50 protein-coding genes and 1 tRNA gene are annotated in these 42,173 nt (G+C 70.2%); 30 read left to right on the top strand and 21 right to left on the bottom strand.

Annotated features, from left to right (window positions below):
• The coding region (locus VGH85_07180) for a GNAT family protein (protein HEY2173580.1) at positions 1-423 on the top strand (423 nt) is incomplete at its 5' end.
• Between the two features lie 10 nt (positions 424-433).
• On the opposite strand, the gene msrA is transcribed toward VGH85_07180, so the two are convergent.
• Together msrA and VGH85_07170 are read right to left on the bottom strand one after the other, a co-directional pair.
• On the bottom strand, positions 434-949 hold the full coding sequence (gene msrA, locus VGH85_07175; protein ID HEY2173579.1) for a peptide-methionine (S)-S-oxide reductase MsrA: 516 nt from the start codon (positions 947-949) through the stop codon (positions 434-436).
• Positions 950-1,126: 177 nt separating this feature from the next.
• Complete coding sequence (locus VGH85_07170; GenBank protein ID HEY2173578.1) at positions 1,127-1,963, bottom strand: PHP domain-containing protein; 837 nt, start codon at positions 1,961-1,963, stop codon at positions 1,127-1,129.
• A 73-nt stretch (positions 1,964-2,036) separates the two neighbouring features.
• Here VGH85_07170 and VGH85_07165 point away from each other — a divergent pair, with 73 nt between their 5' ends.
• On the top strand, positions 2,037-2,510 hold the full coding sequence (locus VGH85_07165; protein HEY2173577.1) for a GNAT family N-acetyltransferase: 474 nt from the start codon (positions 2,037-2,039) through the stop codon (positions 2,508-2,510).
• Positions 2,511-2,514: 4 nt separating this feature from the next.
• Positions 2,515-3,525: a zinc-binding alcohol dehydrogenase family protein gene (locus VGH85_07160; protein ID HEY2173576.1), complete on the top strand. Its 1,011-nt coding sequence runs from the start codon at positions 2,515-2,517 to the stop codon at positions 3,523-3,525.
• Positions 3,526-3,537: 12 nt separating this feature from the next.
• Here VGH85_07160 and pyrH read toward each other — a convergent pair whose 3' ends face one another.
• The gene (pyrH, locus tag VGH85_07155; GenBank protein ID HEY2173575.1) at positions 3,538-4,251 is read right to left on the bottom strand and encodes a UMP kinase; all 714 of its coding nucleotides are present in this window, start codon (positions 4,249-4,251) and stop codon (positions 3,538-3,540) included.
• Positions 4,252-4,308: 57 nt separating this feature from the next.
• Entirely contained in the window at positions 4,309-5,097 is a 789-nt protein-coding gene (locus VGH85_07150) for an SDR family oxidoreductase (protein HEY2173574.1), read from the bottom strand.
• Positions 5,098-5,314: 217 nt separating this feature from the next.
• On the opposite strand from VGH85_07150, the gene VGH85_07145 reads away from it, so the two are divergent.
• Together VGH85_07145 and VGH85_07140 are read left to right on the top strand one after the other, a co-directional pair.
• On the top strand, positions 5,315-6,964 hold the full coding sequence (locus VGH85_07145; GenBank protein HEY2173573.1) for a methionine--tRNA ligase: 1,650 nt from the start codon (positions 5,315-5,317) through the stop codon (positions 6,962-6,964).
• Positions 6,882-7,643 (top strand): VOC family protein, encoded by a 762-nt coding sequence (locus tag VGH85_07140; GenBank protein ID HEY2173572.1) that lies wholly within the window; start codon positions 6,882-6,884, stop codon positions 7,641-7,643. Before VGH85_07145 ends, VGH85_07140 begins: the two co-directional genes overlap by 83 nt.
• Before the next feature lie 16 nt (positions 7,644-7,659).
• Here VGH85_07140 and VGH85_07135 read toward each other — a convergent pair whose 3' ends face one another.
• Entirely contained in the window at positions 7,660-8,874 is a 1,215-nt protein-coding gene (locus tag VGH85_07135; protein ID HEY2173571.1) for an FAD-dependent oxidoreductase, read from the bottom strand.
• A 132-nt stretch (positions 8,875-9,006) separates the two neighbouring features.
• Between VGH85_07135 and VGH85_07130 the strand changes: the two genes are divergently transcribed.
• The gene (locus VGH85_07130) at positions 9,007-9,951 is read left to right on the top strand and encodes an RNA polymerase sigma-70 factor (GenBank protein HEY2173570.1); all 945 of its coding nucleotides are present in this window, start codon (positions 9,007-9,009) and stop codon (positions 9,949-9,951) included.
• Here the strand turns inward: VGH85_07130 and VGH85_07125 are convergent.
• From VGH85_07125 to VGH85_07105, 5 genes are all read right to left on the bottom strand, one after another.
• Positions 9,939-10,508 carry a HEAT repeat domain-containing protein gene (locus VGH85_07125; GenBank protein ID HEY2173569.1) on the bottom strand — a complete coding sequence of 190 codons (570 nt, stop codon included), beginning with the start codon at positions 10,506-10,508 and terminating at the stop codon, positions 9,939-9,941. The two genes, VGH85_07130 and VGH85_07125, sit on opposite strands and share 13 nt — an antisense overlap.
• A 30-nt stretch (positions 10,509-10,538) precedes the next feature.
• Positions 10,539-11,438 (bottom strand): sulfotransferase domain-containing protein, encoded by a 900-nt coding sequence (locus VGH85_07120; GenBank protein HEY2173568.1) that lies wholly within the window; start codon positions 11,436-11,438, stop codon positions 10,539-10,541.
• 65 nt (positions 11,439-11,503) lie between these two features.
• On the bottom strand, positions 11,504-12,334 hold the full coding sequence (locus VGH85_07115; protein ID HEY2173567.1) for a carbohydrate ABC transporter permease: 831 nt from the start codon (positions 12,332-12,334) through the stop codon (positions 11,504-11,506).
• Positions 12,331-13,329: a sugar ABC transporter permease gene (locus VGH85_07110; GenBank protein ID HEY2173566.1), complete on the bottom strand. Its 999-nt coding sequence runs from the start codon at positions 13,327-13,329 to the stop codon at positions 12,331-12,333. Before VGH85_07110 ends, VGH85_07115 begins: the two co-directional genes overlap by 4 nt.
• A complete protein-coding gene (locus VGH85_07105) occupies positions 13,326-14,645 on the bottom strand; it encodes an extracellular solute-binding protein (protein HEY2173565.1) in 1,320 nt (439 codons plus the stop codon). The genes VGH85_07110 and VGH85_07105 overlap by 4 nt, the downstream gene beginning before the upstream one ends.
• Positions 14,646-14,827: 182 nt before the next feature.
• Here VGH85_07105 and VGH85_07100 point away from each other — a divergent pair, with 182 nt between their 5' ends.
• The 4 genes from VGH85_07100 (at position 14,828) to VGH85_07085 (ending at position 18,975) form a co-directional block, all read left to right on the top strand.
• Positions 14,828-17,086 (top strand): hypothetical protein, encoded by a 2,259-nt coding sequence (locus VGH85_07100; protein ID HEY2173564.1) that lies wholly within the window; start codon positions 14,828-14,830, stop codon positions 17,084-17,086.
• A 148-nt stretch (positions 17,087-17,234) separates the two neighbouring features.
• A complete protein-coding gene (locus tag VGH85_07095) occupies positions 17,235-17,720 on the top strand; it encodes a GreA/GreB family elongation factor (protein HEY2173563.1) in 486 nt (161 codons plus the stop codon).
• A gap of 18 nt (positions 17,721-17,738) precedes the next feature.
• Entirely contained in the window at positions 17,739-17,996 is a 258-nt protein-coding gene (locus VGH85_07090; protein HEY2173562.1) for a DUF3039 domain-containing protein, read from the top strand.
• 76 nt (positions 17,997-18,072) lie between these two features.
• Complete coding sequence (locus VGH85_07085) at positions 18,073-18,975, top strand: DMT family transporter (protein ID HEY2173561.1); 903 nt, start codon at positions 18,073-18,075, stop codon at positions 18,973-18,975.
• A gap of 4 nt (positions 18,976-18,979) precedes the next feature.
• On the opposite strand, the gene VGH85_07080 is transcribed toward VGH85_07085, so the two are convergent.
• Positions 18,980-19,672 carry a peptidyl-tRNA hydrolase gene (locus tag VGH85_07080; GenBank protein HEY2173560.1) on the bottom strand — a complete coding sequence of 231 codons (693 nt, stop codon included), beginning with the start codon at positions 19,670-19,672 and terminating at the stop codon, positions 18,980-18,982.
• An 82-nt stretch (positions 19,673-19,754) separates the two neighbouring features.
• Here VGH85_07080 and VGH85_07075 point away from each other — a divergent pair, with 82 nt between their 5' ends.
• The 3 genes from VGH85_07075 (at position 19,755) to VGH85_07065 (ending at position 22,563) form a co-directional block, all read left to right on the top strand.
• Positions 19,755-21,725: an FUSC family protein gene (locus VGH85_07075; protein ID HEY2173559.1), complete on the top strand. Its 1,971-nt coding sequence runs from the start codon at positions 19,755-19,757 to the stop codon at positions 21,723-21,725.
• A gap of 92 nt (positions 21,726-21,817) precedes the next feature.
• Complete coding sequence (locus tag VGH85_07070; GenBank protein HEY2173558.1) at positions 21,818-22,006, top strand: hypothetical protein; 189 nt, start codon at positions 21,818-21,820, stop codon at positions 22,004-22,006.
• Between the two features lie 125 nt (positions 22,007-22,131).
• Positions 22,132-22,563: a CBS domain-containing protein gene (locus VGH85_07065; GenBank protein HEY2173557.1), complete on the top strand. Its 432-nt coding sequence runs from the start codon at positions 22,132-22,134 to the stop codon at positions 22,561-22,563.
• On the opposite strand, the gene VGH85_07060 is transcribed toward VGH85_07065, so the two are convergent.
• Positions 22,545-23,441: a hypothetical protein gene (locus tag VGH85_07060; protein ID HEY2173556.1), complete on the bottom strand. Its 897-nt coding sequence runs from the start codon at positions 23,439-23,441 to the stop codon at positions 22,545-22,547. The two genes, VGH85_07065 and VGH85_07060, sit on opposite strands and share 19 nt — an antisense overlap.
• A 62-nt stretch (positions 23,442-23,503) precedes the next feature.
• Between VGH85_07060 and VGH85_07055 the strand changes: the two genes are divergently transcribed.
• Both VGH85_07055 and VGH85_07050 read left to right on the top strand, forming a co-directional pair.
• On the top strand, positions 23,504-25,111 hold the full coding sequence (locus tag VGH85_07055) for a phosphodiester glycosidase family protein (GenBank protein HEY2173555.1): 1,608 nt from the start codon (positions 23,504-23,506) through the stop codon (positions 25,109-25,111).
• 41 nt (positions 25,112-25,152) lie between these two features.
• Positions 25,153-25,563: a YbjQ family protein gene (locus VGH85_07050; protein ID HEY2173554.1), complete on the top strand. Its 411-nt coding sequence runs from the start codon at positions 25,153-25,155 to the stop codon at positions 25,561-25,563.
• A gap of 9 nt (positions 25,564-25,572) precedes the next feature.
• Here the strand turns inward: VGH85_07050 and VGH85_07045 are convergent, their stop codons facing one another.
• Genes VGH85_07045 through VGH85_07035 form a run of 3 tightly spaced genes read right to left on the bottom strand, consistent with a single transcriptional unit; the run spans position 25,573 to position 26,695 of the window.
• Positions 25,573-26,004 (bottom strand): PRC-barrel domain-containing protein, encoded by a 432-nt coding sequence (locus VGH85_07045; protein HEY2173553.1) that lies wholly within the window; start codon positions 26,002-26,004, stop codon positions 25,573-25,575.
• A complete protein-coding gene (locus tag VGH85_07040; protein HEY2173552.1) occupies positions 26,004-26,576 on the bottom strand; it encodes a PRC-barrel domain-containing protein in 573 nt (190 codons plus the stop codon). The genes VGH85_07045 and VGH85_07040 overlap by 1 nt, the downstream gene beginning before the upstream one ends.
• A complete protein-coding gene (locus VGH85_07035) occupies positions 26,573-26,695 on the bottom strand; it encodes a hypothetical protein (GenBank protein HEY2173551.1) in 123 nt (40 codons plus the stop codon). Before VGH85_07035 ends, VGH85_07040 begins: the two co-directional genes overlap by 4 nt.
• Positions 26,696-26,801: 106 nt before the next feature.
• Here VGH85_07035 and moaC point away from each other — a divergent pair, with 106 nt between their 5' ends.
• The 3 genes from moaC to VGH85_07020 are packed head-to-tail and all read left to right on the top strand — an operon-like array spanning position 26,802 to position 28,208.
• Positions 26,802-27,293, top strand: coding sequence for a cyclic pyranopterin monophosphate synthase MoaC (gene moaC, locus VGH85_07030; GenBank protein ID HEY2173550.1), 492 nt, complete (start codon positions 26,802-26,804; stop codon positions 27,291-27,293).
• A gap of 28 nt (positions 27,294-27,321) precedes the next feature.
• Positions 27,322-27,795 (top strand): molybdenum cofactor synthesis domain-containing protein, encoded by a 474-nt coding sequence (locus tag VGH85_07025; GenBank protein ID HEY2173549.1) that lies wholly within the window; start codon positions 27,322-27,324, stop codon positions 27,793-27,795.
• The gene (locus tag VGH85_07020) at positions 27,792-28,208 is read left to right on the top strand and encodes a molybdenum cofactor biosynthesis protein MoaE (GenBank protein ID HEY2173548.1); all 417 of its coding nucleotides are present in this window, start codon (positions 27,792-27,794) and stop codon (positions 28,206-28,208) included. The genes VGH85_07025 and VGH85_07020 overlap by 4 nt, the downstream gene beginning before the upstream one ends.
• Before the next feature lie 24 nt (positions 28,209-28,232).
• Here the strand turns inward: VGH85_07020 and VGH85_07015 are convergent, their stop codons facing one another.
• Positions 28,233-28,481: a MoaD/ThiS family protein gene (locus VGH85_07015; GenBank protein HEY2173547.1), complete on the bottom strand. Its 249-nt coding sequence runs from the start codon at positions 28,479-28,481 to the stop codon at positions 28,233-28,235.
• 169 nt (positions 28,482-28,650) lie between these two features.
• On the opposite strand from VGH85_07015, the gene VGH85_07010 reads away from it, so the two are divergent.
• Together VGH85_07010 and VGH85_07005 are read left to right on the top strand one after the other, a co-directional pair.
• Positions 28,651-28,989, top strand: coding sequence for an STAS domain-containing protein (locus tag VGH85_07010; protein ID HEY2173546.1), 339 nt, complete (start codon positions 28,651-28,653; stop codon positions 28,987-28,989).
• Positions 28,990-29,116: 127 nt separating this feature from the next.
• A complete protein-coding gene (locus VGH85_07005) occupies positions 29,117-29,524 on the top strand; it encodes an SsgA family sporulation/cell division regulator (GenBank protein ID HEY2173545.1) in 408 nt (135 codons plus the stop codon).
• A 216-nt stretch (positions 29,525-29,740) separates the two neighbouring features.
• On the opposite strand, the gene VGH85_07000 is transcribed toward VGH85_07005, so the two are convergent.
• Positions 29,741-30,829, bottom strand: a complete 1,089-nt coding sequence (locus tag VGH85_07000) for a zinc-binding dehydrogenase (GenBank protein ID HEY2173544.1) — start codon at positions 30,827-30,829, stop codon at positions 29,741-29,743.
• Between the two features lie 33 nt (positions 30,830-30,862).
• The gene (gene ligD, locus VGH85_06995) at positions 30,863-31,876 is read right to left on the bottom strand and encodes a non-homologous end-joining DNA ligase (GenBank protein HEY2173543.1); all 1,014 of its coding nucleotides are present in this window, start codon (positions 31,874-31,876) and stop codon (positions 30,863-30,865) included.
• Positions 31,877-31,974: 98 nt separating this feature from the next.
• Here ligD and VGH85_06990 point away from each other — a divergent pair, with 98 nt between their 5' ends.
• From VGH85_06990 to VGH85_06975, 4 genes are all read left to right on the top strand, one after another.
• Positions 31,975-32,643: an HAD family hydrolase gene (locus VGH85_06990; GenBank protein ID HEY2173542.1), complete on the top strand. Its 669-nt coding sequence runs from the start codon at positions 31,975-31,977 to the stop codon at positions 32,641-32,643.
• A 189-nt stretch (positions 32,644-32,832) separates the two neighbouring features.
• Positions 32,833-34,320: a peptide MFS transporter gene (locus VGH85_06985; protein HEY2173541.1), complete on the top strand. Its 1,488-nt coding sequence runs from the start codon at positions 32,833-32,835 to the stop codon at positions 34,318-34,320.
• A gap of 50 nt (positions 34,321-34,370) precedes the next feature.
• Positions 34,371-34,847 (top strand): CBS domain-containing protein, encoded by a 477-nt coding sequence (locus VGH85_06980; GenBank protein ID HEY2173540.1) that lies wholly within the window; start codon positions 34,371-34,373, stop codon positions 34,845-34,847.
• The gene (locus VGH85_06975) at positions 34,844-35,014 is read left to right on the top strand and encodes a hypothetical protein (protein ID HEY2173539.1); all 171 of its coding nucleotides are present in this window, start codon (positions 34,844-34,846) and stop codon (positions 35,012-35,014) included. The genes VGH85_06980 and VGH85_06975 overlap by 4 nt, the downstream gene beginning before the upstream one ends.
• Before the next feature lie 8 nt (positions 35,015-35,022).
• On the opposite strand, the gene VGH85_06970 is transcribed toward VGH85_06975, so the two are convergent.
• Positions 35,023-35,685: an SAF domain-containing protein gene (locus VGH85_06970; GenBank protein ID HEY2173538.1), complete on the bottom strand. Its 663-nt coding sequence runs from the start codon at positions 35,683-35,685 to the stop codon at positions 35,023-35,025.
• A 135-nt stretch (positions 35,686-35,820) separates the two neighbouring features.
• Between VGH85_06970 and VGH85_06965 the strand changes: the two genes are divergently transcribed.
• Positions 35,821-37,470: an MFS transporter gene (locus VGH85_06965; GenBank protein ID HEY2173537.1), complete on the top strand. Its 1,650-nt coding sequence runs from the start codon at positions 35,821-35,823 to the stop codon at positions 37,468-37,470.
• On the opposite strand, the gene VGH85_06960 is transcribed toward VGH85_06965, so the two are convergent.
• Both VGH85_06960 and VGH85_06955 read right to left on the bottom strand, forming a co-directional pair.
• On the bottom strand, positions 37,467-37,850 hold the full coding sequence (locus VGH85_06960; protein HEY2173536.1) for an FmdB family zinc ribbon protein: 384 nt from the start codon (positions 37,848-37,850) through the stop codon (positions 37,467-37,469). The two genes, VGH85_06965 and VGH85_06960, sit on opposite strands and share 4 nt — an antisense overlap.
• A 44-nt stretch (positions 37,851-37,894) precedes the next feature.
• A complete protein-coding gene (locus VGH85_06955) occupies positions 37,895-38,533 on the bottom strand; it encodes a 5-formyltetrahydrofolate cyclo-ligase (protein ID HEY2173535.1) in 639 nt (212 codons plus the stop codon).
• A 59-nt stretch (positions 38,534-38,592) separates the two neighbouring features.
• On the opposite strand from VGH85_06955, the gene VGH85_06950 reads away from it, so the two are divergent.
• The 5 genes from VGH85_06950 (at position 38,593) to VGH85_06930 (ending at position 42,170) form a co-directional block, all read left to right on the top strand.
• Complete coding sequence (locus VGH85_06950; GenBank protein ID HEY2173534.1) at positions 38,593-39,492, top strand: UTP--glucose-1-phosphate uridylyltransferase; 900 nt, start codon at positions 38,593-38,595, stop codon at positions 39,490-39,492.
• Between the two features lie 11 nt (positions 39,493-39,503).
• Positions 39,504-40,730 (top strand): gephyrin-like molybdotransferase Glp, encoded by a 1,227-nt coding sequence (gene glp, locus VGH85_06945; protein HEY2173533.1) that lies wholly within the window; start codon positions 39,504-39,506, stop codon positions 40,728-40,730.
• Positions 40,731-40,787: 57 nt separating this feature from the next.
• Positions 40,788-41,354: a GNAT family protein gene (locus tag VGH85_06940; GenBank protein ID HEY2173532.1), complete on the top strand. Its 567-nt coding sequence runs from the start codon at positions 40,788-40,790 to the stop codon at positions 41,352-41,354.
• 116 nt (positions 41,355-41,470) lie between these two features.
• Positions 41,471-42,034, top strand: a complete 564-nt coding sequence (locus VGH85_06935; protein HEY2173531.1) for a hypothetical protein — start codon at positions 41,471-41,473, stop codon at positions 42,032-42,034.
• Between the two features lie 62 nt (positions 42,035-42,096).
• Positions 42,097-42,170: transfer RNA gene (locus VGH85_06930), tRNA-Ala, on the top strand.
• Positions 42,171-42,173: the final 3 nt, after the last annotated feature.

The raw sequence follows: 42,173 nt of genomic DNA, 5'->3' as shown, positions 1-42,173 counted from the left end.
CGTGAGCAAGTCCGGCGTCAGAAACTTCGCGCCGAACTTGGATTGGGACTGTCCTTGGCCATTACCGACAGCGGGACCGACGAAGCTCTCGGAGGAATCGGGCTCTGGCTCCGCGCGGTGGCGCCGGACGGCGCCACCGGTTATCGCGAGGAGGCTCATGGGCGAGCCAGTCTCCACTACTGGGTCTCGCCCGAATTCCGCGGACGTGGCTATGCCACTGCCGCGCTCAACGCCCTGTCGGCATGGGCGCTCCGCCTGAGCGATGTTCACCGGCTGGAGCTCTTCATCGAACCGACGAACGAGCCCTCGTGGCGAACCGCAGAACGGGCGAGGTATCACCGAGAGGGGTTGCTCCGCAGTTGGCAACAACTCGGCGATTCACGTCGCGACATGTTCGTCTACTCCCGGCTGCCGGACGACTAAGGCTGACCTGTCAGACCGTGGTCGCGCGGTGTGGCAGCTTCCATCCTGGCCGCGGGAAGTGGCAGGAGTAGCCGTCCGGATAGCGCTTCAGGTAGTACTGGTCGTCGGCCTCGGCCTCCCAGAAACGGCCGGCTTCGCTGATCTTGGTGACGACCTTGCCGGGCCAGAGGCCGGAGGCCTCGACGTCCATGATCGTGTCCTCGGCCACCTGGCGTTGCTCGTCGGTCGTGTAGAAGATCTCGGAGCGGTAGTCGGAGCCGGAGTACTTGCCCTGACGGTCCTTGGTCGTCGGGTCGTGGATCTGGAAAAAGAACTCGAGCATGTCCCGGTAGGAGGTCTGCTCAGGATCGAAGACGATCTCGATGGCCTCGGCGTGGCCGGGATGGTCATCGTCCGTCGGGTTCTCGTTCTCGCCACCGATGTAGCCGACTCGGGTGGAGATCACCCCGTCGCGCTGGCGGATCTGCTCCTGCATTCCCCAGTAACAGCCCCCGGCGAGGATCGCGGTCTCGGCGTTGTCGCTCATGGCACCTCTTCCCCCGACGTTCGCCCCCACCTTAGTCTCGGGGACAGGTCGCGGTGATGCGTAACCGCAATGGGCGGCCGCCGCGATCGGGCACAACTCGCCCATCCAACGACAAGGCCGATGAAGTCCTGGATGTCCAGCGGCATAAGGCCCCGAAGCGACAATGCGGACGCCGACTCAGCTCGACCGTATCCAGAAGTCGTAGGGGTGGCGGCCGGATCGGAAGCCGTGGGTTTCGGCCATGGCTGCGGCCTCGGCGAAGCCACGCGCGAGCACCGCCGGGTCGTGGGCGTCACTCCCGAACGTGATCGCTTCGCCGCCTTCGTCGTGCCACCAGCGGACGATCTCCGGGTGGAGCGGCACTTTGGTGTTGACCTCCAGCGCTCGGCCGCTGGTCGCAAGAGCCCGTAGTACGTCACGGAACTCGTCCTGGAACGCGTTCGGATCGAACGGCCCGGCCTGCGCCGGCCAGTGGCGGACCGGATAGTCGATGTGGGCGAGCACCGCGAACACGTCGGAACCGGCGACCAAACGCTTCAGTTCGGCCAGGTAGTCGCGGATCACCTCGAACGCCGGCCGCTGCTGAAACAGCTCGCCCGGCTCAAAGAACCGCTCGCCGACGGGCAAGGAGTGCAGCGAACCGAGCACCCGGTCGAACTGTCCGGCGTCGAGGATCTTCGCGGCGACGTCGGTGTGCCAATGGGCTTCGCCCAACTCCACCCCGCTGAGGATCCGAAGCGTCGGATATTGGTCGCGGCACCGCTGCAGGCACTCGAGGTAACCGTCGAGGTCCATCTGGGGCGGGGTCAGTGATCCGTCCGGCGTGGCAAGTGCCCGAAGGTGGTCGTCGAGATCGCGGACATCGGCCGTCCAGGTCGTGAAATCGGCGTGCTCGGTGAATGCGACCGCGGGCAGACCCAGCTCCACCGCCCGGGCGCAGGTCCGGTCCATCGAGCCGTACGGCGCATCCCAGGACCACTCGCTGTGCACGTGACTGTCCGCTGCCAGTACCACCACGCGATCCTTCCAGCCGGACCTACGCGTCTGGTACTCGACCCTGGGGGTGGATCAGGTCGAAGATCGAGCCATGCACAGCGACGAGACGGCGCCGGAGTCCTTCGCGGTTCGGACAGCCGCTGCCGCCGACCGGGACGCGATCCGGCGGCTGCTGCAGCACCTGCATCCGCAGGACGCGGGCCGTGCGACGCTGCCGCTCATCCGTCAGGAGTCGAAAACGTTCGTCGCCAGCGATGAGCGGGGCGTCATCGGCCTGGCGGCGGTCACCGTCGTCGACTACGGGGTCGAGGCCTACGGGATGATCGAAGAGCTTGTCGTCGAGGACAGCCGGCGCGGCGAGGGCGTCGGCAGCTCCCTGCTCGAGAGTTGCCGCAGCTGGCTCGAAGACGCCGGTGCCCGGGTGATCTTCGTGTCCGCGTTGGACGACGCCGAGCAGTTCTACGTGGGTGCCGGGTTCAGCCGCTGCTCCGGCCCATGGTTGTACCGGTCGCCGGGGGACCAGCCGGACGACGTTCAGGGCTCGCCGGTCGGCTGGGTAGGTTGAGGCGATGACCGACATCATGCGCGCCGTCGCGTTCACCAAGAGCCTGCCCATCAGCGACGAGAGCAGCCTGACCGACATCGAGCTGCCGATCCCGGAGCCGGGTCCGCACGACCTGCTGGTGCGGGTCGAAGCCGTCAGCGTGAATCCCGTCGACACGAAGATCCGGCGCCGCGGTGACCGGGACCAGCCGACCGTCCTCGGCTTCGACGCCGCCGGGACGGTGGTCGGCCGGGGCGCCGAGGTCTCGCTGTACGACGTCGGCGAGGACGTCATGTATGCCGGAGCCAACAACCGGCCGGGCACCGACGCCCAGTTCCACCTGGTCGATCAGCGCCTGGTGGGGTCGAAGCCGGCGAGTCTCACGTTCGCGGAGGCGGCCGCGCTGCCGCTCACCACGATCACCGCTTGGGAGGTTCTTTTCGACCGGCTGAAGGTGGGCGCGGACGACAAGGGGACGTTGCTCGCGGTGTCGGCGGCCGGCGGGGTCGGGTCGATGCTCTGCCAGCTGGCGCGCACCATGACCGAGCTGACGATCGTCGGTACCGCCAGCCGCGACGAGTCGCGCGCGTGGGCGAGCCGCATGGGCGCCCATCATGTGGTCGACCATTACGGCGATCTCGCCGCCGCCGTCAGGGCCGTGGCGCCGGACGGTGTCGACTACATCTTCACGCCGCAGTCGAAGGACAACATCAATGCCTTCGCCGACCTCATCACGCCGTTCGGGAGCATCGCCGCCATTGACGATCCAGGTGCGATTGAGTTGATGCCGCTGAAGGCGAAGAGTGCCGCGTGGCTCTGGGAGAGCATGTTCACCCGCTCGCTGTTCGAGACGCCGGACATGGTGGAGCAGCACCGGTTGCTGGCCGCGGTCGCGTCGATGGTCGATTCGGGTGCCCTGCAAACGACGTTGACGACCGAGCTCGGACCCATCGACGCCGCCACGCTGCGCGAGGCGCACCGCCAGATCGAGAGCGGCACGACCATCGGCAAGGTGGTCGTCGCCGGCTGGGCGTGACCCCCGCGAGCTCTAGCGGACGGTGGTGCCGACGTCGATGCCGGCACAGATGTCGCTCATCGACCCGGCGACCGCGACGTCGAAGACGTGCATCGTCAGGCTGTGTTCTTGGGCGAGGACGAACGCGCTGCGGTCCATGACGGTGATGCCTTCGCGGATCGCGTCCTGGTAGCTCAGCTGCGTGTAGCGACGGGCCTGGGGATTGACGTTCGGGTCGCTGTCGTAGACACCGTCCACACCGCGCTTGGCGACCAGGAGCGCATCGGCGTCGAGTTCGAGTGCCCGCTGCACCGACGGGTAGTCGGTGGTGACGTAGGGCTGGCCGATGCCGCCGGCCAGCAGCACGATGTTCCGGCGTTCGAGGTGCCTGATGGCACGGAGCCGGATGAACGGCTCCGCGACCGTCTGGATCGGCACTGCGGTCATGACGCGGACGTCGGAATCGGTGCGTGCGGTGAGAACCCCACGCAGCATCAGGGCGTTCATGACGGTGCCGAGCATGCCGATGTTGTCCGCCTCGGCACGGCCGATGCCCCACCCGTCCGCCATCTTGCCGCGGAAGTAGTTGCCGCCGCCGACCACGACCGCCACCTGCAACCCGGCGGTGTGTACGGCGAGGATCTCGTCGGCGAAGTGCGCAAGATTTGCCGGATCGACGGCTGACCCGCCGGACCCCGCCAGTGCCTCACCGCTGAGCTTCAGGACGACCCTGCCGTATCGCGCCACCTGACGACCCCTCTCCGGGCCGCGCGCCCCGCGACCCGACCGACCGTAGCGATTCGCCTAGCGACCGACGGACCAGCCCCCGTCGGAGGCGATCACCTGCCCCGTCACCCAGTCCGCCTCGTCGCTGACCAGCCAGGCGACCAGGCGGGCCATGTCGACGGGGAGGCTCCACCGACCCCCTGGGTGCAGGGCGACGACCCGGGCCCTCGTCGCCGCGTCGGCGTAGCCGGTGTCGCTGGGACCCGGGTTGACGCAGTTGACGGTGATGCCGCGGCGGATGAGGTGGGTCGCGAGGCTCGGGGTGATCTGGTGCAGTGCCCCCTTGGAGGCGATGTAGGGGAGCTCGCCCGGCATGGCGCCGTGGTACTGGCCCGAGGTGAAGAGGATGACCCGCCCGCCGGGCCGGCCGTCGTGGTGCTGCGCGAACGCCTTGACCAGCAGCATGGAGGCGCGGGTGTTGACCGCGTAGCTGAGGTCGATCTCCTCGGCGGTCAGGTTCTCGAGCGTCTGGCCGCTGGACCGGGCGTGGTTGGCCACGACGATGTCGAGGTGTCCGAAGCTGCTGCGGGCGACATCGACGAGGGCGGCCGGGCTCTCGGGATCGGCGAGGTCGGCCGAGACCAGCTCGACCCGTGCGCCCTCGCCGCGGAGCTCCTCGACGAGCGCCTCGGCGCCACCGACATCCGCACCCCAGGGCATCTCCGCGTCGTGCGGCGACCAGGTGTGCAGGAGTACGGAGGCGCCGTCCGCGGCCAGCCGGCGGACGATGGCTGCGCCGATGGCGATACGACGGCTCGCGCCGGTCACCAGGGCGACCCGGCCTTCCAACGGTCTACCAGACGGCATGCAGCAATCATGCCGACTGCGGCCCCGGACGACTACCGACATGCCCGACCACAGGATTTCTGGCACCATGTGAGGTATGCAGCCACGCCGCGAGCGAATGATGCGCCCCTTCCCGGGGCTCCTCGGCGTGCGCTGACCAAACCGACGACCAGGCCCCTGTGCTGCGGGGCCTGTTCTGCGTCTTCCCCCCGCTCGCGACAGGGCGGAAGGAATGACGATGTCCGTCACCGGACGCTTCTACATCACGACGGCGATTCCCTACGTGAACGCCGCCCCGCACCTCGGGCACGCACTGGAACTGGTGCAGACCGACGTACTGGCCCGTCATCGACGCCTGCGCGGCCAGCCGGTCCGCTTCCTCACCGGAACCGACGACAACGCCCTCAAGAACGTCACCGCCGCCCGGGAGGCCGGGGTCGAGGTTGCCAGGTTCGTGCGGGACAACGCCGAACGCTTCGCCGCCCTGCGGGAGCCGCTGGCGCTGTCCTTCGATGATTTCATCCGCACCAGCTCCGATCCGCGGCATGCCGCCGGAGTGACCCGGCTGTGGCGGGAGTGTGCGGTGGCCGGCGACTTCTACTGCAAGGGCTACGAGGGGCTCTACTGCCGGGGCTGCGAGCAGTTCTACAACCCGGCGGAACTCGTCGACGGACTCTGCCCCGAGCATCGGGTGGCTCCCGAGGTGGTCGCCGAGGAGAACTGGTTCTTCCGGTTGTCCCGGTACGCCGAGCCGGTGCTGGCGGCTCTGGAGTCCGGCGCGGTCCGCGTCGAGCCACCGGCCCGGCGTAACGAGGTGCTGGCCTTCGTCCGCGCCGGTCTGGCCGACTTCAGCGTCTCCCGTCCCGCCGCACGGGCGGGCGGCTGGGGGATCCCGGTCCCGGACGACCCTGCGCAGGTGGTCTACGTGTGGTGGGACGCGCTGACCAACTACGTCACCGCCCTCGGCTACGCCACCGACGATCCGGCGTACCGGCAGTGGTGGGTGGAGTCGGCCGAGCGGGTGCACGTGATCGGCAAGGGCATCGTGCGGTTCCACGCCGTCTATTGGCTGGCCCTGCTGCTCTCGGCCGGCCAACCCCTGCCGACTGCCATCTTCGTGCACGACTACCTGACCGTCGACGGGGCGAAGCTGTCCAAGACCGCCGGCAACGCCGTCGACCCGGCGTTGCTGGTGGCCGGCTACGGCGTGGATGCGGTCCGCTGGTGGCTGCTGCGTGAGGTGTCCCGCGTCGGGGACACCGACTTCACCGTCGACCGGCTGGTCAACCGCGCGAATGGCGACCTTGCCCACGCGCTGGGAAACCTCGTCAACCGGATCCTCACCCTCGTGCACCGGTACCGCGACGGCCGGGTCGCTGCGCCGGGAGGATCGACCTCCGGGACGGCGCTGGCCGGTGCCCTGTCCGAGCTCCCCGGCCGTATCGACCGGGCCCTGGACGACTTCGACTTCCGATCAGCCACCGGGGCGCTGTCCTCGGTGGTCGATGAGGGCAACCGGCTGGTCGACGCCGAACGGCCCTGGGAGCTCGCCGGCGCGCAGCGCAGCGGCGACGCGACAGCCGCGGGCCGGCTGGACGACGTACTCGCGCTGCTGGTCCACGCGTGCCGCGTCGTCGCCATCGAACTGGAGCCGTTCATCCCGACCGGCGCCGCTCGGCTGCGCAGCCAGCTGCTGTCCGGTGACCGGGTCGGACGGCCGGAGCCGGCGTTCCCCCGACTCGACCCCGTCCTGTCGGTGGCCGCCGCTACGGTGCCGGAACCACTGAATGCGGATGGAGCCAGCGATGAGCCACGTGACGAGCAACCAGCCCGAGGGCACCCCGACGTGGATCGACCTGGGCGTCCCCGATCTCGGGCGGGCGGGTGACTTCTACGGCGCGGTCTTCGGCTGGACCTATCACCGGGGATCCGCGGCGACCGGGCACTACACCAACTGCCTGCTGGGCGGTCGGCGGGTTGCCGGGATGATGCCGACGCCGGACAGCGGAAACGCCCGGTGGAACGTCTATCTCGCCACGGCGGACTGCGACACCGCCGCGGCCCGCATCGCCGACGCCGGGGGCACGATCGTGCGGCAGCCGATGAAGGTCGGCGGGAAGGGCCGGATGGTGATCGCCCGCGATCCCGGCGGCGCGCAGTTCGGCCTGTGGCAGGGCGGGTCGCACATCGGGTGCGAGGTCGTCAACGAGCCCAACTCCCTCGTCCGCAACGACCTGATCACGTCGGAGCCCGAGCCGGCCAAGCGCTTTTACGCCGACGTGTTCGGTTTCACGCTCGATCGCAACGACGACCTGCCGGATCTCGACTTCACCTTCCTGCGCCGACCGGACGGTCACGAGGTCGGGGGCATTTTCGGCAACCCGGATGCGCCGGAATCGGCCTGGAACACCACCTTCGAGGTCGCCGACGCCGACGCCACCGTCGAGCGGGCGACGGCCGCCGGAGGCACGGTGGACGACCCGCAGGACATGCTCTACGGGCGGATGGCGACGATCACCGATCCCTTCGGCACCGAGTTCTCGGTGATCGCGCGACCCGGCGAATGAGCTTGCGTCGCCGTCATCATCCGACCCGGGAGGACTTCGGCTGCGTCCTCGACGTGATCGGCGTCGGTGTCGGGACGAGGTGTCGACGACGGCCCAGCACCGGTCCGGAGTGCCGGAACAGCAAGCGGGCGCCGTTGAGGGTGGTGTTCTTGTAGGTGATCGCCTTCCGACCCGTCAGGACCCGGTTCTTCGGCGTCTCGTCGGCGTTGAGGAACTGCACCAGACCGTGGCGGCGGCCGAGGCTGATGCATTCGTGGATGTAGCGGAAGGCGAACGGTTTCGGGTCCCGACCGGTGAGCCGGGCGGCAATGACGTCGGCGACCTTCGGTCCGGTGAAGCCACCGGAACGGCAGCCCATCGCGAGTTGCTCTCCCCAGCGCCCGGCGACGGCTGCCGCATCACCGATGACATAGACGTCGTGGTGGGACACCGACCGGAGCGTCGTATCGACGAGCGCCCGGCCGGTCGCGTTGACCGCCAGCCCCGCCGTCCGCGCGAGCGTGGGCACGGTGAAACCACCGGCCCAGACACACAGCTCGAACGGAATGTGTCGGCCGTCGGCGAGCACCAGGCTCGTCGGCTCGACCCGGTCGACGCGGGCATCCTCGACGACGCGGACACCGAGCGCGGTGAAGGTGTCGTCGAGGTAGCGACGGGCCTTGTCCGACAGCCGCCCGCCCGGCGTGCCGGAGCTGACCAGCTGAGTGCGGATGCCGGGGAACGCCGTGGCGATCTCGGTGACGGTTTCGATGCCGGTCAGTCCGCCCCCGCAGACCGTGGCCGTGGCACCACCGCGCTCCGCGAGGTCGGTCAGTCGATCGCGCAGCTCGAACGCTGCGGAGGCGCCGACCAGGATGGCGCAATGCTCGGCGACGCCGGGCACGGACGTGACGTCGATGTTGCTGCCCAGTGCGTAGACCAGTGTGTCGTAGAGCAGGGTGCGCCGACCGCCGCGCTCGTCGGTGGTGTGCACCTCGCGGCCGGCCAGGTCGATACGGGTGACCGACGCGGTCACCAGTTCGACGCCCGAGCCGCTGAGGTAGCGGCTCAACGGCACCTGGTCGATGTCCTGGCCGGTGGCCAGCTGGTGCAACCGGGGACGCTCCACGAAGGAGCCGAAGGCGCTGACCAGGGTGACGGTGACCTCGTCCGGCCACACCTGGCGGGCCAACCTCCGGGCGGCGGGGACACCGGCGTATCCCGCTCCGATGATCACAACGTTGTGCTTCATGTCGCCTGCCTTCACAGTCGAGGTTGTCACCCCTCTGAGACGACGCCGGTCGTCGTGCTGTGACAGGTTCGACGTGGGGCTGTCACAGATCGGCGCGCGGCCCCGTCTCAGGGGAAAGGCAGGAGCGGAAGGATGCTGATGGCCGACGACGGCACGGCCGGCGCCGAGGACTTCGTGGCGCTGCGGTCGTTGCTGTTCTCGCTCGCCTACCGGATGACCGGCAGCGTGGCCGACGCCGAGGACATCGTCTCCGACGCCTACCTGCGGCTGCGTCGCGCCCAGGCCGCCGGTACGCAGATCGCCTCGCTCAAAAGCTACCTCTCCTCGGTGGTCACCCGGCTCAGCATCGATCATCTGCGGTCGGCCCGGATGCGCCGCGAGGCCTACGTCGGGCCCTGGCTCCCCGAACCACTCGTCCGCACCGACACGACGCCGGAGTCCGAGCGGGTCGAACTCGCCGACACCCTCTCGATGGCCTTTCTCGTGCTCCTGGAGACGCTCAGTCCGACGGAACGGGCCGTGTTCCTGCTCCGCGAGGTGTTCGAGTTCGACTACCCGCAGATCGCCGGCATCCTCGACAAGACAGAGCAGCACTGCCGACAGCTGATGCACCGGGCCCGCCGACATGTCGACGTCCGCAAACCCCGCTTCGACGCCGAGGTGCAGGAGCGCGACGAACTCGCGACCCGGTTCTTCATCGCCCTCGAGGACGGCGATTTCGACCCGCTCATCACGATGCTCGCCGCTGACGTCGTGGCCTACGGCGACGGTGGCGGCAACGGCCCGTCGCTGCCTCGGCCGGTCAACGGCCGGGACAAGGTGCTCCGGCTGCTGGCGGCGCTCAGCCGGGCCGCCGCCGAATACGATCTGCATTTCGAGCCCGTGCCGGTCAACGGGCAGCCGGGCGCGCTCTTCCTCGACGCCGACGGACGGCTGCTGAACGTTTTGGCCCTCGACATCCTCGACGGCACCGTCCAGGCCGTCCGCTCGGTGATCAACCCCGACAAGCTTCGGCACCTCGGGCCGCTGATCACCGCCGATCACCCCTTGCGCGGCGGGCGCGGTCAGGTCCGCTGAGCGGCCCGGTGTCCTTTCGGCGCCGTACGCCGGTAGACGGTGCCGCCCGGGGCGTACCACCGCGCCTTCTTGCGCACCGCCGGTGCCGGGTCGCCGGCGGCAGCGACGTCGATGGCATGCACCGCCTCGGGATGGGTGTGCACCCACGCGCCCACCAGCTCGACGGCCATCGCCCGCGCATGGGGGTCGGGATCGGCGCGCAGCAGTGCCATCGCGGGCGGAAGCACGTCGACCGCCGCAGGACGGCATGTGCTGTCGCTCTTGCAGCGATCGCAGGCGAGAGCGTGCAGCGCCTCGATCCGGACCTCGGCGACGGGATCGTCGAGCGCCGCCAGCAGGGCCGGGGTGCTCGCCGCGTCCATGACGTGGTCGAGGATCTTGCAGCACCGTGCGCGTACCCGCGGATCCCGGTGGCGCAGACCGTCGCGGGCGGGCTCGGCGGCATCCGGGCCGAGGGCGAGCAGACGCTGTTGCGCCGTGAAGTACCGGTGCGGGTCGCCGAGCTGCTCGACGAGCTCCGGCGCACTCAGCGCGGCGAAGTCCGACCCGGGCAGCATGTCCTCAGTCTGCGGGCGATCGGTGGTGCGTCAAGCCGGTTTGCGGCGATGCACCCACTGCAGCAGTGAGGCCGACGCCATCGACGTCGTCCGCGCGTAGTAGTGCTCCACCTCGTCGTCCGACAAGACCTCGCGACCAGCGCCGGAGGTACCGCGCCGGAAGAAGGCCGCGGTGTCTTTCAGGACACCGTCCCGGCTGGGAACGGTGCGCCGGGCATTGGCCCGCATTTCGTCGAACGTCGCAGCCTGTACCAGATCGGGCCACAACGCGCGGGGTACCGAGACGCCGAGCAGCGACGCCAGGCGGCGCATCTCGCCGTCGAGGTCGGCGATCAGGTCGTCGTAGTGCACGAGCACGACATTGGGCTCGGCCCGCCGAGACCAGGCGTCGGACAGGTGCCACATCACCCCGGGAAGCGAGTCCAGCTCATCGCGGGGATCGGACTCGCGATCGATCCAGCGGACGAGCCAGTCGCGCAGCGACGGGCGGGGCCGGGGCGGGCGGGCCGGCTCGGGCCGGCCGGTGAGTTCCCGCAGCCGGGCCCGGTCGATGTTGTCACCCTGGTGGTAGAGCGAGACCGCGCTGTCGAGCGGATGCCGGGCGACCACGATGTAGGTGGCATGTGGATCGACCGGAACCCCGTCGAGCGGGGTGTGGGTTTTGACGAACCGCCGGTGCTGTTGATCGGTCAGCCCCGCGAGCATCTGCTCCCGCGGCTGGGTGAGCCAGTCCACCCAGGGCGACAACTCGACCAGCGGTGCGGGCAGTTTCGGCGTCTGGAAGACCAGCAGGGCGCAGATCATCTGCATCCACGTCGTGCCGCTCTTGGACCGGGTGCTGATCACGATGTCGCCGGACCGGAACGGGAAGCCCAGCCATCGGGCGCTGTCTTCGTCGTCTGATTGGTAGCGAACGGTCGCCTCGGGCACGGGACGAGGCTAGTGCGAACTGCTCGACGGCGATAGGTGGCCCACGGAATGCCCTGACCGCGCCGCTATTTCAGCCCTGAGGTCATGAATCCGCCGATGAAGGCGCGCTGCGCGACCACGAAGAGCAGCAGTACGGGGAGGATGTAGAGGATCGCGCCGGCGGCCAGCGCGTTGTTGAGCGGGGTTCCGGCACTGGTCTGGTAGCCGTTGCTCAGGCCGACCGCGAGCGTCGTCTGGTCCTGGCTGAGGAAGAGTGACGGCGCGATGAAGTCGCCCCAGGCCGCGGTGAACGACAGGATGAACCCGGCGGCCGTGACCGCTTTGGCCAGGGGCAGGAAGATCGTGGCGAAGATCCGGAAGTAGCCGCAGCCGTCGATGATCGCGGCATCCTCGAGGTCCATCGGCATGCTCGTGAAGGTCTGCCGGAACAGGAAGATGAGGAATGCCGACCCGCCGAGCCCCCACAGCACCCACGGCCAGTAGGTGTAGATGAGGTGGATGCGGGCGAAGATGAGGTAGGTCGGTATCAGCGTCACGATCTGCGGCAGCATCAGAGTTGCGACGACGACGAGGAAGAGCGGACGTTTGCCCCGGGCCCGCAGCCGGGCGAAGCCGAAACCGACCATGGCCGAACTCAGCGTGGCGAGCGCGCCCTGCACGGTGGCCAGCAGCAGCGAGGTGAGGGCGTAGCGCCCGAAGGGGATCAGGGTCAGCGCATCGTGGAAGTTGGCCCAGCGCAGCGAATGCGGCAGCCACGCCGCGCTGGACAGCTCACCGGCGTTCTTGAAGGCGATCGACAGCAGCCACAGCAGAGGTACGACGAACAGCACGGAGACCACCGTCAGCACGGTGTAGATCGCTGCCTTCCGCGGGGCGCTCTCGGTCCGCGTGCTCATCGGGTCCGCCGTCCTCTGCGTGTAGCCGGTTCGTCAGGGCCACTCTCGTAGAACACCGTGCTGGCGCTCACCTTGAAGATGATCAGCGTGAGAATCAGGATCAGCGCGAACAGCACCCACAGCAGGGCGGAGGCGTAGCCGAACCTGCCGTAGGCGAAGTACTGCGCGTAGACGTGGATCATGTAGAGGTAGTTGCTCTGCGGCACCGACGTGACGGTGGTTGACGCCGACTGCACGGACAGCAGCAGCGCCGGGACGAAGGCCTGGACGGCGAAGATGACGCCGGTGATGACCTCGAACAGGATGATCGGCGAAAGCAGCGGCAGGGTGATACGCCGGAAAACCTGCCACGCGTTCGCCCCGTCGACGCGAGCGGCCTCCTGCAGCTCCTGCGGGATCCCCTGCAGCCCGGACAACGAAATGATCATTGTGCTGCCGACGCCCCAGAGCGTCATGGCGATCATCACCCAGAAGACCGTCGGGTCGGCGAGCCAGTCGATCGAGGAGATGCCGAACCAGCCGAGAATGTTGTTCAACATGCCGAAGTCGGAGTTGAACAGCAGCTTGAAACACAGCGCGGAGCCGACGATCGGGACCACGGCCGGCAGGTAGAGAAGGGCGCGGAAGGCTGCGCGACCGCGGATCGGGCGGTTCACCAGCACCGCGAGCGCCAGGCCGAGAATGATTCCGGCCGGGACCGTGACGGCGGTGTAGAGCCCGGTGCGGGTCAGGGCGTGCAGCGCGTCGGGGTCGCTGAGGATGTCGGTGTAGTTGCGGCCGCCGACGTAGTGGTAGCGACCGGTGAGGCCGTCGTAGTTGGTGAGGCTGAGCCAGAGGGCATAGCCGAGCGGAAAAAGCGTCAGCAGGATGAAGCCCAGCAGCCACGGCGCGACGAACGCGTAGAAGGTCCGTCCGCGGTAGCGCTTCCAGCCCTCGGTCTGCGCAGGCTGCTGTCGGCGACGGACTGCCGTACGCCCGGCGAGGGAGGTGGTCACGTGATGAGTTCCTTTCCCTGCCGGAGAAGCGGATTCAGCGTGCCGTTGATGGCGTCGGCGAGTTTGCCCGCGGCCAACCCGCCGTCCAGACCCTTGACCAGCTCCTGGCTGAGTGAGGCGTCGATCGCGCTGATCGCGACGTACGGCGAGAACTTCAGCACCGAGTAGTGCGGGAGTTCCTTGTCCTGTACGCCGAGCGCCTGTTTCTGATAGGCCTTCGACTTCGGCAGGTCCGCCTCCATCGACGTGATGCCCGGAAGGCCCCAGCCGGACTGGGCCCGCCGGACCGCGGGTGGCCCGCCGAAGTAGTGCTCGAAGAAGGCCCAGGCGGCCTCCTTGTGCGCCGCCTTCTGCGGGATCCAGTGCCCCGTCGCCGAGAAGCACGGGCTGATCCGGTTCGACCCGAACTGCGGTGCCGTCATCAGCCGCACATGGTCCTGCAGCTTGGGATCGGTGGCGACCTCGCCGGAGAACCAGTAGCCGTAGCCCAGCATGCCCAGCTGGTCGCCGTCGAACGCCGGCCAGGCGCCGGCGGCCAACGGCCGGGCCACCGTCGGTCCGATCTTCGCGGCGGCGTACTTCAGGTACCACTTCAGCGCCGACAGCGGCTCGGGTGCGGAGAAGTCGACCTTGGAGAAGTCGTCGTTGAAGATCGACCCTCCGGCCGACGCGACCATGTTGAGGAAGCCGGCCGTCAGGCTCACGTCGTAGGGCGGGTAGAGGCCGTACGCCGAGTACTTCACCCCGGAGCGCTTGGTGAGCCGCTGCCCGATGTCGAGCATCTCGTCGTAGCTGATCGGGTCGGTCATCGACGGCAGGTCGACCCGGGCCTTCTCGAACGGTCTGGTGTTGCACCACATCATCGCGTCTTGCGAGTAGTCCTTCGCCAAGCCGTAGCGCGGGCCCTTTCCCTGTTCGGTGCCGTCGTAGCGCCACGTGTCGTCGACCCGGGCGAGCTTGTCCGGCGACAGGACCTTGCTCTTCGCGAAATAGGGGTCGAGGTTTTCGGCCAGCCCGCGCTTGACGAGGTACGGCGTGTTCGGCACGCCCTGGTCACGGACGACGTCCGGCGGGCTCCCGGCCGCGAACATCGCGGTGAGCAGCGTCTCCGAGACCGTCACCATCTTGATCTTGACGTCGGGATGCTTCGCCTCGAACTCCGCGATGTCCTGGACCGTGATCTCGGCAGGACTGGTGCCCATGATGGTCAACGTGGTCTTCCCGCCGGACGAGCCGCAGCCCGATCCCAGTGCGGTGACGCCGGCGGCCGTGGCCGCGGACGCGAGGAACCTACGTCGGCTCAGCCGAGCTGTCATCCACGATCTCCTTCGACGACCACGAGCGGTGGCCGGACACGGCAGAGAACGGGCCGAGCCACCGTCGTGTCTCGCACGGAGGGCCGTGGCCTCGTCGTGTCGGCTGTGGAGCGCGTCACAGAATCCGATCGCTCCGCACAATTGTCAAGAGTGGGTAGGTTGTCCAGGTCATGGGCCTCGTCATGGAGTCAGCGGATCTGCGCGAGACCGGTCCGGACCAACGTCGGTGGTTGAGCCTTCCGTCGAGCCGGCTCGTCCTGAACCCCTTCAACGGCACAACGACCCTCAGCCCGTTGCAGTACTCGACCGGTCCGGAGATGCCGCTGAACCTCGGCTACTACGCGGCCGACCATGCCGACGAGCTCGCGTCCGCCGTCGGTCTGTACCGGCGCGCCGCCGATCGAGCCGGCGCGGTCGACGTGGTCTGGCGGGACGAGTTCGACAGCCTCGATCCGGCGTGGACGGTCGGCGCGGACGTCGATGCCGTCGCCGACGGCCAGCTGCGCTTCGAACTGCGGCACGGCGCGCCGCATTACTCGGGGGCGGTCCGCCGGTCCGTCGAGGTCGATCTCGACGCGTCGCCGTGGCTGGAGATCGCGGTGGCGTCGGTCGCGGATGCGTGGGGGCTGCGGGTCAGTCGCGACGGTGGCCCCGACATCGTGATCCAGCCGGACGGCCGCGGCACGGGCACCTTCAGCTACGACATCGCCGAGCGCACCGGCTGGTCTGGTGTCACCCGGATCGAGCTGGTGCTGCGCGCGGCTGTGTGGGGCAAGCCGGTGCGCATCGACCACCTCCGCTTCCTCGCCGTCGTTCCGGTCCTGGTCGGCGCCGCCGAACGGACGGTCGAATGGCTGCCGCACACGCTGCCCTGGCAGGCGCGCTATCCGGATGGATCCGAGGCCGCCGGCTCGGACCTGCTCGCCGACGTCGACACCGTGCTGCGCACCGCGTCGCTCGTCGACGACACCGACGCCGGCCGGTGGGTGGTGACCGGCCGGTTCGCCGGCTCGGCGTCCTGGGACCCCGCGGCCCGCACCATGACCGTGCTCGGGGAACGGTTCGCCTACGCCGTACGCCTCTCGGCGGACCTCGAGATCGACGGGGACGCCGCGTTCCACCGGACGCAGCCTGAGCTCGTCGCCGGCCTGGCCCGCACCGGTACGCCGACCATCGGCGGATTCTGGTCGGTCCCGGTGCGGTCCGGCAACGGGCCCACGCCGATCGCGGCCGCCGTCGCGTTCGCCACCCTCGCCGACGGGGGAGCGGCGACCGCGCAGGCCCGCGCCGGTGCCGTACTCGAGTCCGGTGACCTCGACGCCGTCGAGACCTGCCGGCGGCGGTTCTGGGACGAGTTGCTCCGGCTGGTGCCGCGGCCGCGGCGGTTCGCGATCCGCGCCGTGCCTCGGCTGGGTGTCAGTGCGGCCGCGGTCCGGGCCGCCTATTACAAGGCGTGGGTGTTCCTGGCCGCCGACGTACTCCCGCCGATGCCGGAGGCCGGGTTCGCATATCCGCAACTCGCGACCGGCAAGCCGTCGCTCTACGTCGAGGGACCGCCCGGGGCGGCGGCGACCGCGGCCTGGGAGAGCCTGCTCGCGATGCAGCACTACGCCCATCTCGACCCCGAGACTGCCTGGTCGGCGTACCGGGGATTGATGACACTGGTCCGGCCGGACGGCGAGCTGGCCGGGGAGGGGTTGCCGAGCCGCAAGGCGCAGACGGCCGCCGCCCTGCACGCGCTCACCGGAGACTCGGCTGCACTCGCCGACGTCTACCCGGCCCTGCGCCGGCACCTGCTCTGGGCCGAGGCCGATCCGCGCTGGATCTTCAAGGACAGCACCCCGACCGACCAGAAGGACGCCCAGTTCGTCGCCTCGGTGCTCGTCGACATGGGTTTCGCCCGCGACCTCGCCGCCACCCTTGGCGAGACTGCCGACGTCGCGATGTGGGAGGCCCATCGGGCAGCGACCTTCACCGACTACCTGCGCTGGTTCTGGCCGACGCCGACGGCGGAGCCGGTGGAGATGATCCGGCCGGGAACGTCCGGGGCCGACCCCGGCAACGTCCTCTGGATCGGCACCGGTCTGCATCTCGACCTCTGGCCGGCGGCAAGTACGGAGCTGGCCGGACTGCTCCGTCGGTTCCTGCACACCTACCGGCCGGGGCGCAGCTTCTCCGGTTTCGTGCAGCCGAAGTACCCGGACATCAGCTACACCGTGCGCGGTCTCATCGACCAGGGACATCCGACGCAGGGCCTGGCGTTGGCCAACTGTGCGTTGCGCGACGTCGTACGCGCGAACCAGTTCGCCGAGACCTACGACGGAGAAGTGCCACAGGGACACGGCGTGCGCCCGTCGTACTTCGGGGCCGGCCAGGTCATCGATGCGGTCTGGCTCAACAACGGCTACCGCTCGGACGTCGCCCCGCCCGACCTCGCCTGATCGACGCGTCCGCAGGCTCGCAGAGGTTGTGTCCAAAAAGGCAATCGCAACCGGGAACAGTCTCGGGTCGGCCCTCGTTTGCCCTGCACGACCGCGGTCCCCGGGCCGCGGTCGCCAAACAAAGCATCAATCAAGGAGCGCAAATATCGTGCTGACACCAGAATCCCGTGGCCGACTCCACGAGGAGCTTTCCGCGCTCGAGATCGAGCGCACACGCCTGATGGACGTAGCGGCCAACACCGTCGGCAAAGACCCGGCGGACCAGGCTGAACGAACCCTCCGTGAGTTCGACGTGGAGCAGGTCGAGATACGCATTCAGCGGTTGCGCGATCGGCTGGATGCAGCAGACCGGCCGGCGCACGTCGCACCGTTGGACGGAACCGTGCGGTCCGGTGTGCTCGTCTCTCTCGACTTCGGAGACGGCGCCCCGGAGCGATACGTCGTCGGCGGCCTCGCCGAGGTCGACGAGGACGTCGACGTGGTGACGCCGAGCTCCCCGCTCGGTCGAGCGCTGCTGGGTTCCTCGGCCGGCGACACCGTCACCTACCGGACCCCGCAGGGCGAGCGGTCCGTGCGGATCACGGCGATCGACGCCCTGCCCGACGGTGCGGTGGGGGCCGGCTCGGGCCGGTGAGAGAATGAGGCCGTGATCATGCGGACTGCTGACGAGACCCAGACCATCGAAGAAACCCAGACGATCGAAGAAACCCGGCCGGACACCAGCTACTCCGAGCCCGGCGATCACGAGCGGCTCGCGCACTACGTTCGCAAGTCCGATCAGATGGCCGCAGCGATCGAGGGCACGCCGGTCCGGGCGCTCTGCGGGAAGGTCTGGGTGCCCACTCGGGACGGCGAACGGTTCCCGGTGTGCCCGGAATGCAAGGAGATCTACGAGTCGATGAAGGCCTGAGGCTTTCGCGCGCCTCGCGCGCGATCCTGGGATAACGCGGTCCCACTGCGACGGGATACGTCACAGTGGAATGGCCATGACCTTTGTCGTCGTCATCCTTGCGCTGGTGGCTGCCGGCTTCTTCGCCGTCGCGACGGTCGCCGAGCAGCACGCCGCCTACGAGGTCCCGGACGACTCCGCACACGGCGCCCACCTGCTCTTCACGCTGATGCGCCGGCCGCTGTGGTGGGGCGGTTTCGGGGGCAACATCGGCGGGTTCGTCGTCCAAGCGGTGGCCCTGGGACTCGGTTCGCTGCTGTTGGTGCAACCGCTTCTTGTCACCGCGCTGCTGTTCGCCCTGCCGCTCGGCGCCCGGTGGAACCACCGCCACATGGCCCGCGCCGACTGGGTCTGGGCGGTGCTCCTCGCGGTCGCGCTCGCGATCTTCGTCGTCGTCGGGCAGCCGACCCGCGGCATGGCGCGGGCATCGATCACCGCCTGGTTGCACGCCGCGATCGTGATCGTCCCGTGCGTCCTCGCGTGTCTGCTGTGGTCAGCCACCCGGCGGCGGCGCGCATCACGCGCGCTGCCGCTCGCCATCGCGACCGGCATCCTCTACGGCATCATCGCGGCGCTGACGAAGGCGGTCGCGAGCCTGGTCGGCCACGGCGCGGTGGCCGTCTTCACCAACTGGGAGACCTACGCCCTGATGGTCGTCGGGATCCTCGGGGTCGTGCTGCAGCAGGCGGCCTTCCAGGCCGGCTCACTGGAGGCATCACTGCCGGCGGCGACCGTGCTGGAGCCGATCGTGGCGACCGTGCTCGGCCTGACGATCCTCGGCGAGACGTTGCGGGCCGGTGGCCCGGCCCTGGTGTTGATCGGCCTCTGCGTCGTCGTGGTGGTCCTCGGGACCGTGGCGCTGGCCCGCTCCGCCGCGCGCTTCGCCCCTGAGCCCGCCACCGCACCCGAGCCGGCCACGACGCAGCCGACGGCGTCCTAGCCGACTACGCGAACCACGCCACGGTCGTCGTCGTACCCGGCGGGATCTCCGTGAAGCCGGCGTCGACCACCCGGACCGGGGCGGTGCGGGTCAGGCGACGCCACCGCCGCCGGTCCGGAAGAGACACGCTCACCGGCAGCCCGGCAGCGACCCAGGCCGCCCGGCGCGCGTCGTCGATCTCGGTCCAGGCGAGTTGAGCCGCGTGCCCGCACTGGGCCGCCGCCTTACCGGTCGACATCCGGGCCCGGGGCGTGGCCGCGATGCACAGGGTGTCGTCGTCGGCGGGGGAGGGTTCGCCCTGCTCTTCCAGGTCGGTGCCGGCGACCTGGAGCTTCGCTAATTCAGGGGGTACGGCGTCCACCGGACCGGGCACGAACGCGCGCACCTGCGCGCCCCGTCGGTCGACCGTCACCTGGTCGAGTTGTTCGGTCGCGCGCCACGGCGCGCCGCGGGCGCGGCGCACGACCTTACGGATGCGGCCGTCCTCCCACCGGCGAACCCGCTCGTGCCATTCGCCGTCCGGCTGGGCGCGCGGATCGGCGAGCAGGCTGACGACCGCGGCGGCGGTCGCCTCGCAGACGGCGAGATGAGTCGGTGGATCTATTTTTGGGACGTGGACGACGAGTTGCATCCCCCACGGCGGCTCGCCGATCGGATCGGCGTGCCGGCCGGCGCGAGGCTGTTCGGGAGCATCCACTCGGGGCAGTATCGCCTACGGCGTCGACGGATGACGTCGGACGGTTAGCAGCGGTAACGACCGTCGGTGGGAGGAGCGTTCGGTGCGGCTGGGAAGGGAGCACCACCTCGACGTCGCCGCACCCGACTGGATGGTGCGCGTGGTCCGGCCCCTTCCCGCCCCGGTCCCGTGGCTGGACATGCTCCGGATGGCGCTCACGGTGTCCGCGCCGCTCGCGGTCGCCCTGGCCGCCGGCCAGCTGCGGCTCGGCGTCTTCGCCGCCATGGGCGCGCTCGCCTGCGGTCTCGCCGACCGCGGCGGGCCGGTGCGGATCCGGTTGCTCCGGGCGGGTGCCGCCGCTGTCGCGGGTGGCGCCGGTCTCGTCATCGGCCGCGTGGTCGCGGTTCCCGGCTGGTATTCGGTCATCCTCATCGCCGTACTCGCGGCCTTCTCCGCGGTGATCAGCGTCGTGAACTCGATCCTGTCCCTGGCCGGTCTGCAACTGCTGGTCTATACGGCCATCGGCTCCGGCCTGCGGGTTCCGCAGCCGCCGTACCTGCTGTCCCTGCTTTTCCTCGCCGGTGGCGCGTGGGCGGTGCTTCTCTCGCTCGCGCGGGCCTTACTCGAGGGCTCACGGACGCCAGAGCGCGCGGCGGTGGCGGAGGTCTACCGGCGCATCGCCGGTCTCCTCGCTGCGACGGGGACCCCGACGATGCCGCAGGCGCGGCAGGCGCTGACCGATGGACTCAACGACGGCTACGACACTCTGCTCGGTGCCCGGGCTACATCGGTCGGACGCAACATGGACTATCAACGGCTCGCGGCATTGCTCAACGCGGCGGCACCGCTGACCGAGGCGGCGGTGGCCATCGCCCACCGCGCGCGGCCCCCCGACCCGGAGGTGCGGCTCGCCGTATCGAGCCTCGCCGGGGCGATCCTGCGCGGCGAGCGCCCGCTGCCGTTTCCACGGCTCGAGCACGAGACGCCGCTGCTGCGCGCGCTGCGCCGTGGGTACGGCGCCGTCGTCGACCAGTTCGACGAACCGCCGACCGCGGGGACCGAGCCGGCGCTGGCACCGCCGACCCTTCACCAGCGGCTCGAGACCGCCGCGGACCGGCTCCTCACCGGGCCCAATACCCGGCGCTACGTCGTCCGGCTCGTGTTGTGCATGGGGGTGGCCGAGTTGCTGCGGTCGATCGTGCCGCTGCAGCGCTCCTACTGGATGCTGCTGACCGTCGCGATCGTCCTCAAGCCCGACTTCGGCTCGGTGTTCGCCCGGGCGGTGCAGCGCGGGCTGGGGACTCTGCTCGGTGTCGTGATCGGCGCCGGACTCCTTCTCGTCGTCCCGACGGGGTCCTACCTGCTGCCGTTCATCGCGGTGTTCGCGGCGACGCTTCCCTATGCGGTCCGGCGCAGTTTCGGCATGTTCTCGACGTTCCTCACACCACTCGCCGTACTCCTGATCGACCTCGGATCGCCGCAGGGATCGACGATCCTCACCACCCGGCTGGTGGACACGCTCGCCGGCTGCGCCATCGTGCTGGTGCTCGGCTACCTGATCTGGCCGAGTACCTGGCGGGTGCGGCTCGGCCCGCAGGTCGCCGACGCGGTCGACGCGCTCGGTGACTACCTCGAGGCCGCATTCGCCGGGGACGACTCCCGGCGGGCCCGGCAGCGTCGGCGGAGCTACCGCGCGCTGTCGGAGGTCCGTACCGCGCTGCAGCAACTGCTGGCCGAACCGCCTCCGGCCGGCCACGCCGCCGCTGCCTGGTGGCCCATGATCGTGCAACTCGAGCGCACCGCCGATGCGATCACCCATACCGCGACGCAGACCCGCGACTCCGGGTCCGCCCCGGACCCGGCCCATGTCGCCGAGCTGCGCGACGCGATCCGCGACCTCGCCGCGGCGCTGCGCGAGCGGCGTCCACCGGTCCTGCGCGACCCTCCCGACGACGCGGTGCTCGACCCGGTGACCGAAGAGATCCGGACCGCTCGCAAGATCGCCTCGGGCGTCGGCGGCTCCGGCCGACGAGGAGAGCCGGAGCAGCCCGCCGCCGCCGGCGCCCGGGGGTAATTCCCCTCACATTCGCACCGTTTTTACCCAGCGTCACACAGCCGTAACTAACGTGCCCTTGACTGGGCCTGTCGCACCGCAGAGGGGGGAACATGCGCGTTGCCGCCTACACCGTCGCCGCGATGTCGTGGCCGATACGTCGCCTGGACCGCCGACTCGTCGCCGGGGCACGACGCAACGCGGCGACCGCGCTCACCGCCGACCGGATGCGCGCCTGGGCCTGGGACCAGATCGGAAACGAGGTGACCGGCCTCACCGCGACGCATCGCCGATCCGCCTGAGCAGATCCGGCTGAGTAGATCCGCCTGAGCAGAGCAACCAATCTCTGTCGGTGGTGCCGATGTCGGCGCTACCGTTGATCCTCAGGGCACGAGCAGGTCGAGCCCCGATGAGTGGGTCGGACGCCATGCGGATCAGCGATGTGTTGCGCAGTAAAGGGGCGGACGTGGCGACAGTGTCGCCTGAGGTCACCGTGGCGACGTTGCTCGACCGGCTGGCCGAACGACGGGTCGGCGCGATGGTCGTCCAGACCGCCGACCAGACCCTGGTCGGCATCGTGTCCGAGCGGGACGTCGTCCGTGCGCTGCACTCCGACGGCGCGGCGCTCCTCGATGCACCGGTCGCCCAGATCATGACGGCCGAGGTGTCGACCGCCGCCCCCACCGACTCGGTCGAGCATGTGATGCGGGTGATGACCGAGCAGCGGGTCCGACACGTTCCTGTGGTCGATCACGGCCGGCTCGTCGGAATCGTCAGCATCGGCGACGTCGTGAAGAGTCGGATCGACGACCTGCAGAGCACCACGGCCCACCTGGAGAGCTACATCACCGGTCGGTGACCGCCCGGCTCGGCCTCGACGGTCGCGTTGTGGTTCTCGGCCGTGTTTTCGGGCAGTTCACCGGCGCCGCCGTAGTGCACCAGGGCCAGCACCCCGCTGATCGCGACGACGAAGCCGGCGATCGCCAACGGCGCGGTCGCCGGCCGGATCGTGTCGCCCAGTGCGGTCACCCCGACGACTGCGGGGACCACGGTCTCGCCGACCACCACCGACGCGGTGACCGTGGTGACCCGGCCCCGCTGCAACGCCGTCGCGAAGAACAGCGCGCCGACCAGGGCGCCGATCAGCAGCGCGTAGGCCGCCGGGTCTCTGACCAGCTCGGCGGGCGCGAGCGTCGGAATCGTGCGGGCGGCCAACGCGACCGTGCCGAAACCCAGCCCGGCCACGCCGCCGAGCAGCACCGACGGCACCGAGCGTTCGGTTCGGACCAGGACCAGCGCGATGAGGCCGAGCGCGATGGCCCCGCCCAGGAGCGCGGCCCGGACCACCAATGGGTTGTCGCGGGCGCCCTCGTGCCCCGCCGACAGCCCGAGAAATGACAAGCCGAGGCAGATCGCGACGATCGATCCCCACTCGGCGGCCGAGAGCCGGAGCCGGAAGACCAGCCCGGCGAGCACCGCGGTGACCGCGAGGTTGGCGGACACGATGGCCTGGACGACGTAGAGCGGCATCACCCGCAGCGCGAGGACACCGAAACAGAATCCGAGCATGTCCAGCCCGACCCCGATGAGGTAGGGCAACTGCGTGACCAGCCGGACGAGAAGACGGGGGTCGACGCCGGCGGATACGGCGTTACGACGGGCCGCTGTCGCCTGCATGATCGAGCCGCTGCCGTAGCAGAGCGCGGCGGCTCCGGCGAAAAGCAAGCCGATCTTCACTTGGTCGAGGCTATCCCGCCGTGGCAGGCTGTCGGCCGTCATCGGCCGTATGGAGGAGCGACATGCTGTCCAGACCGCTGCGCCGTTCCGTCCGGGCCGCGGTTTCCGCGGCCGGAATCGTCCTCGTCACGCTCGGCGTCGCCGTACCGGCGGGCGCACAGGCCGGTGACCGCGCAGCGCCGTCCGGCGTACCGCGCGCGGTCGCCCGACTCGCGCCCGGCGTGTCCCTCACGACCATCCGGGCCGGGCACCCCTCGGCGACCGAGGTCTGGACGGTCACGGTCGCGATCCCCGGCGGCGGTGCGCCGCCGTCGCCGGACCCGGATGCGCCACAGACGGTGCTGGCGCCCCGGGCGGACGCCGACGCGCTGGCCGGCAAGCTGCGCGCCGCCGGGTTCGCGCCGCGGGTGGAACGCGTCGACAACCCCGCCTACGCCGACCTGCCCGCTGGCGTTCTCGGCTGGCGGGTGCGCATCGGCCGCTTCACCGACCAGGCCGCGGCCACCGCCGAGTCGACCGCGGTCAAGGCCGCCGGCTTCCTGCCCAGCGTCGACTACACCGGCGACGACGGTCATCCGACGACGGGTCCGTGGCGGATCCGGGTGCTGAGGATCGACCCGCGCCGATTCACCGGCACCGTGCGCGCGAGTTACGGCGCCGCGGTCGCCGGCCGGCAACGCACCAGCGAGATCGCCGCGGCCGACGGTGCCCTGGCGGCGGTCAACGCCGGCTTCTTCGTCATCTCACCCGACGACGGGATCCCCGGCGAGCCGGCCGGTATCGGCGAGTACGACGGAACGCTCGACAGCGAGGCGTCCAACGGCCGGGTCGCGCTGCTGCTCGACCACAACCACGCCCGGATCGCCGCGCTGTCCACCCGGCTGCTCCTGCGGTCCGACGACGGGTCCCGGACCGTGCTCGACGGGATCAACCGCAAGCCGGGCCTGATCCGAGACTGCGGTGGTGTCGGCGGTGACCAGCCGACCCAGGGGCCGCTGCAGGACATCACCTGCACCGATCCGAGCGAGATCGTGCAGTTCACCCCGGCTTTGGGTGAGGCCACACCGACCGGACCGGGCACCGAGGCCACCCTCGATGCGCACGGCCGGGTGACGTCGGTGGGCGCCCGCGGGGGCGCCGTTCCGGCCGGCGGCTCAGTCCTGCAGGGGGTCGGCGGGGGAGCAGCTTGGTTGCAGGCGCACGCCGCGGTGGGCCGACGGCTGCAGGTCGGCAGCACCGTCCACGACGGCAGCAATCATCCGGTGGCACTGCACCCCGGTCTCGACATCGTCGGCGGCGGCCCGTGGCTGGTCCGCGGCGGCCGACCCGACGTCGACGTACGGGCCGACGGAATCATGCATCCCGGCGACCCGTCGTTCATGTACGGCTGGGGGGTGCGGCGCAATCCCCGCACGATGGTCGGCGTCGATGGGCACCATCGGCTGCTGCTGGTGACCGTCGACGGCAGGCAGCCGGGGTTCAGCGCAGGAATGACCCTGGGAGAAGAAGCCCGATTCATGCGTTCTCTCGGGGCGGTCGACGCGATGAATCTCGACGGCGGCGGATCGACGACGATGGCGATCCGGGGCCGGCTGGTCAACTCGCCGTCGGACAGCACCGGTGAGCGTCCGGTGGGCGATGTGCTGGAGGTTTCCGCTCCGCGGTCCTAGTGCCTCCACGTAGTGTCGGAATTACCGAACGGAGGATTCACATGCTGATCGTGACGACCAACGATATTCCGGGATACGCCATCACCCATGTGCACGGCGAGGTATTCGGGCTCACGGTGCGCTCCCGCAACATCGGGTCGCAGATGGGCGCCGGGCTGAAGTCGATGTTCGGTGGTGAGCTCAAGGGCATGACCAAGGTGATGATCGACAGCCGCAACGAGGTCATGGGCCGGATGATCGGCGAGGCGCAGGCGCGTGGCGCCAACGCGATCGTCGGCATGCGCTTCGACACCTCGGAGATGGGCGACACCTGGACCGAGATCGTCGCCTACGGCACCGCCGTGGTGGTGACGCCGACGACCGACGACGCCAAGCAGCAGGTCAGCGCCGACGCCGGCCGGCCGGCGTGGCAGCCGACGGGATACGAATCGGCGGACGTCAAGCGCGGCTGAGCGACTAGGTCAGGCGCGTACCACGACGGCGTAGCTGCCCAGGCCGAGCATCCGTGGCCCGGCGATCTCCTCGGTGCCGGTCAGGATCGCCCGGATCGATCCGTCGGCCGGATCGAACTCCACGTCGTTCACCGTGCCGAGTCCGTCGCCGCCTTCGGTGAGAACGCGCTTGCCCATCAGGTCGCGGTCGGACTCGGCGAGCGCGGCGAGATCGCCGTCGGCGATCCGGATCGCCTCCGCCGATTCGATGGTGGCGGCGTCGCGGCCGAACGCTTTCAGGTCCGACCACGCGATGACATCGCCCGGGCCCGGCGCCTTTTTCAACCGCAGGCCGACGACGGAGGCCGTCCGCGGATCGACGACGAAGGCGCGGACCTTGGCCACCGTGGCGGCGTCCGTCGTACTGACCACCTTGTGGTTCTTCGCTTCCTTGAACCGCATCAGACACCTCCGCGCAGCCGGGTGCGGAACGCTTCGACGGCGGCACCGAACCCGGACAGGTCGTCGGTGACGAACTCCGTCGTGGCCGAGGGCACGATCAGAGCCTCGCCGGAGACGGCGATGGTGTCGGGCAGCGGGATGAGTACCGTGCGCCCGTCGCGTCCCAGCGCTTCCGTCGAATCGATGGCGTAGCCGACGACGTCGGCGGTGCGGCCGACCTCGAGGATCACGTCGACGACCTTGCCCAGGTCGACGCCGTCGTCGGTGAGTACGCGGGAGCCGAGCACGTCGCCGCCACGTGCCTCGCCCTTCTCGACCACCGTCTGACGGTCGTCGAGGGCCTGCTCGTCGGCGATCATCACCGCGTCGCGGCCCAGGCCGTGCACCGCCGACCACGGCAGTGCTTCCTTACGGGGACCGCTGAAGAGCCCGCGTCCGGCCAGGGTGAAACCCGCCACCTCACCGGCTTCGGCGCCGGCGTAGACGATGTCCTTGATCTGGGCGACGTCCTCACCGGCGAGGGTGACTACCGGGCGCTTCATGATCTCGGTGGCCCGCATCAGAACGCTCATCGACGGCCCCGCTTGGTGATGACCCCGCCCGAGCGTCGACGCGCCTGTATCGCGAGCACGCCGGCCAACAGCACGATCACCGCGACCACGATGATGATCAGCCACACCCACCACGCCATGTAGTGCCGCCTTCGCCGTCACAGAGCCGATCGAGAGGACCCGAGTCTAGTCCGACGGCAACCGGATGCCGGCCGGCGCAACCGCCCCCGCACTAGGCTTGGTCCCATGCCCGACCGCCTGACGCACGTCGACGACAGTGGTGCCGCGCGGATGGTCGACGTCGCGGACAAGCAGGTGACCGTCCGGGAGGCGTCGGCGAGCGGGCTGCTCGTTGTGTCCCCGCACGTCGTCGACCTCCTCCGGGGTGACGGCGTACCCAAGGGTGACGCGCTCGGCGTCGCCCGGATCGCCGGCATCATGGGCGCGAAGCGCACCCCGGATCTCGTGCCGTTGTGCCACCCCATCGCCTTGCACGGCATCGAGGTGGACCTCGACCTGGTCGACCGAGGCGTCCGCATCACCGCGCGCACCCGCACCGCCGACCGCACCGGTGTCGAGATGGAGGCTCTCACCGCCGTCGCGGTTGCCGGTCTGGCGCTGATCGACATGGTGAAGTCGGTCGACCGGGGGGCCGTCCTCACCGATGTCCGGGTGGAGACGAAGACCGGCGGGCGGTCCGGTGACTACCGGCGTACGACGGGGGCGAGCGATGAGTGAGCGGGTTCCGGACGGCAGCAGGGCCGTGGTGGTGACCTGCTCCAACCGCAGTGCCCGGGGTCAACGGGCGGACGAGTCGGGCCGGATTCTCGCGGCCGGGCTCGCCGACCTCGGCTTCGCGGTCGACGAACCGGTCGTGGTCCCGGACGACGTGCCCGCGATCGCTGCGGCGATCCGGGCGGGGTTGTCCGGCGGCGCCCAGCTCGTGCTGACGACGGGAGGCACCGGGGTGACCCCGACCGACGTCACTCCGGAGGCGACGCGGCCGCTGCTCGACCGGGAGATCCCCGGCATCGCCGAGGCCCTGCGGCTGTCCGCCCGGGAGCGGGTGCCGACCTCGGTGCTCAGCCGTGGGCTGGCCGGCCTGGCCGGCCGGGCGCTGGTCGTCAACCTGCCGGGCTCGCCCGGTGGTGTCCGCGACGGGCTCGCCGTCCTGGCTCCGCTGGTCGGCCACGTCCTCGCCCAGGCCGCCGGCGGAGACCATCCGGGTGGTGCCGCGTGACGGCGACGGTCGAGGTCACCGAGGCGCCGCTGTCGCCCGATCTGCACGCGAAGGCCGTCGCCGGGCCGGGCTCCGGCGCGACGGTCGTCTTCAGCGGCGTGGTCCGCGATCACGACCACGGCCGGTCGGTCGTCGAACTCGAATACGTGGCCCACCCGAGCGCGGCCGACGTGCTGCAAGCGGTGGCCGACGAGGTCGCCGCCGATCCCGCGGTGCACGCCGTGTCGGTGAGCCACCGGGTCGGAACTCTCGTGGTCGGAGACATCGCCCTCGTCGCCGCCGTCGCCGCGGCCCACCGCGGCGAGGCCTTCGCCGCCGCCGAACGCCTGGTCGACCTGGTCAAGGACCGGCTGCCGGTGTGGAAGCGGCAGCGCTTCACCGACGGATCCGACGAATGGGTCAACTGCCCCTGAACCGCGGCGTACCGGGTCGGCCGCTCATCCGCCCGCGAACGGCGGCAGGACGTCGACCACGGAACCGGCCGGCAACCGGCGGCCGGCGTCGTCGACCCGTGCGGTCGCTCCGTCGATGAGCAGGCTGCTCGCCCCCAGCACACGCGCCAGTCCGTCGCGGGGGGTCAACGCCGACACCAACTCACCGATCGTCGCCACCTCCATGCGCTCTTCGGCGCAGCCGGCCGCGGCACGCGCGCCGGCCCAGTAGCGGATGATCACCACGGCCGCCATTGTCCGCTAGTCCTGCGGGCGGCTGCCGGTCGCCGTAGGATCGAGGACAGGTTGGGCAGTCAGCTGCGTATCCGCCACCGTCGGCTGCCGGCCCACATCCCCCGGCACCGCGCCGGTACTGCTTGTGTCCGGGGGGACAGCTATGGGACCACCAGGTTCGTTCACGTCCTTGCCTCCGACCGAGTCGAGCATCGACCCGCCGCGACTCGATCTCGATGTCCGCACCCTCGGCGCCGCGAGCCAGCTCACCGTCAACGGAGAGCTTGACCTCGCGACGGCTCCCCGCCTCGAAGAGGCCCTCGACTGGCTCCGAGCCACCCGCTGCCGGCGCGTCGTCCTCGATCTGCATGGGGTGACCTTCTGCGACTGCGCCGGTCTGAGCGTGCTCGTCGAGGCCGATACGGCGATGTCGACGGGCGGGGGCCACCTGGTCATCTGCGGCCCCTCCTCGGCCCTGCGCCGGCTGCTCGGCATCACCCACCTCGACGACACGCTCGACATCGACTGACCCTCGATCGGCGCGGCGGGTGTGATCGGGTCCGCAACGGGGTAATGGTTGCCTATCGAAGGCTGGTAAAAACTGAGCTCGGATCGAACGCGATGCTCGGGAGCCCGCCACACCTCGTGGGAGGCCGATGACATTGCCCGGGACAGTGGTGCGGGCGCGTGTGCCGGCCGAGCTCATTGCCGTCGGCGACGAGACCTTGGTGGTCCTCGAAGTCTTCTTCGACGTCGAAGACCCGTTCGCGGTGCGGCTACGGCTGCACTCCGCCGGCTCGGTGGCCCAATGGGTGGTCGACCGTGGGTGCCTCATCGACGGCCTGACGTCGCAGGGCGGCGAGGGTGCGGTGCAGGTCTGCTCCGTCGCCGACTCCGACCGGCCCGGAATCCTGCTCCGGCTGGAGCATTCCGGTGACCGGACGATGGTCATGATCGACCACGACGCCCTGGCGTTGTTCCTGAACCAGTGCGAGCAACTCGTCCCGTACGGCGAGGAGACGATCGACTGGGACCTCGAGCTGACCTACGTCCTCTCGGACTAGCCCGCCGCGACCGCCCCACCTCTCATCCCGCCGCCCGCACCCCCTCGCCCCTCGCCCATGATCAAGAGGGGATTTCGGCACGAAACGCCGTACGAATCCCCTCTTGATCACGGCGGCGCCGCCCCGATTTCCATGATTGTGATCGGATTCCGTCGGCGTTTCGCGGCTTTTTCCGATCACGATCATGGAAGTTGGGGCCGCGGAAGTTGGGCGGGCTTACTCGTCGCCGTGGGGGAGGATGCACACCTTTCCGGTCTGCTGGCCGTCCGCGGCCGCATAGGCCGCCGCGGCATCCTCCAGGCCGAAGCGATCGGTCACCAGTCGCTCGGGCCGCAGCCCGGTGCGGACGAGGAAGTCGGTCAACTCCTCCATGTGCCGCAACGAGGTCACCCACGATCCGTAGAGGGTGACCTGCTTGTGCAGCAGCATCTCGGAGACGTCGATGGTGACGTCGCCGCCTTCGCCGACGAAGCTGGCCCGGCCCCAGGTCTTCAGCGCGCCCAGCGCCAGCAGTCGCCCGGGCCCCGATCCCGAGCAGTCGATGCTCGCCTCGGTGCCCTCTCCGCCGGTCGCGTCCAAGACCTGCTCCAGACCGCCGTCGCCGACGTCGATCACCTCATCGAAGAGGTCGAGCTTGCGGGCCCAGGAAAGCCGTCCCGCGGAGACCTCGGCGCCGATCACCTGCGATGCGCCCAGCGCACGTCCGAGCATCCCGGCGGCCAGCCCGACCGGGCCCAGGCCGGTCACCAGCAACCGGTCGCGTCCGGAGACCCCGATCCGGGACAGCGCCTCGAACACCGTGCCGAACCCGCAGGCCGCCAGCGCCCCGTCGACGAAGGACAGTTCGTCGGGGAGCGGGAGGCAGGTGGGTTCGTCGGCGAGCATGTACGGCGCATGGCCGCCGTCGCGCTGCCACCCGTAGGAGGCGCGCAGCGGTGAGGTGCAGCCGATCAGGTAACCGCGCTGACATTCGGCACACTGTCCGCAGCCGGAGATGTGGTAGACGGTGACCCGGTCGCCCGGCCGCAGCCGTCGGCATTCCGGGCCCACCTCGACGACGACGCCGGACGGTTCGTGTCCGGCGACGACGTCCTGGTAGGCCTCGGCGCCGGTGCCCAGGTGGTCGCGGTAGATGGCGCGCACGTCGCTGCCGCAGATCGACGACGCCATGATCGAGAGGACGACCTGCCCGGGGCCGGGTGTCGGGACGGGTACGTCGCGGATGTCGACGGTGCGCCCGCCGGGCAGGTAGACCCCGCGCATCGACGTCTGCGGTACCGGACTGGACTCAGCGATCGTGGGCATTGCCTGATCTCAGCACTGCGCCGAGGGGCGAGCTCAGTCGGGGTCTTCGCGTACGACGTCCCGCGGCCGCTTGTCGGTGCGGAGGCCCAGGTAGCGCGGATGGCGGAGCTTTCCGTCGCTGGTCCACTCCGTGAAGCCCACCTGGGCCACCAGCGCCGGTTTGACCCAGTGGGCCCGCCGCGGGAGACCCTTGCCGGTCACGGCCGGGCGGTCCTGCTCGAGCGACTGCAGCCGGGCATGCAGGTCGCGCAGGGTCGCCGTGTCGAAACCGGTGCCGACCATTCCGGCGTAGCGCAGGGCGGGTCCGTCGTAGTAGCCGAGCAGCAGCGCCCCGAATGCGATCCGGGAGCCCTTCGGCGGGGTGAATCCGCAGATCACGAACTCCTGCTGGCTGTCGCACCGGAACTTCAACCAGTCCGGCGACCGGGTCGGGACGTAGCGCGAATCGTCGCGTTTGGCGATCACGCCTTCCCAGCCCCAGCGGCAGGCCTGCTCGAATGCCGCCTCGCCGTCGCGGTTGCGGTGGACGGTGAAGCGCAGCGGATCGCCGAACGGCACCACCTGACGCAGCAGCCGCTTGCGCGCCCGCAAAGGCAACGAGCGGACGTCGTACCCGCCGGCGTGCAGGATGTCGAACACGTAATAGAAGACCGCGATGCCGGTACGCCGAGCCGCGTCGGGGTCGGTGATCTGCATCCGCCCCTGCAGGCGGTGGAAGCTGGTGTGGCCGTGTTCGAACGCCACGACCTCGCCGTCCACCACCAATCCGCCTTCGCCGTGACCGGTGAGGGCGTCGACCAGCTCGGGGTAGGTGTTCGTGAGCCGCTGTCCGGTACGGGAGGACAGCCGGACGGAGGCACTGTCGCAGATCGCGAGGCAGCGCACGCCGTCCAGCTTCCGTTCGAACAGCCAGCCGTCGCGCGAGAACCGCTCGTGGGTGAGGGTGGCGAGCATCGCCTTCGGCGCGGTCGGCAGCGCTTCCCGGCGCAGCCGGTCGCCTCCGGGCAGGGCCTCGACCATTGCGCGCAGGTCAGCCGTCGTCGTCACCGCCCTCGTCGTCGAACCCGACGATATGCCTCGACCGCCTCGTTCGGGCGGCACACGGTGTACAAACGGAGCGTGGTGAGCCGACGAGTGGCAGACCGATGAGCACGCCAGAAACCGACGCCGTGATATTCGACGTCGACGGCACGCTGGTCGACAGCAACTATCAGCACGCGCTTGCGTGGTACCGCGCGTTCCGCGGCGTGCAGATCACGCTGCCGATCTGGCGGATCCACCGGCACGTCGGCATGGGCGGCGATCGGATCATCGCGGCGTTGGCCGGTGACGACGTCGAGCGGCGCCACGGCGACACGCTGCGGGCCGGTCATGGCAACGAATTCGCCCGCATGATCGACGAGGTCGCACCGCTCGACGGTGCGCGCGACCTGCTGATCGCCTTGCAGGACAGCGGAATCGAGGTCACCATCGCCAGTTCCGGGGAGCGCGAGATGGTCGACCGCTTCCTCGACCTCATCGACGCCGGCGACGCCGTGAGCACGGTCATCAGCACGCAGGACGTCGGGCAGAGCAAGCCGGCACCGGACCTGGTGGAGACCGCGGCAAAGCAGGCGCGGGCCCACTCGCCGGTGATGATCGGCGACGCGGTGTGGGACGCCCGATCCGCGATTGACGCGGGCGTTCCGTTCGTCGCCGTGCTGAGCGGCGGATTCTCCGCACAGGAGCTGCTGGAGGCCGGCGCCTCGGCGGTCTACACGTCGCCGCGCGACATCCTGGAACACCTCGGCGACGGGCCGCTACCACGGCAGTGAGGTAGCCTGTTTCACCAGTTCGCGATCGGGCAAGCACAATGTCGGTCCAGCGAGCGTCGGCCTGCGGCACAGACCGCGGCCCAGGCGCGCGGTCAGCGCCACGCAGCGTGAACACGGCTGCGTAGTCCGGACAGAAGGCATGTCGTCGGACACACGCCAACAAGGGGGGCGACAAGCGAAGGAGTTCAGGTGAGCGCCACCGCGACCAAAACGACGCGGCCGCAGCAGGGAGGGTTCTTCGGGCACCCCCGGGGACTGTCCACGCTTTTCTTCACCGAGATGTGGGAGCGAGTCTCCTACTACGGCATGCGGGCGATCCTGCTGTACTACATGTACTCGCAGCTCAACCACGGCGGCTTGGGGATCGCCCAGTCCACGGCGGCGTCGCTGATGGCGATCTACGGCGCCGCGGTCTTCATGTCCGGCGTCATCGGAGGATGGGTCGCCGATCGGCTGCTCGGATCGCAACGCTCCATCTTCGTCGGCGGCGTCTTCATCATGTTCGGGCACATCGCGCTGTCGCTGCCATCGGGTGGGCTGACCGCGTTGTACCTGTCGATGGTGCTGATCGTGTTGGGCACGGGCCTGCTGAAGCCCAACATCTCCAACGTCGTCGGGGACCTCTACCCGGACAAGGGTGCCCGCCGGGACGCCGGTTTCAGCATCTTCTACATGAGCACCAACCTGGGTGCGTTCGTGGCGCCGTTGGTCGTCGGTGCGTTGGCGGATCACTGGAACTACCACGCGGGGTTCAGCTTCGCCGCGTTCGGCATGGCGATGGCACTCGTCTGGTACGTCGTCGGCCGCCGCAGTCTCGCCGGCGCCGGCCAGGCACCGGCAAACCCGCTGACCTCACGGGAGCGCGGCGCCGCGATGAGCCGGATCGGCGGCGCCGTCGGTGCGGTGGCCGTGGTGCTGCTCGCACTGCGTCTCACCGGTCACCTGGACGTGCAGGCCGTCGTCAATCTGATCAGCATCCTCGCCATCGTGCTGCCGACCGGCTACTTCATCGTGATGCTCCGCAGCGAGAAGACCACCCAGGTCGAGCGATCCCGGCTGCTCGCCTACATCCCGCTGTTCATCGCCTCGGTGTTCTTCTGGCTCATCGAGGAACAGGGCTCGGTGGTGCTGGCGATCTTCGCCGCCGATCGGACCGACCGCCACGTCGGCAGCTGGGCGGTACCGGCGGCGTGGTTCCAGTCCATCAACCCGCTCGCGATCGTGCTCCTCGCGCCGGTGTTCGCCGGCCTATGGCTGCGGTGGGGACGCAAACAGCCCTCGACGCCGCGCAAGTTCTCCGCGGGCCTGCTCTTCGCCGGCCTGTCCTACCTCATCATGATGCTGCCCGGGCTGCTGTTCGGGACGAGCCAGAAGGTCGGGCCGTTCTGGCTGGTCGCCAGCTTCGTCGTCGTGATCCTCGGCGAGCTGTGCCTGTCGCCGGTCGGACTGTCGGCAACCACCAAGCTCGCGCCGGCGGCGTTCGCGTCGCAGACCATGAGCCTGTGGTTCCTGTCCGATGCGGCGGCGCAGGGGATCAGCGCGCAGGTGGTCGGCACCTACAACGCGCACTCCGAGGTGACGTACTTCGGTGTCGTCGGGGGGATCGTGGTGGTCGCCGGCGTGGTCATGTACCTCATCTCGCCGGCGATCAGCCGGCGGATGCAAGGCATCCTGTGAGGTCGGCGGGCCGACTATTGTCGGGCTGAGGGAGCACCGAAGGAGCCGCCGTGCAGGTAGCCGAGGTCATGACGCCGGTCAGCGTCAGCGACTCGCCGGGACAGACGCTGCGGGCCGCGGCCGCGCAGATGTGGCGGGCCCAGACCGGTTCCCTGCTCGTCATGGAGCACGGCCTGCTGCTGGGGATCGTGACCGAGCGCGACCTGCTCCGCGCCGTTGCGGCCGGCGGGGACCTCGACGGCACGGTGGTCGGTGACGTCATGACCGCGGATGTCTACACGGTGGTGCCCGAGACGGCGATCTACGAAGCCGCCCGCCAGATGGCCGCCCGGTGGATCCGGCACCTGCCCGTCATGGCGCCGGCGCCGGTCGGCGGGGCCGGCACCGTCGTCGGTGTCGTGTCGCTGCGGGATCTCGTCGCCATCCTCGGCGCACTCGGCCAGGCCTCCGACGAGGTGGTGTTGCCGAACGACGAACTCGTGCGGTCCCGCCGGTTGACCCGTATCGAGCACGGGGACCTCGATTGACCGGGGACAGCCGCCGGGACGACGACGCCGACCGGACGGCACCAGATGAGCCACGGGTCGTGCCGGACCGCTCCGACGAGGACACCGACCTGGGTTGGGGCGAGCTACCCGAATCCGACGACGACGAGCGCATCACCCGCGAACGGCCACCCCACCACGGGGGCTAGCCGCGTCCTCAGGGCGGATGGAGCGCGACCGTGACGCGGTCGGCCGCTGCCCCGGCGAGCAGGCCGGCAACCGGCTCGGGAGCGGCGAGAACGACGAGCGCCCCGTCCGTCGCCGACGCCGCGCGCGGGCGCGGCACGGTGACGACCGGCAGGTCGCGGGCGATCACCGTCGCCGGTCCTGACTCGGCACCGGCCGGGACCGCGAGGACGTCGACGCGGTCGCCGGGGTGGAGCAGCGCGGCGGTGTCGGCGTCGGCCAGGCGCACCGGCACCGACACCGTGCCCGGGCCATGCGCGGCTGTGGCCGGAGCGGCGTCGGCGAACCGGACGTCGGTCAGCGGCTCACCTTGTCGCACGGGTGCGGCCAGGCGCCGGCCGGAGATCCGGTCGCCCGGTCGCAGGACGCCGTGCGGGGCGGCGGCCCGGGGCAGCGTCTCCGGTCGCACGGCGGCAGCCGACAGAAGGCGGCCGGCGGCCAGATCGCGCGCGGCGACGAGGACGGTGAGGGTGGGCACCGGACGGGTCGGGGGATCCGGCGCATGCGCCCGGGCGGCGAGCAGCGCGGCGCCACCCAGCAGACCCAGCGCCAGGAGCCGCCGCGGCCATCGGGCCAGCCGCGAGACCGTCGCGAGCCGCGACCGCAACCGCTCCCGGATGTCGACACCTGCCATGGTCCGACCGTAGGAACGACGGCCGCTGCAGGGGGCATCCCTGCTGCATCTGGGGACGGTCGACGCCCTGTGGACGGCCGGAGCGAGAAACCCAACTTCGTGCTAGCGGCCGGTCCGGACCCGTACTGTCGGTCCGTGAGCGGCGCTGTGAAGCCCTCGGCTGCGGTCGCCGGAAGCGGGCTCGTCCTCGGCGTGCTTGCCTCCAGCCAGTTCCTCATGACCCTCGACACGTCGGTCATGAACGTCTCGATCCGCCAGGTCGCGGCCGACGTCGGCACCACCGTCACCGGCATCCAGACCGCGATCACCCTGTACACGCTCGTGATGGCGTCGTTCATGATCACCGGAGGCAAGATCGGGGCGATCATCGGACGCCGGAGGGCCTTCGGCATCGGCCTGGTCGTCTACGCCGCCGGCTCGCTGACCACCGCCCTCGCGCCAAGCCTCGGCGTACTGCTGATCGGGTGGTCCGTTCTCGAAGGGCTTGGCGCCGCGCTGATCATGCCGGCAATCGTGGCGCTAGTGGCCGCCAACGTCCCGCAGGAGCGCCGCACTTCCGCCTACGGGCTGATCGCGGCAGCGAGCGCCGTCGCGGTGGCGGTCGGCCCGCTCATCGGCGGTGCCGTGACCACCTTCGCGTCGTGGCGCTGGGTCTTCGTCGCCGAGGTGGTGATCGTGGCGGCGATCCTTCCGGTGTTGCGCAAGGTGCATGACAACCCGCCCACGGCTCGGACGCACTTCGACCTGGTGGGAGCTGTGCTGTCGATCGTCGGCCTGTCGATGACGGTCTTCGGGGTGCTGCGCTCAGGGGACTGGGGCTGGGTTTCCGCCAAGCCCGACGCTCCCACCCTCTTCGGTACGTCGCCCGTCATCTGGCTCGTGATCGGCGGCCTGCTGGTCCTCTTCGCCTTCTTCGAATGGGAGGCGCATGTCGTGAGCCGGGGCGTGGAGCCGATGGTCCGCCCGGCCATGCTGCGCAACCGCCGGCTCGCCGGTGGGCTGTCGATGTTCTTCGTCCAGTTCTTCCTTCAGGCCGGGGTGTTCTTCACCATCCCGCTGTTCCTCTCCGTCGTACTGGAGCTCTCGGCCCTGCAGACGGGCGCCCGCCTTCTTCCGCTGTCCTTCGCTCTGCTCATCAGTGCGCTCGGCGTGCCGAAGTTCTTTCCGGGGGCCCGGCCGCGGCTGGTGGTGCGGCTCGGGGTGCTGTCGATGGTCGCGGGCACGCTGGTGTTGATCGGCGGGATCGACCCGGGGGCGGACGCCAGCATCGTCTTCATCCCGATGTTGTTCCTGGGCCTCGGGATGGGCGCTCTGGCCTCACAGCTCGGAGCGGTGACCGTGTCGGCCGTGCCCGACGATCAGAGCGCCGAGGTCGGCGGCCTGCAGAACACCGTCACCAACTTCGGCGCCTCGTTGGGGACCGCGCTCGTCGGCGCCGTGCTCATCTCCTCGCTCACCACGGGCCTGGCGAGCGGCATCGAGGCGAGCGGGTCGATTCCGCCGGACCTCAAGGCCAAGGCCTCGACCGAGCTGGCCGGCGGGGTGCCGTTCGTCTCCGACACCGACCTGAAGGCCGCGCTGGCGAAGGCCGACGTGCCGGCACCGGTGGCCGACGAGGTCGTGAAGGCGAACAGCACGGCCCGCGTTGCGGCGTTGCGTTCTTCGTTGTGGGTGGTCGCGCTGTTCGGCACCGGTGCGCTGTTTCTGACCGGCCTGGTCCCTACGGTCCCGATCGGACGTCGAGCCGAAGACCAGGACGCACCACCCGAGGTCGCGACGGCCTAGGTCGCGGCGGCCTTGGGACTGCTCGTGGACCCCGACGTCGAGCCCGAGGTGGACTTGGACGACGAGTCCGACGAGCTCGACTTGTCCGACGAGCCGCCTTCGGAACTCTTCGCGGACGAGTCGGACTTCGCCGCGGCGCTGTCCTTCCCGCTCTTCGCGTTTTCGCCCTTGCCTGCACCGTTCTTCGAGCCGTTCGCGGCCCGGCTGTCGGTCCGGTAGAAGCCCGAGCCCTTGAAGACGACCCCGACCGGGGAGAAGACCTTGCGCAGCCGACCCTCGCAGATCGGACAGGTCGTCAGTGCCGTGTCACTGAACGACTGGACCTTCTCGAATTGGTGGCCGCACGCCGACTCGGTGCAGGCGTACTGATACGTCGGCACACCGACCTCCTGTTTTGGCACTCTCGCGTGGTGACTGCTAACCCCTATGGTGCGCTATGACCCGGCCTGTCGTCCACTGGGGGCATCCCACGGGCGGAATCTCCGCCTAACGGGACCCACCCGAGGGCAGGGGTCACGGCCACTGTGACACGCCTGTCGTGCGGCTCGTCGGGCAGCTGGTCGAGCAGTTCGTCGTCATACAGCAGCGCCGCCACCGGGGTCGGGGCCGGTACGGCGGCCAGCGCCCGGTCGTAGTAGCCGCCGCCGCGGCCCAGGCGCCGGCCCGCCCGGTCGGCGGCCAGGGCGGGCACCAGCACCACGTCGACCTCGGCGAGCGCGTCGGGACCAAGGCGCGCGCCGACCGGCTCACGCAGCGATAGGGGGCCGGCCTGCAGCTGGTCCGCGCCGGCGTAGACCGCCCAGTCCAGGGCCGGCGACCCCGCGACGACGACCGGCAGGACGACGCGGTCGACCCGGGCCCGGAGCGCGTCGAGCAGCTCCACCGATCCGGGTTCGGTGCCGACCGGGACATACGCCGCGATCGACCGGGCCGCCCGCACCGGTCCGGCCATCAGCACCTGGCGGCACAGGTCGGAGGCCGCGCGGGCGAGCGCCGCAGGGTCGGTGCGGGCGCGTACCGCGAGCAGCGAGCGCCGAAGCTCGGCCTTTCCGCGCGACTCCACCGGCACAGGATCGCGCCGTCGGTGCCCTTCCCGCCAGGCCCACCCTTTAGTCTCCGGGAATGCCAGCTTCGGAGAGCGCCAGCCCACCCCGCAAGGCCGTGATCCCCGCCGCCGGGTTCGGCACCCGCTTCCTGCCGGCCGCGAAGGCCGTGCCGAAGGAGCTCTTCCCGGTGGTGGACATACCGGCGTTGCAGTACATCGTCGAGGAGGCGGTGGACGCCGGCCTCGGCGACGTCCTGGTGGTCACCGGGCGCGGCAAGGATGCGATCGCCGACCACTTCGACCGTGCGCCGGAGCTCGAGGCCGCGTTGATCGAGAAGGGCGACGACGAGCGGCTCCAGTCGGTCATCCGGCCGGCGGAGCTTGCCAACATGCAGTTCGTGCGGCAGGGCGAGCCCAAGGGTCTCGGCCACGCGGTGCTCTGCTCCGCCTCCTACGTCGGCTCCGAGCCGTTCGCGGTGATGCTCGGCGACGACCTCATCGACGCCCGCGATCCGCTGCTGTCGACCATGCTCGAGGTCCAGGGCGCCCACGGCGGGTGTGTGGTCGCGCTGCTCGAGGTGCCGCGCAGTCAGGTCTCGATGTACGGCTGCGTGGCGGCGAGCCGAACCGATGACGAGCGGGTGGTGCGGGTCACCGACCTGGTCGAGAAGCCACAGCCGGAAGACGCCCCGAGCAATCTGGCGATCATCGGCCGCTACGTCCTGTCGCCGCGGATCTTCGACGTGCTGCGCAACACCCCGCCGGGTCGAGGCGGCGAGATCCAGCTCACGGATGCCCTGCTGGGGTTGGTCGAGGCAGGCGAACCGGTGCACGGCGTGGTCTTCCGCGGCCGGCGCTACGACACCGGAGATCGCGGCGACTACCTGCGGGCGATCGTCCGGCTGGCCTGCGACCGCGAGGACATCGGGCCGGAGTTCCGTCGGTGGCTCGAGGACTTCGTGGCGGGTCGCGCGTGACATCGCATCCCATGCGCACCGTCGACGAGCAACTGGAACGGGTTCTGGCCCAGGTGCGAGCGCCGGACCCGATCGAGCTCGCGCTCCTCGACGCGCAGGGCCTGATGTGCGCCGAGGAGGTCGTGGCTGAGGCGCCACTGCCGGGGTTCGACAACTCCTCGATGGACGGCTACGCGGTGCGGGCCGACGACGTACGTACCGCCAGCGAGGACGACCCGGTCACCCTCCCGGTGGTGGGCGACGTGGCCGCCGGCTCCCGGGCTCCTGATCGAGTGGGCAAGGGCCAGTCCGTGCGGATCATGACCGGAGCTCCGATGCCCGCCGGGGCGGACTCCGTGGTGCCGGTCGAGTGGACCGACGGAGGTGTCGCGCGGGTGTCGATCCGGCAGGCGCCGACGCCGGGCCACTACATCCGGCGGATCGGGGAGGACGTCGAGCCCGGTGACGTCGCGGTCAGCGTCGACACGCCGATCGGGCCGGCGCAGGTCGGGCTGCTCGCCGCGGTCGGACGATCCCGCGTCCTGGTGCGACCGCGACCCCGGGTCGTCGTGATCTCGACCGGTTCGGAGCTCGTGGAGGTCGGCGGCGAGCCCGGCCCGGGCGAGATCGTCGACGTCAACAGCTACTCCCTGGCCGCGGCCGCCCGCGAGGCCGGCGCCGAGGTCTACCGGGCCGGGATCGTCGAGGACGACAAGCGTCGCCTCCTGGAGGTCCTCGAGGGACAGCTGCTGCGTGCCGACATGCTCGTGACCAGCGGCGGGGTCAGCGCCGGCGCGTTCGACGTCGTGAAAGAGGCGCTCCAGGAGCTCGGCACGGTGTCCTTCGACCGGATCGCGATGCAGCCCGGCATGCCGCAGGGCTTCGGCACGCTAGGCGCCGGCGGGACACCGTTCTTCGGCCTGCCGGGCAATCCGGTCAGCGCGCTGGTCTCGTTCGAGATCTTCGTCCGCCCGGCGATCCGGTTGATGCTGGGCAAGAACCGGCTGTTCCGGCGCAGCCTCGAGGCCACGGCCGCCGAGGACTTCGACAGCCCCGCGGAGAAGCGTCAGTATCGCCGTGGCCTGCTCCACCGCGAGGACGACGGCAGCTACGGTGTCACCCCGGTCGGCGGGCCCGGATCGCACCTGTTGGCCAGCATGGCGCAGGCGAACTGTCTGATCGTCACCGATGAGGAGACGACCAAGGTCAGCCGGGGCGACACCGTGACCGTCCTCCCGATCCTGCCAGCGGGGTCGTGATCCACAGTGGACAGCCGACGGCACCCGGGATGGCCTGCGACCCTCGCGCACGCAAAGGTGGGGCTACGGCCGCTGCGAGCGCGTGACGCCGCGGTCTGGAGCCAGCTGCGGGTGTCCAACGAAGCCTGGCTCTCCCCGTGGGAACCGTCCTCGCCCCAGTCGTGGGCCGACCGGCACTCGATGTCGGCGTTCCTCGCGATGCTCAATCGACTGCGCCGGCAGACCCGTACGGGTTCCGTGCTGCCGTTCGCCGTCACCTACGACGGCGCGCTCGTCGGTCAGCTGACCGTGGCCAACATCGTGCGTGGCGCCCTGCGGTCGGCCCAGATCGGCTACTGGGTCGACCGGTCGGTGGCCGGCCGCGGCGTGATCACGGTCGCCGTCGCGCTCGCGACGGACCACTGTTTCGGCCCTGTCGGTCTGCACCGGGTCCAGATCGACATCCGACCGGAGAATGCCGCGAGCCGCCGGGTGGTCGAGAAGCTGGGCTTTCGGGAGGAGGCGTACTTCGTGCGCTACCTCGACATCGACGGCGGATTCCGCGACCACATCGGCTATGCCCTCACCGTCGAGGACTGCCCGCGTCGCATGGTGACGCGGTTGAGTGCCGACGCCGGACAGTGAGATCGGGTACGACGCCGCACGCTACGCACGACACACCGCGTTACCTCCCGCATCGACCGGTCGCTCCTGGTTAGCGTTGGGTCACTGTTGTGACCGGGGTGACGGGAGGGGGCCTGGTGAGCTCGACGATCCTGACCGCCATCGTCCTTGTCGTCATGTGGGTCGTTGTGCTGGTGCCGATGTTCGCCCGCAACCGGGGCGACGGAGTCGAACTCCGCTCGGTGGAAGAGTTCAGCGGCGCCATGCGGGTGCTGTCCCGGCAGACGTCAGGGCCGGCGGCGTTCGCGCACGACGAGGACTACGTAGACCGGTCCGCGCGGGAGGAGATGCTCCTCCGCCGCCGGCGCGCCCTGGGCACCCTCGTCATGCTCACCCTCGTCACGCTCCTGCTCGCCATCGGCTGGCGACCGGTCTGCTGGATCCCGCAGGCCGGCTTCGACCTGCTGCTCGCCGGCTATCTCTGGTCGCTGCGCAAGGAAGTACTCCGGGAGCGCAGCCGGCGGGACCGTCCGGCGGTGCCGCGTCCCCGCGTGGCCGACGTACCGCATCCGGCGCCCGTCCAGCGCCGTCCGGCCGGCCAGCGTCCGGTCGCCCGGCCGGCGTTCACCTCGGCCGCGCACGGACACGACGCGGGGCAGGACAGCGACGTCCTGGCGTCCCGTCGCGCGGCCAGTGGCTGAGCCCCCTGCCGGCTGCTGGCCGCGTGGCATCCCCGCGCCTGGTAATCTCGTCCCCGGTCCCGGGGGCTGTGGCGCAGTCCGGTAGCGCACCTCGTTCGCATCGAGGGGGTCAGGGGTTCGAATCCCCTCAGCTCCACCC

The organism is Mycobacteriales bacterium, from assembly GCA_036497565.1.
Classification (GTDB): domain Bacteria; phylum Actinomycetota; class Actinomycetes; order Mycobacteriales; family QHCD01; genus DASXJE01.
This window is presented reverse-complemented; position numbering and strand designations above follow the sequence as displayed.

Excerpts from the sequence above, each read along its gene's own strand:
- VGH85_07015 (HEY2173547.1), bottom strand. The coding sequence starts at position 28,481 with ATGGCGGCCGTGGTGATCATCCGCTACTGGGCCGGCGCGCGTGCCGCG.
- glp (HEY2173533.1), top strand. The coding sequence starts at position 39,504 with ATGCGCACCGTCGACGAGCAACTGGAACGGGTTCTGGCCCAGGTGCGA.
- VGH85_07090 (HEY2173562.1), top strand. The coding sequence starts at position 17,739 with ATGCGGACTGCTGACGAGACCCAGACCATCGAAGAAACCCAGACGATC.
- VGH85_07125 (HEY2173569.1), bottom strand. The coding sequence starts at position 10,508 with ATGCTGCCCGGGTCGGACTTCGCCGCGCTGAGTGCGCCGGAGCTCGTC.
- VGH85_07000 (HEY2173544.1), bottom strand. The coding sequence starts at position 30,829 with ATGCCCACGATCGCTGAGTCCAGTCCGGTACCGCAGACGTCGATGCGC.
- VGH85_07005 (HEY2173545.1), top strand. The coding sequence starts at position 29,117 with ATGACATTGCCCGGGACAGTGGTGCGGGCGCGTGTGCCGGCCGAGCTC.
- VGH85_07160 (HEY2173576.1), top strand. The coding sequence starts at position 2,515 with ATGACCGACATCATGCGCGCCGTCGCGTTCACCAAGAGCCTGCCCATC.
- VGH85_06970 (HEY2173538.1), bottom strand. The coding sequence starts at position 35,685 with ATGGCAGGTGTCGACATCCGGGAGCGGTTGCGGTCGCGGCTCGCGACG.
- VGH85_07150 (HEY2173574.1), bottom strand. The coding sequence starts at position 5,097 with ATGCCGTCTGGTAGACCGTTGGAAGGCCGGGTCGCCCTGGTGACCGGC.
- VGH85_07135 (HEY2173571.1), bottom strand. The coding sequence starts at position 8,874 with ATGAAGCACAACGTTGTGATCATCGGAGCGGGATACGCCGGTGTCCCC.
- VGH85_07065 (HEY2173557.1), top strand. The coding sequence starts at position 22,132 with ATGCGGATCAGCGATGTGTTGCGCAGTAAAGGGGCGGACGTGGCGACA.
- VGH85_07085 (HEY2173561.1), top strand. The coding sequence starts at position 18,073 with ATGACCTTTGTCGTCGTCATCCTTGCGCTGGTGGCTGCCGGCTTCTTC.
- moaC (HEY2173550.1), top strand. The coding sequence starts at position 26,802 with ATGCCCGACCGCCTGACGCACGTCGACGACAGTGGTGCCGCGCGGATG.
- VGH85_07105 (HEY2173565.1), bottom strand. The coding sequence starts at position 14,645 with ATGACAGCTCGGCTGAGCCGACGTAGGTTCCTCGCGTCCGCGGCCACG.
- VGH85_07140 (HEY2173572.1), top strand. The coding sequence starts at position 6,882 with ATGAGCCACGTGACGAGCAACCAGCCCGAGGGCACCCCGACGTGGATC.
- VGH85_07130 (HEY2173570.1), top strand. The coding sequence starts at position 9,007 with ATGCTGATGGCCGACGACGGCACGGCCGGCGCCGAGGACTTCGTGGCG.
- VGH85_06950 (HEY2173534.1), top strand. The coding sequence starts at position 38,593 with ATGCCAGCTTCGGAGAGCGCCAGCCCACCCCGCAAGGCCGTGATCCCC.
- msrA (HEY2173579.1), bottom strand. The coding sequence starts at position 949 with ATGAGCGACAACGCCGAGACCGCGATCCTCGCCGGGGGCTGTTACTGG.
- VGH85_07035 (HEY2173551.1), bottom strand. The coding sequence starts at position 26,695 with ATGGCGTGGTGGGTGTGGCTGATCATCATCGTGGTCGCGGTGATCGTG.
- VGH85_07100 (HEY2173564.1), top strand. The coding sequence starts at position 14,828 with ATGGAGTCAGCGGATCTGCGCGAGACCGGTCCGGACCAACGTCGGTGG.
- VGH85_07115 (HEY2173567.1), bottom strand. The coding sequence starts at position 12,334 with ATGAGCACGCGGACCGAGAGCGCCCCGCGGAAGGCAGCGATCTACACC.
- VGH85_07145 (HEY2173573.1), top strand. The coding sequence starts at position 5,315 with ATGTCCGTCACCGGACGCTTCTACATCACGACGGCGATTCCCTACGTG.
- VGH85_07070 (HEY2173558.1), top strand. The coding sequence starts at position 21,818 with ATGCGCGTTGCCGCCTACACCGTCGCCGCGATGTCGTGGCCGATACGT.
- VGH85_07040 (HEY2173552.1), bottom strand. The coding sequence starts at position 26,576 with ATGAGCGTTCTGATGCGGGCCACCGAGATCATGAAGCGCCCGGTAGTC.
- VGH85_06990 (HEY2173542.1), top strand. The coding sequence starts at position 31,975 with ATGAGCACGCCAGAAACCGACGCCGTGATATTCGACGTCGACGGCACG.
- VGH85_07165 (HEY2173577.1), top strand. The coding sequence starts at position 2,037 with ATGCACAGCGACGAGACGGCGCCGGAGTCCTTCGCGGTTCGGACAGCC.
- VGH85_07045 (HEY2173553.1), bottom strand. The coding sequence starts at position 26,004 with ATGCGGTTCAAGGAAGCGAAGAACCACAAGGTGGTCAGTACGACGGAC.
- VGH85_07055 (HEY2173555.1), top strand. The coding sequence starts at position 23,504 with ATGCTGTCCAGACCGCTGCGCCGTTCCGTCCGGGCCGCGGTTTCCGCG.
- VGH85_07050 (HEY2173554.1), top strand. The coding sequence starts at position 25,153 with ATGCTGATCGTGACGACCAACGATATTCCGGGATACGCCATCACCCAT.